The organism is Promicromonospora sp. NPDC050262 (genome assembly GCF_040655935.1).
GTDB lineage: Bacteria > Actinomycetota > Actinomycetes > Actinomycetales > Cellulomonadaceae > Promicromonospora.
On the sequence record NZ_JBFAKX010000001.1, the window covers coordinates 684,498 to 737,739 of the forward strand.

General features: G+C 73.5%; 62 protein-coding genes, 1 pseudogene and 1 riboswitch (2 of these 64 only partly in view). Of the genes and pseudogenes, 28 read left to right on the forward strand and 35 right to left on the reverse strand.

Translation table 11 applies throughout. The features are described 5' to 3' along the window. The 7 genes in view from AB0I29_RS03040 to AB0I29_RS03070 are tightly spaced (at most 14 nt apart) and all read left to right on the forward strand, a layout consistent with a single transcriptional unit that may run on beyond the window. Nucleotides 1-116 carry the 3' portion of a hypothetical protein gene (locus tag AB0I29_RS03040; RefSeq protein ID WP_357477882.1) on the forward strand. The gene continues 409 nt to the left of window position 1, outside the view, so only the last 116 of its 525 coding nucleotides appear in the window; the start codon falls outside the window, past its left edge; its stop codon occupies nucleotides 114-116. After that, on the forward strand, nucleotides 113-1,255 hold the full coding sequence (locus AB0I29_RS03045; protein ID WP_357477885.1) for a hypothetical protein: 1,143 nt from the start codon (nucleotides 113-115) through the stop codon (nucleotides 1,253-1,255). The genes AB0I29_RS03040 and AB0I29_RS03045 overlap by 4 nt, the downstream gene beginning before the upstream one ends. Then, nucleotides 1,255-2,226: a hypothetical protein gene (locus tag AB0I29_RS03050; RefSeq protein WP_357477888.1), complete on the forward strand. Its 972-nt coding sequence runs from the start codon at nucleotides 1,255-1,257 to the stop codon at nucleotides 2,224-2,226. The genes AB0I29_RS03045 and AB0I29_RS03050 overlap by 1 nt, the downstream gene beginning before the upstream one ends. 3 nt (nucleotides 2,227-2,229) lie before the next feature. Beyond that, entirely contained in the window at nucleotides 2,230-3,303 is a 1,074-nt protein-coding gene (locus AB0I29_RS03055) for a hypothetical protein (protein WP_357477891.1), read from the forward strand. Then, a complete protein-coding gene (locus AB0I29_RS03060) occupies nucleotides 3,303-3,998 on the forward strand; it encodes a hypothetical protein (RefSeq protein ID WP_357477894.1) in 696 nt (231 codons plus the stop codon). The genes AB0I29_RS03055 and AB0I29_RS03060 overlap by 1 nt, the downstream gene beginning before the upstream one ends. A 14-nt stretch (nucleotides 3,999-4,012) precedes the next feature. Then, nucleotides 4,013-4,183, forward strand: a complete 171-nt coding sequence (locus AB0I29_RS03065) for a hypothetical protein (RefSeq protein ID WP_357477897.1) — start codon at nucleotides 4,013-4,015, stop codon at nucleotides 4,181-4,183. Beyond that, nucleotides 4,180-4,446 (forward strand): hypothetical protein, encoded by a 267-nt coding sequence (locus AB0I29_RS03070; RefSeq protein ID WP_357477900.1) that lies wholly within the window; start codon nucleotides 4,180-4,182, stop codon nucleotides 4,444-4,446. Before AB0I29_RS03065 ends, AB0I29_RS03070 begins: the two co-directional genes overlap by 4 nt. Here the strand turns inward: AB0I29_RS03070 and AB0I29_RS03075 are convergent. The 6 genes from AB0I29_RS03075 to AB0I29_RS03100 all read right to left on the reverse strand — a co-directional run bounded on the left by AB0I29_RS03075 (nucleotide 4,443) and on the right by AB0I29_RS03100 (nucleotide 8,336). Further along, a complete protein-coding gene (locus AB0I29_RS03075) occupies nucleotides 4,443-4,625 on the reverse strand; it encodes a hypothetical protein (protein ID WP_357477903.1) in 183 nt (60 codons plus the stop codon). The two genes, AB0I29_RS03070 and AB0I29_RS03075, sit on opposite strands and share 4 nt — an antisense overlap. A gap of 101 nt (nucleotides 4,626-4,726) precedes the next feature. Then, entirely contained in the window at nucleotides 4,727-5,527 is an 801-nt protein-coding gene (locus AB0I29_RS03080; protein WP_357477906.1) for a tyrosine-type recombinase/integrase, read from the reverse strand. A 100-nt stretch (nucleotides 5,528-5,627) separates the two neighbouring features. Next, the gene (locus AB0I29_RS03085) at nucleotides 5,628-5,849 is read right to left on the reverse strand and encodes a hypothetical protein (RefSeq protein WP_357477909.1); all 222 of its coding nucleotides are present in this window, start codon (nucleotides 5,847-5,849) and stop codon (nucleotides 5,628-5,630) included. Further along, complete coding sequence (locus AB0I29_RS03090; RefSeq protein WP_357477912.1) at nucleotides 5,846-6,346, reverse strand: hypothetical protein; 501 nt, start codon at nucleotides 6,344-6,346, stop codon at nucleotides 5,846-5,848. Before AB0I29_RS03090 ends, AB0I29_RS03085 begins: the two co-directional genes overlap by 4 nt. A gap of 197 nt (nucleotides 6,347-6,543) precedes the next feature. After that, nucleotides 6,544-7,200 carry a response regulator transcription factor gene (locus tag AB0I29_RS03095; protein WP_357477915.1) on the reverse strand — a complete coding sequence of 219 codons (657 nt, stop codon included), beginning with the start codon at nucleotides 7,198-7,200 and terminating at the stop codon, nucleotides 6,544-6,546. Then, the gene (locus AB0I29_RS03100) at nucleotides 7,197-8,336 is read right to left on the reverse strand and encodes a sensor histidine kinase (protein WP_357477918.1); all 1,140 of its coding nucleotides are present in this window, start codon (nucleotides 8,334-8,336) and stop codon (nucleotides 7,197-7,199) included. Before AB0I29_RS03100 ends, AB0I29_RS03095 begins: the two co-directional genes overlap by 4 nt. Before the next feature lie 162 nt (nucleotides 8,337-8,498). On the opposite strand from AB0I29_RS03100, the gene AB0I29_RS03105 reads away from it, so the two are divergent. Beyond that, nucleotides 8,499-8,987 carry a DUF6326 family protein gene (locus AB0I29_RS03105; RefSeq protein WP_357477920.1) on the forward strand — a complete coding sequence of 163 codons (489 nt, stop codon included), beginning with the start codon at nucleotides 8,499-8,501 and terminating at the stop codon, nucleotides 8,985-8,987. Nucleotides 8,988-9,014: 27 nt separating this feature from the next. Beyond that, nucleotides 9,015-9,173: pseudogene (locus tag AB0I29_RS03110) on the forward strand (cupin domain-containing protein); the annotation flags it as partial. 12 nt (nucleotides 9,174-9,185) lie between these two features. On the opposite strand, the gene AB0I29_RS03115 reads toward AB0I29_RS03110, so the two are convergent. Then, nucleotides 9,186-9,590, reverse strand: coding sequence for a GNAT family N-acetyltransferase (locus tag AB0I29_RS03115; protein ID WP_357477923.1), 405 nt, complete (start codon nucleotides 9,588-9,590; stop codon nucleotides 9,186-9,188). Between the two features lie 241 nt (nucleotides 9,591-9,831). After that, nucleotides 9,832-10,410 (reverse strand): DapH/DapD/GlmU-related protein, encoded by a 579-nt coding sequence (locus tag AB0I29_RS03120; protein WP_357477926.1) that lies wholly within the window; start codon nucleotides 10,408-10,410, stop codon nucleotides 9,832-9,834. Nucleotides 10,411-10,563: 153 nt separating this feature from the next. Here AB0I29_RS03120 and idi point away from each other — a divergent pair, with 153 nt between their 5' ends. The 9 genes from idi to AB0I29_RS03165 all read left to right on the forward strand — a co-directional run bounded on the left by idi (nucleotide 10,564) and on the right by AB0I29_RS03165 (nucleotide 18,876). Then, a complete protein-coding gene (idi, locus tag AB0I29_RS03125; RefSeq protein WP_285103874.1) occupies nucleotides 10,564-11,124 on the forward strand; it encodes an isopentenyl-diphosphate Delta-isomerase in 561 nt (186 codons plus the stop codon). Further along, nucleotides 11,121-12,164 (forward strand): polyprenyl synthetase family protein, encoded by a 1,044-nt coding sequence (locus AB0I29_RS03130; RefSeq protein WP_357477929.1) that lies wholly within the window; start codon nucleotides 11,121-11,123, stop codon nucleotides 12,162-12,164. The genes idi and AB0I29_RS03130 overlap by 4 nt, the downstream gene beginning before the upstream one ends. Beyond that, entirely contained in the window at nucleotides 12,161-13,051 is an 891-nt protein-coding gene (locus tag AB0I29_RS03135) for a squalene/phytoene synthase family protein (protein WP_357477932.1), read from the forward strand. Before AB0I29_RS03130 ends, AB0I29_RS03135 begins: the two co-directional genes overlap by 4 nt. Then, nucleotides 13,039-14,604 (forward strand): phytoene desaturase family protein, encoded by a 1,566-nt coding sequence (gene crtI, locus AB0I29_RS03140; RefSeq protein WP_357477934.1) that lies wholly within the window; start codon nucleotides 13,039-13,041, stop codon nucleotides 14,602-14,604. The genes AB0I29_RS03135 and crtI overlap by 13 nt, the downstream gene beginning before the upstream one ends. Then, nucleotides 14,601-14,939: a lycopene cyclase domain-containing protein gene (locus tag AB0I29_RS03145; RefSeq protein ID WP_357477937.1), complete on the forward strand. Its 339-nt coding sequence runs from the start codon at nucleotides 14,601-14,603 to the stop codon at nucleotides 14,937-14,939. The genes crtI and AB0I29_RS03145 overlap by 4 nt, the downstream gene beginning before the upstream one ends. Next, nucleotides 14,936-15,265: a lycopene cyclase domain-containing protein gene (locus AB0I29_RS03150; protein WP_357477940.1), complete on the forward strand. Its 330-nt coding sequence runs from the start codon at nucleotides 14,936-14,938 to the stop codon at nucleotides 15,263-15,265. The genes AB0I29_RS03145 and AB0I29_RS03150 overlap by 4 nt, the downstream gene beginning before the upstream one ends. After that, nucleotides 15,255-16,115, forward strand: a complete 861-nt coding sequence (locus AB0I29_RS03155) for a prenyltransferase (protein ID WP_357477943.1) — start codon at nucleotides 15,255-15,257, stop codon at nucleotides 16,113-16,115. Before AB0I29_RS03150 ends, AB0I29_RS03155 begins: the two co-directional genes overlap by 11 nt. 9 nt (nucleotides 16,116-16,124) lie before the next feature. After that, nucleotides 16,125-17,468, forward strand: a complete 1,344-nt coding sequence (locus AB0I29_RS03160) for a TIGR01777 family oxidoreductase (RefSeq protein WP_357477947.1) — start codon at nucleotides 16,125-16,127, stop codon at nucleotides 17,466-17,468. Between the two features lie 106 nt (nucleotides 17,469-17,574). Further along, nucleotides 17,575-18,876 (forward strand): erythromycin esterase family protein, encoded by a 1,302-nt coding sequence (locus AB0I29_RS03165; RefSeq protein WP_357477951.1) that lies wholly within the window; start codon nucleotides 17,575-17,577, stop codon nucleotides 18,874-18,876. Here the strand turns inward: AB0I29_RS03165 and AB0I29_RS03170 are convergent. Both AB0I29_RS03170 and AB0I29_RS03175 read right to left on the reverse strand, forming a co-directional pair. Further along, nucleotides 18,873-19,769, reverse strand: a complete 897-nt coding sequence (locus tag AB0I29_RS03170; protein ID WP_357477954.1) for an alpha/beta hydrolase — start codon at nucleotides 19,767-19,769, stop codon at nucleotides 18,873-18,875. The genes AB0I29_RS03165 and AB0I29_RS03170 overlap by 4 nt on opposite strands. 73 nt (nucleotides 19,770-19,842) lie before the next feature. Continuing rightward, the gene (locus tag AB0I29_RS03175; RefSeq protein ID WP_357477957.1) at nucleotides 19,843-22,545 is read right to left on the reverse strand and encodes a LuxR family transcriptional regulator; all 2,703 of its coding nucleotides are present in this window, start codon (nucleotides 22,543-22,545) and stop codon (nucleotides 19,843-19,845) included. 105 nt (nucleotides 22,546-22,650) lie between these two features. Between AB0I29_RS03175 and AB0I29_RS03180 the strand changes: the two genes are divergently transcribed. Further along, nucleotides 22,651-24,243, forward strand: coding sequence for a tannase/feruloyl esterase family alpha/beta hydrolase (locus AB0I29_RS03180; protein WP_357477960.1), 1,593 nt, complete (start codon nucleotides 22,651-22,653; stop codon nucleotides 24,241-24,243). A 47-nt stretch (nucleotides 24,244-24,290) separates the two neighbouring features. On the opposite strand, the gene AB0I29_RS03185 is transcribed toward AB0I29_RS03180, so the two are convergent. Then, nucleotides 24,291-24,605, reverse strand: a complete 315-nt coding sequence (locus tag AB0I29_RS03185; protein WP_357477963.1) for an SMR family transporter — start codon at nucleotides 24,603-24,605, stop codon at nucleotides 24,291-24,293. An 11-nt stretch (nucleotides 24,606-24,616) separates the two neighbouring features. Beyond that, nucleotides 24,617-24,680, reverse strand: a riboswitch (guanidine-III (ykkC-III) riboswitch). 17 nt (nucleotides 24,681-24,697) lie between these two features. Further along, entirely contained in the window at nucleotides 24,698-25,024 is a 327-nt protein-coding gene (locus AB0I29_RS03190) for a hypothetical protein (RefSeq protein ID WP_357477967.1), read from the reverse strand. Nucleotides 25,025-25,283: 259 nt separating this feature from the next. Here AB0I29_RS03190 and AB0I29_RS03195 point away from each other — a divergent pair, with 259 nt between their 5' ends. Both AB0I29_RS03195 and AB0I29_RS03200 read left to right on the forward strand, forming a co-directional pair. Further along, on the forward strand, nucleotides 25,284-25,661 hold the full coding sequence (locus AB0I29_RS03195) for an SHOCT domain-containing protein (protein ID WP_285103848.1): 378 nt from the start codon (nucleotides 25,284-25,286) through the stop codon (nucleotides 25,659-25,661). Between the two features lie 42 nt (nucleotides 25,662-25,703). After that, nucleotides 25,704-27,023, forward strand: coding sequence for a hypothetical protein (locus AB0I29_RS03200; RefSeq protein WP_357477972.1), 1,320 nt, complete (start codon nucleotides 25,704-25,706; stop codon nucleotides 27,021-27,023). On the opposite strand, the gene AB0I29_RS03205 is transcribed toward AB0I29_RS03200, so the two are convergent. The 3 genes from AB0I29_RS03205 to AB0I29_RS03215 are packed head-to-tail and all read right to left on the reverse strand — an operon-like array spanning nucleotide 26,968 to nucleotide 29,258. After that, the gene (locus tag AB0I29_RS03205; protein WP_357477976.1) at nucleotides 26,968-28,071 is read right to left on the reverse strand and encodes an NAD(P)-binding domain-containing protein; all 1,104 of its coding nucleotides are present in this window, start codon (nucleotides 28,069-28,071) and stop codon (nucleotides 26,968-26,970) included. The genes AB0I29_RS03200 and AB0I29_RS03205 overlap by 56 nt on opposite strands. A gap of 48 nt (nucleotides 28,072-28,119) precedes the next feature. Beyond that, nucleotides 28,120-28,662, reverse strand: coding sequence for a TetR family transcriptional regulator (locus AB0I29_RS03210; RefSeq protein WP_285103842.1), 543 nt, complete (start codon nucleotides 28,660-28,662; stop codon nucleotides 28,120-28,122). Between the two features lie 2 nt (nucleotides 28,663-28,664). Continuing rightward, nucleotides 28,665-29,258, reverse strand: coding sequence for a sugar O-acetyltransferase (locus AB0I29_RS03215; RefSeq protein WP_285103840.1), 594 nt, complete (start codon nucleotides 29,256-29,258; stop codon nucleotides 28,665-28,667). Between the two features lie 58 nt (nucleotides 29,259-29,316). Here AB0I29_RS03215 and AB0I29_RS03220 point away from each other — a divergent pair, with 58 nt between their 5' ends. Continuing rightward, nucleotides 29,317-30,525 carry an MFS transporter gene (locus AB0I29_RS03220; protein WP_357477982.1) on the forward strand — a complete coding sequence of 403 codons (1,209 nt, stop codon included), beginning with the start codon at nucleotides 29,317-29,319 and terminating at the stop codon, nucleotides 30,523-30,525. Nucleotides 30,526-30,538: 13 nt separating this feature from the next. After that, a complete protein-coding gene (locus tag AB0I29_RS03225) occupies nucleotides 30,539-31,732 on the forward strand; it encodes an ROK family transcriptional regulator (protein WP_285103836.1) in 1,194 nt (397 codons plus the stop codon). Here AB0I29_RS03225 and AB0I29_RS03230 read toward each other — a convergent pair. Next, entirely contained in the window at nucleotides 31,717-32,100 is a 384-nt protein-coding gene (locus AB0I29_RS03230) for a CBS domain-containing protein (RefSeq protein WP_357477985.1), read from the reverse strand. The two genes, AB0I29_RS03225 and AB0I29_RS03230, sit on opposite strands and share 16 nt — an antisense overlap. A 178-nt stretch (nucleotides 32,101-32,278) precedes the next feature. On the opposite strand from AB0I29_RS03230, the gene AB0I29_RS03235 reads away from it, so the two are divergent. Next, entirely contained in the window at nucleotides 32,279-33,253 is a 975-nt protein-coding gene (locus tag AB0I29_RS03235) for a zinc-binding dehydrogenase (RefSeq protein ID WP_357477989.1), read from the forward strand. Between the two features lies 1 nt (nucleotide 33,254). Here AB0I29_RS03235 and AB0I29_RS03240 read toward each other — a convergent pair whose 3' ends face one another. The 15 genes from AB0I29_RS03240 to AB0I29_RS03310 all read right to left on the reverse strand — a co-directional run bounded on the left by AB0I29_RS03240 (nucleotide 33,255) and on the right by AB0I29_RS03310 (nucleotide 48,935). Beyond that, complete coding sequence (locus AB0I29_RS03240) at nucleotides 33,255-33,407, reverse strand: hypothetical protein (protein WP_357477992.1); 153 nt, start codon at nucleotides 33,405-33,407, stop codon at nucleotides 33,255-33,257. A gap of 31 nt (nucleotides 33,408-33,438) precedes the next feature. Further along, nucleotides 33,439-35,115 carry a DUF222 domain-containing protein gene (locus AB0I29_RS03245; RefSeq protein WP_357477994.1) on the reverse strand — a complete coding sequence of 559 codons (1,677 nt, stop codon included), beginning with the start codon at nucleotides 35,113-35,115 and terminating at the stop codon, nucleotides 33,439-33,441. A gap of 326 nt (nucleotides 35,116-35,441) precedes the next feature. Beyond that, nucleotides 35,442-35,672, reverse strand: coding sequence for a helix-turn-helix transcriptional regulator (locus AB0I29_RS03250; protein WP_285103828.1), 231 nt, complete (start codon nucleotides 35,670-35,672; stop codon nucleotides 35,442-35,444). Further along, the gene (locus AB0I29_RS03255; protein ID WP_357477998.1) at nucleotides 35,672-36,178 is read right to left on the reverse strand and encodes a DUF2975 domain-containing protein; all 507 of its coding nucleotides are present in this window, start codon (nucleotides 36,176-36,178) and stop codon (nucleotides 35,672-35,674) included. The genes AB0I29_RS03250 and AB0I29_RS03255 overlap by 1 nt, the downstream gene beginning before the upstream one ends. 28 nt (nucleotides 36,179-36,206) lie before the next feature. After that, on the reverse strand, nucleotides 36,207-37,028 hold the full coding sequence (locus tag AB0I29_RS03260) for a CoA ester lyase (protein ID WP_357478001.1): 822 nt from the start codon (nucleotides 37,026-37,028) through the stop codon (nucleotides 36,207-36,209). Continuing rightward, the gene (locus AB0I29_RS03265) at nucleotides 37,025-38,233 is read right to left on the reverse strand and encodes a CoA transferase (RefSeq protein ID WP_285103821.1); all 1,209 of its coding nucleotides are present in this window, start codon (nucleotides 38,231-38,233) and stop codon (nucleotides 37,025-37,027) included. The genes AB0I29_RS03260 and AB0I29_RS03265 overlap by 4 nt, the downstream gene beginning before the upstream one ends. Further along, nucleotides 38,230-40,290 carry an SUMF1/EgtB/PvdO family nonheme iron enzyme gene (locus AB0I29_RS03270; RefSeq protein ID WP_357478006.1) on the reverse strand — a complete coding sequence of 687 codons (2,061 nt, stop codon included), beginning with the start codon at nucleotides 40,288-40,290 and terminating at the stop codon, nucleotides 38,230-38,232. The genes AB0I29_RS03265 and AB0I29_RS03270 overlap by 4 nt, the downstream gene beginning before the upstream one ends. Continuing rightward, entirely contained in the window at nucleotides 40,287-41,219 is a 933-nt protein-coding gene (locus AB0I29_RS03275; protein WP_357478008.1) for a ribokinase, read from the reverse strand. The genes AB0I29_RS03270 and AB0I29_RS03275 overlap by 4 nt, the downstream gene beginning before the upstream one ends. Further along, entirely contained in the window at nucleotides 41,216-42,592 is a 1,377-nt protein-coding gene (locus AB0I29_RS03280; RefSeq protein WP_357478011.1) for an ADP-ribosylglycohydrolase family protein, read from the reverse strand. The genes AB0I29_RS03275 and AB0I29_RS03280 overlap by 4 nt, the downstream gene beginning before the upstream one ends. Next, on the reverse strand, nucleotides 42,589-43,758 hold the full coding sequence (locus tag AB0I29_RS03285) for an ADP-ribosylglycohydrolase family protein (protein WP_357478014.1): 1,170 nt from the start codon (nucleotides 43,756-43,758) through the stop codon (nucleotides 42,589-42,591). Before AB0I29_RS03285 ends, AB0I29_RS03280 begins: the two co-directional genes overlap by 4 nt. Before the next feature lie 39 nt (nucleotides 43,759-43,797). Further along, nucleotides 43,798-45,072 carry a sugar ABC transporter substrate-binding protein gene (locus tag AB0I29_RS03290; protein WP_285103812.1) on the reverse strand — a complete coding sequence of 425 codons (1,275 nt, stop codon included), beginning with the start codon at nucleotides 45,070-45,072 and terminating at the stop codon, nucleotides 43,798-43,800. Nucleotides 45,073-45,119: 47 nt separating this feature from the next. Then, nucleotides 45,120-45,959, reverse strand: a complete 840-nt coding sequence (locus AB0I29_RS03295; RefSeq protein WP_357478018.1) for a carbohydrate ABC transporter permease — start codon at nucleotides 45,957-45,959, stop codon at nucleotides 45,120-45,122. Nucleotides 45,960-45,963: 4 nt separating this feature from the next. After that, nucleotides 45,964-46,929, reverse strand: a complete 966-nt coding sequence (locus tag AB0I29_RS03300) for a sugar ABC transporter permease (RefSeq protein WP_285103808.1) — start codon at nucleotides 46,927-46,929, stop codon at nucleotides 45,964-45,966. After that, complete coding sequence (locus AB0I29_RS03305) at nucleotides 46,926-47,957, reverse strand: LacI family DNA-binding transcriptional regulator (protein WP_285103806.1); 1,032 nt, start codon at nucleotides 47,955-47,957, stop codon at nucleotides 46,926-46,928. Before AB0I29_RS03305 ends, AB0I29_RS03300 begins: the two co-directional genes overlap by 4 nt. A gap of 264 nt (nucleotides 47,958-48,221) precedes the next feature. Further along, the gene (locus tag AB0I29_RS03310; protein WP_285103804.1) at nucleotides 48,222-48,935 is read right to left on the reverse strand and encodes a CGNR zinc finger domain-containing protein; all 714 of its coding nucleotides are present in this window, start codon (nucleotides 48,933-48,935) and stop codon (nucleotides 48,222-48,224) included. Between the two features lie 132 nt (nucleotides 48,936-49,067). On the opposite strand from AB0I29_RS03310, the gene AB0I29_RS03315 reads away from it, so the two are divergent. Genes AB0I29_RS03315 through AB0I29_RS03330 form a run of 4 tightly spaced genes read left to right on the forward strand, consistent with a single transcriptional unit; the run spans nucleotide 49,068 to nucleotide 50,578 of the window. After that, nucleotides 49,068-49,496: a hypothetical protein gene (locus AB0I29_RS03315; RefSeq protein WP_285103802.1), complete on the forward strand. Its 429-nt coding sequence runs from the start codon at nucleotides 49,068-49,070 to the stop codon at nucleotides 49,494-49,496. Between the two features lie 50 nt (nucleotides 49,497-49,546). Next, entirely contained in the window at nucleotides 49,547-49,990 is a 444-nt protein-coding gene (locus AB0I29_RS03320) for a VOC family protein (protein WP_357478023.1), read from the forward strand. Then, complete coding sequence (locus AB0I29_RS03325) at nucleotides 49,987-50,220, forward strand: hypothetical protein (protein WP_285103799.1); 234 nt, start codon at nucleotides 49,987-49,989, stop codon at nucleotides 50,218-50,220. Before AB0I29_RS03320 ends, AB0I29_RS03325 begins: the two co-directional genes overlap by 4 nt. Next, nucleotides 50,207-50,578, forward strand: coding sequence for a hypothetical protein (locus AB0I29_RS03330; RefSeq protein ID WP_357478027.1), 372 nt, complete (start codon nucleotides 50,207-50,209; stop codon nucleotides 50,576-50,578). Before AB0I29_RS03325 ends, AB0I29_RS03330 begins: the two co-directional genes overlap by 14 nt. Here the strand turns inward: AB0I29_RS03330 and AB0I29_RS03335 are convergent. The 4 genes from AB0I29_RS03335 to AB0I29_RS03350 form a co-directional block, all read right to left on the reverse strand. Continuing rightward, a complete protein-coding gene (locus AB0I29_RS03335; RefSeq protein ID WP_357478030.1) occupies nucleotides 50,521-51,168 on the reverse strand; it encodes a cytochrome b/b6 domain-containing protein in 648 nt (215 codons plus the stop codon). The genes AB0I29_RS03330 and AB0I29_RS03335 overlap by 58 nt on opposite strands. Then, a complete protein-coding gene (locus tag AB0I29_RS03340) occupies nucleotides 51,161-51,865 on the reverse strand; it encodes a molybdopterin-dependent oxidoreductase (protein ID WP_357478033.1) in 705 nt (234 codons plus the stop codon). Before AB0I29_RS03340 ends, AB0I29_RS03335 begins: the two co-directional genes overlap by 8 nt. Before the next feature lie 80 nt (nucleotides 51,866-51,945). Then, entirely contained in the window at nucleotides 51,946-53,139 is a 1,194-nt protein-coding gene (locus tag AB0I29_RS03345; RefSeq protein ID WP_357478036.1) for an MFS transporter, read from the reverse strand. Beyond that, on the reverse strand, nucleotides 53,136-53,242 hold the 3' portion of the coding sequence (locus AB0I29_RS03350) for a class I SAM-dependent methyltransferase (protein ID WP_357478039.1). The gene runs 655 nt beyond the window's last position; the window shows 107 of its 762 coding nt (coding positions 656-762); its start codon lies off the right edge, out of view — the gene reads right to left on this strand; it ends in the stop codon at nucleotides 53,136-53,138. Before AB0I29_RS03350 ends, AB0I29_RS03345 begins: the two co-directional genes overlap by 4 nt.

The following is a 53,242-nucleotide window of genomic DNA, read 5'->3' on the forward strand; positions in this document are numbered from 1 at the left end:
GCTCCGGGTACGTCGTCCACCCGGCCGTCTCGCAGACCATCCCCCAGGTGATCGGCCTGTGGGTCACCCAGATAGCAGGACGCCTGCTCGACGCCACCCAGGGGAGGACCCGGTGAGCAAGCCCATCGAGATCAAGCTCGACGCTGAGACCAGCGGCGCCGAGGCCGGCGCGAGCCGCGTCGCGGACGCGCTCGGCAACGTCGAGGACGCTCTGGACCAGGTCACTGACGCGGGCAAGGACAACACCCGCGTGCTGGACGACATCGCGGACAAGAGCGACGACGCCGCCGATTCGCTGGACAAGATCGGCGACGCGGCCAAGGACGCCGGACGCGAAGCGGACACCCTTGATCGCGACTTCACCAAGGCGCTGGACAACGTCGCGGACGAGGCCCGCAAGGCGGGCGATGACATCGGGGACGGTGTCCGCGACGGCACACGCCGAGCGAGTGATGGACTGGACGACTTCAAGGACGAGGCCAGCGGCACCGCTCGGGAGGGCGCAGCCTCGTTCACCGGCGAGTGGGACGACGTCGGCGACATCGTGCAGGAGACCCTCGCGAACGCGTTCGCCGGGTTCGGCCCGGTCGGCGCGGCCGCCGGCATCGCCGCCGCCGTCGGGTTCGGTGTGCTCTACAGCAAGATCCGCGAGGAGTCCGAGAAGTCCGAAGAGCGCGTGGACGAGATGTTCGACGCGTTCCTCGAGTCGGAGGGCAGGTACCTCGGTGACAGCTACGTGCTCGAGCAGATGAAGGCGATCTCCAAGGGCACCGACGACGCAATCACCTCGGTCGACGCCCTCCAAGCGATTGCCAGCGCGACCGGCCGGGACATCAAGGACGTCACGTACGAGTACATCGCGGGCACGCTCGACTACGACGCTGCGCTGCAAGATGTCCAGGACCAGATCAACGCGAACGGCGGCGCGCTGACCGCCGAGGGCCGGATCTTCAACAAGACGTCTCTCGAGGCGATCGACGCCCTGCACAAGCAGCGCGACGAGATCGGCAAGGGCACCGACGAGTGGTCCAGGTTCAACCGCATTGGTGGCGCGGACCTGCACAAGAAGATCGATGTGGACGACGAGGGAACCGCCCGCGACACGCAGCGCAAGATCAACAGCATCAAGGGCAAGGACGTGCCCCTGCACCTGTACGTCCCGCAGGCGTCCATCAACGCCGTCTACAACACGGTCGCGGGCATCCGGCTCCCCGCCCTGACTGTCCAGGTGCGCTACGGACAGGCGGCCGTCTGATGGGGCGGCTGATCGTCGGCGCCACGGAGCTGGACGTGACTGTCCTGGACGCGTCCTCGCTGTCCAACCCGGGCCGCTCCGTCCCTCACTTCCCGATCGGTGGCGGCAAGCCCGACGTGACCGTCCGCGCGTCCAGCGGCCTGGCCGGCACGCTCGAGTTCCTGTGCCGGGACGCCGCGACGGCAGACGCCGTGTACGCCGCGCACCTGGACGGGCAAGTCCTCACCCTGGACAACTGGGAGCGGCAGAACATCGTTCTCGACCCGCGGGCCACCGCGGCGGGATCATGGGTCGGCACGTTCGGCACGGGCGGCGCGGGCACCGAGACCATGGTCACCGGCGCCGTCGACGGTCCGCTACTCCCGGACGGTACTCGGCCCACGACGTACGCCCGCTACACCTTCACGACAGGCAATACCAGCGGGTCACCAGTCGGTGGTTACTCGGTAATCGACCCACCGCCCACTCCCGGCCCGTTCGCGGTCGGCCTGGCGTTCGGCGCGGCGCTGTACGCACGCCCGTCCGTCGCGGTGGCGAGCGCGTTCCCGTACGTCTCTCAGCAGGTGGCCGGCGGCGACGCCGCGAACGTGAACCTCGCGTCGGCATCCCTGCTGGCCAACGTCTGGACACGGATCGGCGGCGTCGGCGCGTTCACCGTGGAGGCTCAGACGGTCAACGCCATAGGCGTGGTGCTGGCCAACAAGAACATGCCCACGGGCGGCACGCTGGACGTCGTCGCGGCCATGGTCGACCCGGGAGCCACGACCCTCCGCGACCACTTCGACGGCGCGACGCTCGACTCGGCATCGCTCACCAACGAGTGGTCCGGCCCGGCGAACAACTCGGTGAGCTACCAGTACCGCCGACCCGCCATCGCGTTCACGTACATGTGCATCGAGGGCGCACCCGAGATCCCCCACCGGCGCGGCCGGCACTGGCTCGTGCGCGTGTCCGGCGTCCAGGAGGTGTGAGAGATGGCCGTCGAGACCCACGTCGTCACGGCGACGATCGACCCGGGCGGCCTGAACCTGGTCGCCCCGATCAGCGGTGGCACGCTCACCACCGACGCGTCCTGGGTCCCGTACCACCAGGGCCAGGTCACTGTGCCGATGGGCATCGGTGACATCGGCGCGGCAACCCTGGACGTGCTGCCTGTCCGGATCGACGCGTCCGTGGTCGGCAACCCAGACGCGACCGAGCAGTGGAACCTGCACGCCCGGCAGGTCCGCAAGGACTACCTGGCCGACACCTACACGATCGACGTCGCGTCGGCCGAAGCGCTCGTGCAGGACTGGGGCGCCAACACCAGCTCGACCGCGTTCGCCGCGGACCGCGACCTCAGCCTGATCTGCCGCGACATCCTCCGCATGGTGCTCGGCAACCCCACGCTCAACGTCGGCGTCGACACCGCCGGCCTGCAGATCGACAACACCATGCGGGTCTGGACCGCGGGCACCCCCGCCTGGGACTACCTCGCGGAGATCTGCAACAGCATGAGCGGCCGCACCCTGTCGCCGACCGCGTTCGGCAGCTGGCAGATCCGGCCCGCCGAGGCGTTCGACGTAGCTCCGGTCAACATCCCCAACCCGGAGGACGCCCTGTCCTACGTCGAGGAATGGTCCCGCAACGGCGACTTCGCCGACGCCGTCACCGTCCAGTTCACCGGCGGCGACCCGAGCTACACCACGATCGCGGTTCCCGGGTCATCGCCCGCCGTGTCCGTCCAGGTCGAGGTCAAGCGGTTCGGCACCGCCTACTTCCCCACGACCGCCACGGCCAAGCCCGCACTGTCCAAGGCGCTGGACACCACCACGACCGTCTCTCGCGACCACCCGGCCGACCGCCGGGACCTGTACGCGAGCTTCGTCGAGCACCGCCGTCGCAACCTGGGCTACTTCCTGACCTGGCGCACCCTGTCCCACTACGGCGTCCACCCCCGCTCCGCGATCGGCGACACCGAGATGTTCATCGACCGCGTCACCCACGACTTCGGCACCAACGAGATGAACGTGTCCGCCCGCCTGCCCTACAACGGAGACCCCGTCTGATGAGCTACTTCCTCGCCCCCGCGCTCGCCCAGCTGCGCGACCAGGTCAACGCACGCTACCCCCACCGGGACCGGACCTCGGACGGGTGGATCGGTGACGCCTCGCACGCCGCGCGGCCGTCCGACCACAACCCGGATTGGTCCGCCGGCGGGATCGTGCGTGCGCTCGACCTAGACGAGGACATGGTCGTGGGCCTGTCCTACGCCGGCGAGGCGCTGCCGCTCGCCCGGGCGCTGCTGTCCGACCCACGCACCCGCTACGTGATCTACGAGGGTGCTTGGTCCTACGGCAAGCACGTGCCCGACGTTCTGCACGGCTGGAAGCCGTACACGGGTCCCAACGCGCACCGGCACCACATCCACATCTCCGTGCGTGACGTAGCCGGCTACGACCTCGACGCCCGCCCCTGGGCGCTGACCGACACCACAACACAGGAGGACGACATGACCCCCGACGAGTCCGCCCGACTCAAGGACGTCGAGAAGAACGTCGGCGAGATCGAGACCATCGTTCGCCAGCTGCGGGAGAAGGCGACCCGCACGGAGGCTCGGATCGTCGCGCTGAAGACGATGCCGGTCACCGTCGACATCGACGCGCCCGTGCTCGCCGATGCGTTCGGCGAGCTGCTCAAGACCCTGCCCGCCGCGACCGCGAAGGCCGTCCTCGACGGCGCCGCGGCCCGCCTCAAGTCCTGACCCGAGGAGAACCCATGAAGATGCCCAGCCCCCGGTCCCGGCGCTACCTCTACCGCGCCGGCATCGCCGGTCTCGCCGTGCTCGGCGTCTACGGCCTCGTGAACAGTGAGGAGATCGCGGCATGGTCGATCCTCGCCGCCGCCCTGCTCGGCATGGCCGACGCGAACGTCGAGAAGACCGAGTGACGGAAGACATGACCCTGGGCGAGATCGGGCGCACGCTCAAGCGCCTGGACGAGGGGCAGAACACCCTCATCTCGCGGTTCGACCTGCTCGCGCAGATCTACGTCACCCGCGCCGAGCACGCCGTCACGGCCTCCGCCCAGGGCAAGGACATCGACGAGCTACGCGCCGAGCTGCACGCCCGCCGCGTCCCGTGGCCGGCGGTCGCCTCCGCGATCGTCGCGATCGGCGCGCTCAGCCTGAGCATCGTCCAGCTCGTGACCTAGCAGTCACCCTCGGTCCCGAGCCTCGCGTTGAACATCTCGCACACGCGTTCGTCGCTCGCACGCTGTTCCTGGTAGTAGCTCACGCCCAGGACCAGGCCCACGACGACCGCGATACCGATCCCTATGAACAGCAGCACCCGGAGGAACCGCGCGTCTGCCTCGTCCTGGTCAGTGATCATGCTCGGATCCTAGGCGCCAGAACCGCACCACCGGCGGGCATACCGGGGCGAAATACGGGTGATCCCGGGTCGGCATAGCCGGCCCGGGATCACGGGTTACGTCAGGCCGCCGAGCGGGCAACGGCATACAGGGAGTCCATCGGTAGCTGGATGTACCGCATGGTCGTCTCGGGCTTGGCGTGCCCGAGCAGCCGGCCCACGGCGAGGATGTCGCGCGTGCCCCGGTAGGCGGCCGTGCCGGCCCGGTGGCGCAGGGTGTGCGCCGTCCAGTGCGCCGGCAGCAGCTCGGACAGCAGCTTGGACACGTAGCCGGGCGACAGGTGCCCGTCCTGCCGGCCCGGGAACAGCCACCCGCCGGCCTGCCGGATCGCCGCCTGGAGGTCCTCGTCGAGCACCGGCACCCACCTCTCCTTGCCCCCCTTCCCGACGACGAACAGCAGGTCGCCGTCCAGCCGCGCGCTGTTCACCAGCGCCATCTCGCCCACGCGCAGCCCGCAGTGCCCGCCGAGCAGCAGCAGCCACCGGGACCGGCCCGGCGGGTGCCCCGCGAGCAGCCCGTCCAGGATCGGATCCGGGATGGGCCGGGCGACGCCGGGCGGCACCCGCACCGCCGGCAGCAGCAGTCCGGGGTCCGGGTCGATCAGCCCGCGGGCGTGCATCCAGCGCGTGAAGCCCCGGAACACGCTGGCGGCGCTCCGGATGGTTTCCGCCTCCCACTCGCGCCGCGAGGTCAGGGCGCGCTCGAGGATGCGGATGTTGAGGCTGAACGGGTCGCGTGCGTGCCTCTCCAGGTGGCGCAGGTAGTGCGCGTGCAGTCGAACTGTCATCGGACGACGGCCCGCGGCCCGGAGACTGTCGAGATAGTCCCGGACCACGGGCCGCCAGATAGATGCCTCGGTCATATTTCGATCACACGCCCAATACCGTGCAGGTGGATGAAAATGACGCAGACACGCCGATAACCGATTTCAGATGACGAAACGGTTGATGCACGGACATGCACTAGACCGACGTCGCTTCCAGCTCGCCGCGTCCGGCACGCTCCAGCTCGTCGGCCGCGAACATGACCGCACGGCCCGCGACCTGCACCCGGACCGGGTACAGGCCGGCGTCGCGCACCTCGAGCACAACGCCGGCCTTGCCGTGGTGCGGGTGGGGCGCGCCGTTGGCGAGCGTCGCGGCGACGACGCGCACGTCGTCGCCGCGCTCGAACCAGGCGGTCACGCCGGCACCGCCCGCAGGCGCCGGCCGTGCTCGTCATCGTGCGGCATGGGCGGCTCGACCACTTCCAGCTGCCGCCACGACACTCGGCGAGTGTTGCCCCGCGCGTCGCGGACGCGGATGTACGCGTGGCTCTCGATCGCCTCGATGGTGACCTCTTCGCCCTCGGACCCGCCGCGGGTGATCCGTGCGAGCGCGCCGTCCTCGAGCCCGAGCGCGGCCATCTTCGCCTGGTGGTCCCGCCAGCGCCGGGCCGTGAGCCGCCCACGCGCCTGCTCGAGCAGCTCGACGCTGCGGGCGTACCGCCGGGCGCGCGGCATGTCCCCGCGCTGAACGGCCCACACGGTCATGCGCATCAGCTCGTCGCCGGCGCGCGTCAACGCGTCGAACGCCGGCGATCCGTCGCCGCCGACCAGGGCGACATGCCGCCGCGCCTCGCGCAGCGCGTTCGCGGCGAACTGGCGTGCGTCCCGCTCGACGGGGCTCCGGCGGGCGCTCATGCCGCCACCTGCCCGTCAGCCAGGCGCAGGTACCGGCCGTAGGAACCGCCCTTGACCTGCGGCTGGACATAATCGGACGGTCGTTGGTTCAAGTCCAACCGCGGGAGCCGGAACGAGGCTCTGAATCCCCCTTTGACGTGGGGATTCGGGGCCTCGTCGTTTCGTAGTCAGCCCTGATCAGAAGGGCTGCGCGTTCACTAGTCGGCTCTCACACGTCTGGTGTCGTATGCCCACATCGCGATCTCGACGCGGTTGCGGGCGCCGAGCTTGGTCATCAGCGATGCGACGTGGGTCTTGACCGTGCTCAGGCCGACGAAGAGCACGGTGGCGATCTCGGCGTTGGTCCGGCCCCGCGCCACCAGCGCGAGCACCTCCTCCTCGCGCTCGGTGAGCGGGTCGATGGGCTGGACCGGTACCACCGGTGCCTGGTCGGCGAAGGTCGCCAGCAACCGGCGGGTGACGTTGGGGGCGATGAGCGCGTCCCCGTTGGCCGCCGCGTGGATGGCCTGCACGAGGAGCTCCGGCCCGGCGTCTTTGAGCAGAAAGCCGCGGGCGCCGGCGCGTAAGGCGCCGAGGACGTACTCATCGAGGTCGAAGGTGGTGATCACGATGACCGCCATCGGGTCCGCCACGTCTGACCCGGCCAGGCGCCGCGTCACTTCGATGCCGTCGAGCCCCGGCATCCGGATGTCGACGAGGAGGACGTCGGGACGCAGCCGGGTCGCCAGGTCGAGCGCTGCGAGCCCGTCGGCTGCCTCCCCCACGACCTCGAGGTCGGGTTGCGCGCCGAGAATCATCACCAGCCCGGTCCGGACCAGGTCCTGGTCGTCGGCTACGACAACACGGATGCTCATGCCGGCGCCTCCACCGGCAGCACAGCCTCGACCACCCAGCCACCCTCGGGCCCCGGCCCCGCCGAGAGCGATCCGCCGAGGAGCTTGGCGCGTTCGGCCATGCCCAGCAGGCCGAACCCAGGCTCCGGGGCTGGCCCCGGCTCGGTCTGTCCATCGTCGCTGACACGCAGCCTGACGGCGTCGCCCTCCCGCCGTACGTCGATCTCGACGCGGGTCGCGCTCCGGGCGTGCCGTACGGCGTTGGTCAGCGACTCCTGCGCGAGCCGGTAGAGCGCGGCGTCCACGGGTCGTGCCAGCCGGGTGAACGGACCGTTCAGCGAGACCTCGACGGTGGGCGTCGCATCGGCTCGCGCCAGAGCCGGCAGGTCCGCGACACCCAGCTGCGGTGAGTAGGCGACGGCTTCCTCCTCACGCAGCACCCGCACCATGGATCTCATCTCCGCCAGGGTTCGCGACGCTTCGGACTCGATCGCGGCCAGGACCTCGGCAGCCTTCTCGGGCTGGATGCCGGCGACCACGCCACCGGCCTGCGCCTGCACCGCGATGGCCGAGACGTGGTGGGCCACGGTGTCGTGCAGCTCGCGCGCCAGCGCCACCCGCTCCTGATTGCGGATCTCGCGCCGTTGGCGATGCCAGAGGTCCGCGCGGTAGCGGAACACCGCCGCGAGAGCGACGAACAGCAGCAAGAGGACGCTCCCGCCGAAGACGTCGGCCCAGCCCGCGGAGGAGGCGTACGTCCCCAGCGCGACGACGACTGTCACGAACGCCGTCCCCAGGACCATCTCCCGTCCCGAACCCCACCGCACGAGGGAGTAGAGCAGGATCAGGACGGCCATCATGGAGTAGAGGCCGAGGTCCTCGGCGTGCGCAGTCAGCTGCAGGACCGAGAGCAGCCCGGCGACGCCCCACCCGACCAGGGCGGCCATGAGGGGGCGAGCCCGCCGCCAGAGCAGGGCAGGCACCAGCACCAGGGCGAGCACCGTCACAAGGGGTCGCCAGGCCAAGCCCGGCCGAACGATGCCCTCGACCAGGGCGGCGGCCGCGAACACGCCCACCAGCAGCCAGTCGAGCCGACCGATGGGTGGGGCGTCAGCAGGCCGCGGCTCATGCCAGATGGAGCGCCGGAAGGTGACCACGGCTCCAGCCTAGGGATCAGCGTGCCTCGGCGTACCGGCCGAAAGCACGAGAGAGAGACCATCCCATCGGCCAGGTGACCTCCGGCCTCCGGGCCGGTGCGCACGCCGCCGAGCTCAGCGAGCGTGGACCTACCGATCCTCACCACGACAACGGAGCCCACAATGAGCACACGGCAGCCCACCACCACACTGGAAGACCAGCGGATCCCGGTGAGAGCCAAGCTCGCCGCAGCGTGGACAAGCTTCATGTTCCTGTACGCCTACGTGGACATTCTCGGCTTCTTCACGCCCGGCATCGTCGAAGACATCCTCGACGGCCGGGTCTTCGAGTTCGACCTCTCCCAGACCTTTTCGACCACGGCGCTGACCCTCATGGCCATCCCGATCTTCATGATCGTGCTGTCGATGACGCTGCCCGCCCGCGCGACCCGCATCGCGAATCTCGTCGTGGCCGCGCTCTACGTCCCCGTCACGGTATTCAATGTGGCGGGTGGGTTCTGGCTGTACTTCTACGGCCTTGGTGTCGTACTGGAATTGATCGTTCTCGCCCTCATCATGAGGTGCGCCTGGACCTGGCCCCGCACCGCACAGTCGGCGAACAGGGCGACCAGCCCAAACCGTGAAGGCGTTCGCGCCCAGCAGCAAGCGTGAACCAAGTGTCCGTCCTGGGAGGGCGAGGCCACGATCACCATCGGTGACGAGACGGTCGTCGCCCAGGCCGGCGACACCGCCGTCGTCCAGCCCGACGTCTGGCACGGCTTCACCAACACCGGGACCGGGACGCTGCGCATGATGTGCATCCACGCCTCGGACACGATGATCCAGGAGAACCGCTGATGTCCCAGGGGCCTATGCGAGCCGCATGAGCCCCGCCGCCGTCGTCCGGAAGCCGCAGGCGTCGAGGTAGAACCGCGACCGGTCCTCCTCGAAGTCGACGTGCAGCCACTCACAGCCGTGGTCGCGGGCGGCGTCGGCGGCCGCCGCGACCAGCGCTCGCCCGATGCCCCGTCCCTGGTGCTCGGGGTCGACGACCGTGTCGAGCAGCACCGCGTGGGCCCCGCCGTCGCCGATCACGTTGACGAACCCGACCAGGTTCCCGGTCGGATCGGTCGCCGTGACCCAGGTCAGGCTGTGGCGGGCCAGGCGCTCGGACCACGGCGTCACCGCATCCGACGGGCTGGCGAACGCGCGGTCGTGCAGCGCTGAGAGGTCGGCGTCGTCGACCGGGCCTCGGAGAACCAGGGTCATGTCCATCGCGGCACCCTACGTCGGGCCCCGGGCAACCCGAGGTCAGTCCCGCAGGCGGTTCGCGCGACGTCGGACTCCCCGACCCGGCGCAATGCCACCCGGAGATCGCCCGCGACGATCGCGTCGTGGTCCACCACCGCCACCGTCATGCCGACGTGCCGTGCGGCCTCGGCCTCCTGCGCGAAGTGCTCATCAGGGACTCGGGGCGCGAGCGGGTCGGACGGGACCAGGAGCAGAGGCGAGGGCACTACCACCGCCTCCGCACCGTCCCCTTCGGCCCGCTCACCAGGCTCGCCGCCGGCACGTCGTCGGCCACCACGGCCCCCGCCGCGACGACGGCGTCGCGTCCGATGCTGACGCCGGGCAGGATCGTCGCGCCGGCGCCGATCCACACGTTCTCGGCCACGTCGATGGGCGCGCCGGTCAGCCAGGCCCGCCGCTCCTCGGGGTCCACGGGGTGCCCCATCGTGATGAAGGTGACCTGGGGCGCGACCATCGTGCCCGCGCCCAGCCGGATCCCGGCGTAGTCCAGGAACGTGCAGCCCTGGTTGACGAACACCCGCTCGGCCAGGTCGAGGCGGAGGCCGTGGTCCGTGTAGAAGGGCGGGTAGACGGTGACCCGGTCCGGGAGCGGGCGGCCCAGGATCCGCTCGAACAGGGCAGCCTTGCCCGCCTCGTCGTCGAACGGGAGCATGTTCAGGCGCGAGGTGAGCGCCGTGACCTCCATGACCCGCTCGTGCATGGCTCTGAACTCAGGTCCCAGGACGCGTTCGCCCCTGGCTTCGAGCTCCGGATCGTGGATGCGCAGGAAGCGGTCGCCGGTCACCGGACGATTGTGGCGCACCGGAACCCCGTCCGGTCTCGGAACCGCTCCGAACTCACCCAGGACCCCTGTGAACTGGCCCAGGATCAACAGTGAGAAAAACTGCTTCCTGTGCTTGAATATAGCCAGGCTAGCAAAATCACGAGAGGGTTCACTGTGACGACCGAGAGAGTGGTCCTGCTCGACGACGACGGGACTCCCGTCGGGTCAGAGCTCAAGAGTGCCGTGCACTCCGAGCACACGCCGCTCCACCTGGCGTTCTCGTGCCACGTGCTCAACCCGGCGGGCGAGGTGCTGGTCACGCGGCGCTCCCTGCACAAGCAGACCTGGCCGGGGGTGTGGACCAACTCCTTCTGCGGACATCCCGAGCCGGGCGAGCCGAGCGAGGAGGCGGTCCTGCGCCGCGCGCAGGACGAGCTCGGCCTGAGCCTGCGCGAGCTCCGCCTGGAGCTGCCGCACTTCCGGTACCGCGCCGTCGACGCCAGCGGGATCGTGGAGAACGAGGTGTGCCCGGTCTACGTCGCGGTCACCGAGGACGAACCGCTGGTCAACCCGTACGAGGCCATGGAGGCCAGGTGGGCCGACGGCGGAGCCCTCGGCCAGGCCCTGCGCGCCACGCCGTGGGCGTTCTCGCCCTGGTTCGTGGAGCAGGCCGACGAGATGCCGCTGTACGCCGCCCTGGCCACACGGTCCGCCAGAGACGTGTCGTGGCCATGACCGAGATGCTGACCCACGACTCCGTGGACGTGGTGCTCGCCGACTTCTTCGCCGACCGCGTCCGGCGCGCCACTCCCCTCGCGGAGCACTACGCGCTGCTGTGGCGCCGGCTGGCGCGGTCGAGCGAGGGCGGCAAGCGCCTGCGCCCCCGGCTCCTGCTGGACGCGCACGCCGCGTTCGGCGGCCCGCACCCGCAGGACGCCGTCGTGGCCGCCGCCGCGTTCGAGCTGGTGCACACGGCGCTGCTGCTGCACGACGACGTGCTCGACCGCGACCTCACCCGGCGCGGGCGCCCCAACCTGGCGGCCGAGTTCGCGGGAGACGCGAGCCAGGACGGGCTGTCCCCGCACGCCGCGGCCGCCTGGGGCACCGCCTCGGGCATCCTCGGCGGCGACCTGCTGCTCAGCTCGGCGTACGCCCTGATCGGCCGGATCCGGTCCGAGGGTCGCGCCGAGCTGACCGACATCATCGCCGAGAGCCTGTTCCGCGCCGCGGCCGGCGAGCACGACGACGTCGCGTTCGGGCTGGGCACCGCCCCGGCCACCCCCGACCGCGTGCTGCGGATGATGGCCAACAAGACCGGCAGCTACTCCTTCGCCGGACCCCTGCGGGCCGGCGGCGCACTGGCCGGCGCCGGCCCGCAGGCCTCGGCCGAGCTGGAGCAGGTCGGCATCGCCCTCGGCATGCTCTACCAGGTGCGCGACGACCTGCTCGGCGTGTTCGGCGACCCGCACCGTACCGGCAAGAGCACGACCGGCGACCTGCGCGAGGGCAAGCGCACCCTGCTGGTCGCCTGCGCGGAGGGACACCCGGAGTGGACGGCGGTGCGGCACCTGTGGGGCCGCCCCGAGCTCGACGAGGCCGACGCCGACCTGCTCCGCGCCGCCCTGGTCGCCAGCGGCGCCCGCGCGGCGGTGCTGGACCTCGTCGACGCCAAGCGGCGGGCCGCCGTCGCGATGGTCGAGCGGTCGGAGCTGCCCACCGTGCTGAGGCGGGAGCTGACCGGGCTCGCCGTGCGGCTCGCGGAGCGTGAGTCGTGATCCCGTCGTCCTCGCTGGCCCTGTACTCGCACACCGCCCACGCGGCCGCGGCCCAGGTGATCGGCGCCTACTCGACGTCGTTCAGCCTGGCCACGCGACTGCTGCCGCCGAGCACGCGCGGCATGATCGAGGACATCTACGCGCTGGTGCGCGTGGCCGACGAGATCGTCGACGGGCCGGCGCAGGAGGCCGGGCTCGCGCACGACGAGCGCCGCGCGGCCCTGGACGCGCTCGAGGAGGAGACCTACCTGACGCTCGACCGCGGGTTCAGCACCAACATGGTGGTGCACGCCTTCGGCACGACGGCGCGCTCCGTCGGCATCGACGAGACACTGGTACGCCCGTTCTTCGCGTCCATGCGCCGCGACCTCGACCCGGTGGTCGCGCTGGACGACGACGAGTACCGCACCTACGTGCATGGCTCCGCCGAGGTGGTGGGCCTCATGTGCCTGCGGGCGTTCCTGGACGGCCATCCCGTACCGCTGGGCGTCCGCGCCCGGCTGGAGGAGGGCGCCCGCCGGCTCGGCGCGGCGTTCCAGAAGATCAACTTCCTGCGCGACCTCGGCGACGACCAGGAGCGGCTGGGCCGCACCTACTTCCCGGGCGCCCGCCCCGAGCAGCTCGACGAGGACCGCAAGGCCGCCGTCGTGGCCGACGTCGACGCGGACCTGGCCGCCGCACGCGCCGTGCTCCCGCTGCTGCCGGCCGGGCCCCGGCGGGCGACGGCGCTGGCGGCGGGCCTGTTCTCCGAGCTCAACGACCGGCTGCGCAGCACGCCGGCGGCGCAGATGCACGTCCGGCGGGTCTCGGTGCCCACCACCGTCAAGATGCGCATCGTCGTCGCCACGCTCGCGGGCGCCCAGGCGGGCCGGCGATGGGCGGCATGAGCGTCGGGCAGCCCGGACGGCGCGTGGTCGTGATCGGCGGCGGCATCTCGGGCCTGGCGACGGCTGCCCTGCTGGCCCGGGAGGGCGCGTCGGTCACCCTGCTGGAGGCCCGGTACGAGCTGGGCGGGCGCGCGGGGCGCTGGCACCGCGACGGTTTCGTCTTCGACACCGGCCCGTCCTGGTACCTCATGCCCGAGGTCTTCGAGCACTTCTTCCGCCTCCTGGGCACGAGCGCCGCCGACGAGCTGGACCTGATCCGCCTCGACCCGTCCTACCGGGTGTTCTTCGAGGACGACGCCGAGCCCTTCGACCTGCCCGCCGACGGCGCACGCGAGGCCCTGCTCGCGCTCGACCCGGCGTCGGCCCCGCGGCTGCGCGCGTACCTGGACTCGGCCGCCGAGACCTACCGGATCGCCACCGAGCGGTTCCTCTACGCCACGTTCGCCTCGCCCGCGCCGCTGCTCGCGCCGGACGTCGTGCGGCGCGCCCCGCGGCTGCTGCGCCTGCTCGGCGAGTCGCTGGACCACTTCATCGCGCGCCACACCACGGACGAGCGGGTACGCCGGATCCTCGGCTACCCCGCGGTCTTCCTGGGCACGTCGCCCAGCGCCGCGCCGAGCATGTACCACCTGATGAGCCACCTCGACGTGACCCAGGGCGTGCTGTACCCGCGTGGCGGGTTCGGCGCGGTGATCAACGCGGTCGCCCGCCTCGCCGAGCGCCAGGGCGCCCGGCTCCTGACCGGCCAGCGGGTGCGCCGCATCACGGTGGCCGACGGCGCCGCGAGCGGCGTCGACGTCACCGGCCCGGACGGCCGTACCCGCCACCTGGCCGCCGACGTCGTGGTCTCGACCGCGGACCTGCGCGTCACCGAGCACGAGCTGCTCGGGCCGCGGCACCGCAGCCGGAGCGACCGGTGGTGGACGCGCCGCGACCCGGGGCCCGGGGCCGTGCTGGCGCTGCTGGGCGTGCGCGGCGAGCTCCCCCGGCTGGCCCACCACTCGCTGCTGTTCGCCCGCGACTGGCAGGAGGGGTTCGACGCCATCTACGGCCCGAACCCGTCCGTGCGGACGCCGACGTCGCTCTACGTCTGCAAGCCGAGCGCCACGGACGACGTCGCACCGCCCGGGCACGAGAACCTGTTCGTGCTCGTCCCCGTGCCGGCCGACACGTCGATCGGCGCGGGCGGGGTCGACGGCGCCGGGGACCCCGGCGTGGAGGGCGTCGTCGACGACGCGATCGCGCAGATCGCCAAGTGGACCGACACCCCGGACCTCGCCGAACGCGTGGTCGTGCGGCGCACGATCGGGCCCGCAGACTTCGAGCGGGACCTCGGCGCCTGGCGCGGCGGCGCCCTCGGCCCGGGCCACACCCTGCGGCAGAGCGCGATGTTCCGCGGGTCCAACGCGTCGTCCCGCGTCTCGGGCCTGCTGTACGCGGGGGCGACGACGATCCCCGGGATCGGCCTGCCCATGTGCCTCATCAGCGCGGAGCTGGTGCTCAAGCGGCTGCGGGGCGACACCAGCGCCGGGCCGGTGCGGGAGGAGTCATGAGCTTCGTCTACCTCGCCGCGCTGCTGGTCTCGGCGGCGGGCGTGCTCGTGGTGGACCGGCGGTTCCGGCTCTTCGTCTGGGACGCCCCGGGCCGCGCGGCGGCCGTGCTGGTCGCGGGCACCGCGTTCTTCCTGGCCTGGGACCTGGCGGGCATCGGGCTCGGCGTGTTCCTGCACGGCGCCGGCCCGTACATGACCGGGCTCATGCTCGCCCCCGAGCTGCCGGTCGAGGAGATCGTCTTCCTGGCGTTCCTCTGCGAGCTCACGATGGTCCTGGTCCTGGGCGCGCAGCGGCTGCTGGGCCGGACCGCCGTCCGAGAGGACGTGCCGCGATGACCTACCTGCTGCTCGCGGCGCTCTTCCTCGTGGTCGCGGCGGTGGTCGCCGCCGTCGCGCACCGGATCGCGGCCCGCCGCGCCGGGCCGCCCGGGACCCGCCCGATCGGCTGGCGCCCGGCCGTCCTGGCCGCCGTCGCCCTGCTCGTGCTCACCGCCGCCTTCGACAACCTGATGATCGCGAGCGGGTTGTTCACGTACGCCGACGCGCACATCTCGGGGCTCCGGATCGGGCTCGCGCCGGTCGAGGACTTCGCCTACCCGCTGGCGGGCGTGATCCTGCTGCCCGCCCTCTGGACCCTGTTCGGGAGTCGTCGTGCTCGCTGACCTGGTGCGCGCGTCGCGCCCCCTGAGCTGGATCAACACGGCCTACCCGTTCGCCGCCGCGTACCTGCTGACCACGGGGACGGTCGACGTCGCGCTCGTCGTGGGCACGCTGTTCTTCCTCGTGCCCTACAACCTGGCGCTGTACGGGATCAACGACGTGTTCGACTACGCGTCCGACCTGACCAACCCCCGCAAGGGCGGCGTCGAGGGCGCTCTGCTGTCGCCGCGCCGGCACCGCCCGGTCCTCGTCGCGTCCGTGGCGACCTGCGTGCCGTTCGTCGCCGCCCTGGTGCTGCTGGGCCCGCCGGCGTCGTGGGCGGTCCTCGCGGTCAGCCTGTTCGCGCTGGTCGCCTACTCCGCGCCGCCGTTCCGGTTCAAGGAGGTGCCCGTGCTGGACTCCCTGACGTCCAGCGTGCACTTCGTGAGCCCGGCGGTCTACGGGCTGGCACTGGCCCAGGCGGACCCGACGCCGCAGACGTTCGCGGTGCTCGGCGCGTTCCTGCTGTGGGGCATGGCCAGCCACGCCTTCGGCGCGGTGCAGGACGTCGTGCCCGACCGCGAGGGCCGCATCTCCTCGATCGCGACGGCGTTCGGCGCGGCCACCACCGTGCGGCTCGCGCTGGGCGCGTGGGTCGTCGCGGGCCTGCTGATGGTCACGACCGGGTGGCCCACCGCACTCCTGGGCCTGCTCGCCGTCCCCTACCTCGTGCTCGCGGCGCCGTACGCCACCGTGAGCGACGAGGACTCCGCGCGCGCGAACGGCGGCTGGCGGCACTTCCTGTGGGTCAACTACGCCGCGGGCGCGGCGGTGACGATCCTCCTGATCGCGACGGCGGCCGGCTACCTGTAGGGAGGAACCATGGGTCTGACGTACTCGAGCGTCGTGGGGCACCCGCGCCCCGAGGTGTTCGCCTGGCACGAACGGCCCGGCGCGGTCCTGCGGCTCACCCCACCCTGGACGCCCCTGCGCGTGGTCCGCGAGGCGTCCACGCTCGCGGGCGGGGCGGCCGTGCTGCGGCTGCCGCTGGGCCTGCGGTGGGTGGCCCGGCACACCGGCTACGAGCCGCCGGAGCGGTTCGTGGACGAGCTGGTCTCCGCGCCGCTGCGCTGGGTGGTGCCGTGGCGGCACACCCACGAGTTCCACGAGGAGGGCGGCGGCACCCGGGTCACCGACACCGTCGCCACCCGCGTGCCCGAGGCCCTGCTGCGGCCGATGTTCACCTACCGGCACCGCCAGCTCGGTCTGGACCTCGCGGCGCAGGCTACCGCCCGCAACGCCGGCGACTGGCCCAAGGTCGTCGCGGTCACCGGCAGCCGGGGACTGGTCGGCAGCGCCCTGGTGCCGTTCCTGACCACGGCGGGCCACCGCGTGATCCGGCTCGTGCGGGGCGCGCCGCACGGCCCCGACGAACGGCGCTGGGACCCGCGGTCCCCCGCCGACGACCTGCTGCGGGGCGTCGACGCCGTGATCCACCTCGCCGGGGCGTCGATCGCGGGCCGGTTCACCGACGCGCACCGCGCCGCGGTGCGCGGCACCCGCACCGGGCCGACGACGGCGCTCGCCGCGCTCGCCGGGCGCACCGCCGACGGGCCGCGGGTGTTCGTCAGCGCGTCGGCGATCGGGTACTACGGCCCGGACCGGGGCGACGAGGTGCTGACCGAGACGAGCGCGCCCGGGGACGGGTTCCTCGCGGACGTCGTCCGCGACTGGGAGCGGGCGACCGCGGTCGCCGCCGAGGCGGGCCTGCGCGTGGTCACCGTGCGCACCGGGCTGGTGCAGTCACCGCGCGGCGGCACCCTGCGGCTGTTCTACCCCCTGTTCGCCGCGGGCCTGGGCGGCCGGCTGGGCGACGGGCGGATGTGGCAGTCCTGGATCGGCATCGACGACCTGGTGGACGTCTACCACCGCGCGCTGTACGACGAGCGCCTGTCCGGCCCGGTCAACGCCGTCGCGCCCACGCCCGTGCGCAACGCCGCCTACACCGCGACGCTGGCCACGGTGCTGCGCCGTCCGGCCCTCCTGCCGGTGCCCGACCTCGGGCCGCGGCTGCTGCTGGGCCAGGAAGGCGCGGACGAGCTCGCGCAGGCCAGCCAGCGGGTCTCGCCGGAGGCCCTGCTCGCGCTCGGCCACCGGTTCCGGCACCCCACGCTGGAGCCGGTGCTGCGTCACCTGCTCGGCCGGGACCCCCGCGCGCGCGGCTGACCCTCGGGCACCAGGGACCGCGCGTCGCGACGACGGCGCGCGGGCCGGGTTGCGCCCTGAGCGCACAGCCCGCCGTGCGGCGTCGGGCGGGCGCTACGTTCCGGGGGTGAGCGACGACCTGACCGCCTGGCTGCGCGCGAACGCGCGCCGCCTGGCCACCCTGGACCCGGATGCCGACGACGACGCCGACCTGCTGCCGCTGCTGGAGATCGTCGGCGACGCGCGGGTGGTGGCGATCGGCGAGTCGATGCACCGCATCCACGAGATGTACCTGGTGCGGCACCGGATCCTGCGGTTCCTGGCGCGGCACGGGTTCACGGCGTACGTGATGGAGTCCGGCTTCCCGGAGGGCCGGCTCGTGGACGACTGGGTCGCGGGCCGCAGCGCGCTCCCGGTCCGCGAGGTGCTGGAGGGCGGCGTCACCTACAGCATGGGCCGGTGCCAGGAGATGCTCGACCTGCTGACCTGGCTGCGCACCGACGGTGGCGTGCGGTTCCACGGCGCGGACGTGCCGGACTCGGCCGCGAGCGCCCGGCCGGCGGTCGAGGCGGTGGCGGGTTTCCTGGACGACGTCGACCCGGGCTTCGCGGCGCACGTGCGCACGGAACTGCTGCCGTTGTTCGACTACCTCCCGGCCGACCGGACCGGGATCGCCCAGGCGGCGCCCGCGCTGCACGCGTACATCGCGCTGCCGGCTGCGGAGCGAGCGGCCCTGACGGCGCTGGTCGGTGAGCTGGCCGAGCGGGTGCGGGCCCGCCGGATCGACTACCTGGAGGCCGGGGCCGACCCGCGGGAGGTGGCGTTCGCGGAGCACGCGGCGCGGGTCGCGCGGCAGACGGACGCGTTCCTCGCGGCGATGCCCGCGGGCGCGACGCGCACCTACCCGCCGGGCAACGTCCGGGACGTGACCATGGCCGACACGGTGCGGTGGGTGCTGGAGCGCGAGCCGCGCGTGGTGGTCGCGGCGGCGAACGGCCACGTGCAGCGCACACCGTTCCACGCGCCGCCGTTCGTGCCGGAGCCGATGACGACGATGGGCCGCGAGCTCGCCGACCGGCTCGGCGACGACCTGGTGGTGCTGGGCACCACGTTCGGCGGCGGCACCGCCTGGCTGCACCAGCCGGGGCCGGACGACGCCCCCGGCCACTCCACACCGTTCACCCAGGACCTCGGTGCGCTGGACCCGCGGAGCCTCGACGCGGCGCTCGCCGCGCCCGGGCTGGGCTCGTACTACGTGGACCTGCGCACGGCCGACGGCGGCGCCGCGCGCGCCCTCGACGCGACGCGCGGCACGCACAACGGGACCGAGCTGCAGCTCGTGGACGCCCGCCGGGCCTTCGACGCCGTCGTCCACGTGGACCGGGTCACGCCCTGGCACACCTGGATCCCGATGCCGGAGCGGCGCTAGACGGGGACCAGCCCCCGGACCTGCCGCGCCAGCGTGGGCCAGACGACGGGCGGCAGGTCGTGCCCGACGTCGTCGAGCACCATGAGCCTGGCGCCGGGGATCGCGCGAGCCGTGGCACGGGCCGCCGTCGTCCGCACCAGGGGGTCGTCCGCGCCGTGCACGACGAGCGTCGGGGTGCGCACCTCGCTCAGCCGGGGCCCGTGCCAGGTCGCGCGGAGCTGCCGGCCCATGGCCCGCATGTCGCGCGGGCCGCAGTCGAGGCCGCGCACGATCCGGGCGCGGGCCGCCTCCTCGTCGACGGGGTAGGCCGGCGACGCCATGGCCCTGGCGACGGCGAGCGCGGACGCGATGTCGCCCTCCCGGGTCCGCGGGTGCCGCGCCAAGACCTGCCGTGCGATCAGCCCGTACCGCAGGTGCCGCAGCGCCGCGATTCCGGCGGCGTCGCTCGGCGGGGCGTCGCACGAGACGAGTCCGAGCGTCCGCTCCGGGTGGCGCAGCGCGAACCGCTGCGCCACGACGCCGCCCTGGGAGTGCCCCAGCGCCACCGCGCGGCCCCAGCCGACGGCGTCGAGCACCGCGGCGGCGTCGTCCACGACGTCCTCGGCCGTATAGGGCACCGAGCCCCCGCCGAACAGGGCCGCCCACGAGACACGCCGCTCGCTCACGCCGAACCGGGTGGAGTCCCCGGTGTCACGCTGGTCGAACCGGACCACGTCGAAGCCCTCGTCGGCCAGCGCGCGGCACAGACCGTCGGGCCACCAGAACCGCGACATGGCCAGCCCCATCAGGAGCAGCAGAGGGGTGCCCTCGCCCCGTCCGAAGCGGTCGTACGCGAGCTGGACGTCGCCGTTGCGCGCAAAGCGGGTCGGCGACCAGGTGTCATGGCCGATCACCCCAACGATTCTCGCTCAGCCGCCTGCACTCGGCGCGGGGATGCGAAAAGCTCGTCCTACCGGGCGGCGCCGTTCAGCGCTCCCGCAGCGCCGCCGCCAGCTCGCGCCGCGAACCGATCCCGAGCTTGCCGAACACCTTGCGCAGGTGCCACTCCACGGTGCGCGGGCTGAGGAACAGCTCCGCGCCGATCTCCGGGTTGGTCCGGCCCGTCACCGCGAGGCGCGCGATCTGCGCCTCCTGTGCCGTGAGCCCGTCCGCCGGCCCGGCGCTGCGCCTGCGGACCGTCTCCCCCGTGGCCGCGAGCTCCCGGCTCGCCCGCCCCGCGAAACCCTCGGCGCCCGCCGCGGCGAACACCTCGTGCGCGGCGCGCAGGTGCTCCCGCGCCGCGGCGCGCCGGTTCTCCCGGCGCAACCACTCGCCGTAGACCAGGCGGGCCCGGGCCGTCAGCAGGGTCAGCCGCGTACCGCCCAGGAGGTCGATCGCCTCGCGGTACCGGTCCTCGGCCGCGGCCGGCGGACCCGCCAGCGCGTCCGCGAGCGCCTGCGCGCCCAGCGCCCACGACGTTCCCGCGGCGGCGGCGCGCTCCACGAGACGCTCACGCGCCTCGGCGGCTGCCCCGGCCTCCCCGGCGCGCGCCGCGGCCTCGACCAGCTCGCCGAGGCTCCAGCCCGTCAGGGCGAGGTCGTCGTACGCCACGGCGCGGCGTGCGGCCTCCAGGGCGGCCGGGTACCGGCCGAGCCCGTTGTGCAGCACGGCCTCGGCGTAGCCCGCCAGGCCGAGCCAGCGGCCCTCGCCGCGCGCCTCGGCCTCGCGGACGGTGGCGTCGACCAGGCGCATCGCGGGCTCCTCGACGCCCCGGTGCGCGGCGAGGGTGAGCGCGGCGGACGGGTGCGGGGGCAGGTTCGCGAAGGACTCGGCCTCGCGCAGCAGGTCGGACGCCTCGCCGAACCGGCCCTCCGCCACCAGGGCGCCGGCACGGAAGGTCAGGGCCGTGGGCAGCACCGTTCGGGCCCCGGCCGAGCGCGCGGAGGCGAGGGCCTGCTCGGTGAGCCGGAACCAGGCGGCGTCGTCCCACAGCTCGTGCGCCACCGGGGCGGACAGCCACAGCAGCGCCGCGTCGTCGTCGGCCGGCGCGGCGAGCGCGCCGCGCAGGTGCGGCACGGCGGGGCCGTACCCGGCGGTGTACCGCACGGCGAGCCCGGTGAGGAACAGACCGGTCACCTCCGGTCCGGACGGCACTGCGCGCGCGGCCTCGGCCGCGCGCCGCAGGTCGTCGTCGCCGAGCCGGCCCGCGTGCACGGCGGCGCCGAGCGCCCAGAGGTATGCCTCGCGGGCCGCCGCCGGGTCGAGCTGGTCCAGCCGCCGCGCGGCCTCGAGGAGCGGTCCGACGGCGCCCCGGCCGCGGTCGAGCGCGAACGCGACCTGGGCCCGCAGCCGCTCCGCCCCGGCCCTCTGCAGCGGTTCGAGCGGGCCCAGCTCCGCGGCCGACAGCAGGCCGGGTATCCCGTCGAGGGCGCCGGAGGCGAACCGTGCGCGCGCGGCGGCCAGGACACGCTCGGCCCGCAGCTTCGGGTCCTGGGTCAGCTCGGCGGCGCGCTCCAGGAACGCCGCCGCGGCGGACCGCCCGCCGCGCGCGAGCGCCCGGTCGGCGGTGCGCTCCAGCTCGCCGGCCACCTCGTCGTCCGGCCCGAGCGCGGCGTGCGCCCGGTGCCAGGCGCGGCGGTCGGGGTCCTGGCCCGGGTCGGTCACGTCGGCGAGCGCCCGGTGCGCCGCGCGCAGCTCGGCCGGCGTGGCCGAGCGCCAGCAGGCGGAGCGCACCAGGGGGTGGTGGAACCGCACGCGGGCGCCGATCCGGACCAGCCCCGCCGCCTCGGCCGCCGCGGCGGCGTCCGGGGCGACGCCGAGCCGGTCGAGCGCCCGCCAGAGCAGCGGCACGTCGCCCACGGGTTCGACGGCGGCGGTGAGCAGGAGCGTCCGGGTGTCCGCCGGGAGGTCGGCGACGCGCCGCTGGAACCCGTCCTCGACCTGGTCGGTGACGGGCGTCGGGCTCGGGGCGCCGAACCCGAACGCGAGCTCCGCCGGCGTCAGCCCGCGGGGCAGCTCCAGGAGCGCGAGCGGGTTGCCGCGCGTCTCGGCGAGGATCCGCGCCCGGACGTGGTCGTCGACCGGCCCCGGCAGCGCCGAGTCGAGCAGCGCGGCGGCGTCGGCGTCCGGGAGGCCGACGACCCGGAGCTCGGGCAGGCCCGGGAGCACCTGCTCGTCGCCGGGGCTGCGCACGGCGAGCACCAGGGCGACCGACTCGGCCTGCAGGCGACGGGCCACGAAGGTCAGGATCACCTCCGACATCCGGTCGACCCACTGGACGTCGTCCACCAGGCAGACCAGCGGCTGCTCGGCCGCGGCCTCGGCGAACAGCCCGAGCACCGCGAGGCCGACCAGGAGCGCCTCGGGCGGGCGGCCGGGGCTCAGGCCGAAGGCCGTGGCAAGGGTGTCCCGCTGCGGTGCGGGCAGCCGGTCGAGGTGGTCCAGGAGCGGGGCGCAGAGCTGCTGCAGCGCCGAGTAGGCGATCTCGGACTCCGGCTCCACGCCGACCGTGCGAACCACCCGGGCACTCCCCGCCCGCGTGGACAGGTGGTCCAGCAGCGCCGTCTTGCCGATCCCCGCCTCGCCCCGCAGCACCAGGACCCGGCTGTGCCCGGCCCGGACCTCACGCAGCAGCTCGTCGAGCGCGTCCGTCTCACGCCGCCGGCCACGCAGCACCGTCTCGCTCCGCACACGCACCTCCCCGCGGAGGTTACACCGGGCGGGACCGGCACCCGGGGGCGCACCAGGGTGTCTCCCTGGGGCGGCCCCGGCTGCCGCCCGGCCAGGCTGTGCACCATGAACAAGCTAGTCATGCTGGTCACGGCGGCGCTGTCGGTGTCTGCGGCGGGGCTCCTCCCGCTCGCGGCACCGGCGAGCAGCCCTGCCGAGGACGCCCACCCCGCGTCGTCGTGCGCCCCCGTACCCGTCTCCGCGCCGCGCGGTGCCCAGGTCGAGTCCGTGACCGCCCAGGCCTTCCCCGCCGGGACCGTCACCTTCCCCGAGGCGACGCCGCCGCTCCAGACGCCCGCCCCGATCCCCGACGTGCCCGCCCGGTGCGACATCACGGTGACCCTCACGCACGGCCGGGCCGGCGACCACGAGACCGTCAAGGTGTCGTTGCCGCAGGACCGGGCCGACTGGTCGGGCCGCTTCCAAGCCACCGGCGGGAGCGCGTACCTGGCCGGCGACCTGGGCGCCACCCTGGTGGCGGCCGTGAAGAACGGCTACGCCGCGGCGGCCACCGACGCGGGTATCGGCCAGTCCCCGGCCGACGTCAGCGGCTGGGCGCTGACGTCGGACGGGCGGGTGAACGGGCCTCTCCTGGAGAACTTCGCGTCCCGGTCGGTGCACGACCTCGCGGTGGTCGGCAAGTCCGTGACCAAGGAGTTCTATGGGAGCAAGGCCACCTACTCCTACTGGAACGGCTGCTCCACGGGCGGCCGCCAGGGGTACGTGGCGGCGCAGGAGTACCCGAAGGACTTCCAGGGCATCCTGGCCGGCGCTCCCGCGGTGAGCTGGGACCGGTTCGCCGTGGCCACGCTGTGGCCGCAGGTCGTGTTCGACGAGGAGGACGTCGCCCCCGCACCGTGCGAGATCGAGGCGTTCAACACCGCGGCCGTCGAGGCCTGCGACACGGTCGACGGCGTGCGGGACGGCATCATCGACGACCCGCAGGACTGCACGTGGGACCCGCGGGCGCTGGTCGGCACCCAGGTGGACTGCGACGGTGCTACGTACACCATCAGCTCGGACCTCGCGGACGCCGTCCGCAAGATCTGGCAGGGTCCGGTCAGCCGGTCCGGTCACCCGCTGTGGTACGGGCCGAACAAGGGCGCCGCGTTCAACTGGCTCGCCACGCCCGGCCAGCCGTTCGTGGTGGCCGACCAGTGGGTCAAGTACTTCGTCGCGCAGGACCCGCAGCTCGACACCGCCCACCTGACCTACCGGCAGTTCGAACAGCTCTTCGCGACGTCGCAGCGCGACTTCCACTCCGTGATCGGCAGCGACGACCCGGACCTGTCCGCGTTCGCCCGCTCCGGCGGCAAGCTGCTGAGCTGGCACGGCCAGGCCGACCAGCTCGTGCCCACCCAGGGCACCGTCGACTACCGCGAGCGCGTCAACCGGGCCATGGGCGGCAACGCCCGGGTCGACAGCTTCTACCGGCTGTTCCTGCCCCCGGGCGTGAACCACTGCGGCATCGGCACGGACCCGCTGGTGACCCTTGTGGACTGGGTCGAGAAGGGGAAGGCCCCAGCGACGCTGCCCGCCGTCGTCACCGAGCGTGACGGCCGGACCGTCACGCGTGAGGTCTGCCGCTACCCGCTGGTGACCCGCTACGAGGGCGACCCGGCCGACGGCGCCGCCTACCGCTGCGTCGCGGCGTCCTGACCCTTGTCGACGAGCGGCGGCCCCGGACGGGGCCGCCGCTCCCGTGCTCAGTGGGTCAGCTTGAGCCCGATCACGCAGCCGATCAGGCCCGCGATCAGCAGCACGCGGACCACGGAGACCGGCTCGGCGCCGGTGACCATGGCCCAGACGACGGTGGTCGCGGCGCCGATACCCACCCAGACGGCGTAGGCGGTACCCACGGGCAGGTCCCGCAGGGCGTACGCGAGCCCGCCCATGCTGGCCACGAGGGCCACGCCGAAGACGATGCTCGGGACGACGTTGCTGAAGCCCTCCGAACGGCTCAGCGCGGTGGCCCAGACGGCCTCGAGAAGGCCGGAGACGACAAGGACGATCCAGGACATGGTGTGCTCCTCAGATGCCGTCTTGTCGCACACCGGGTACGGCAACCCTCGTCCGGGAACCTCTGTGGGCTCTGCCCCTATTCTCGCACGCCTCAGCCGACCGGCTCGAAGCTGCGCCCGTCGAACCCGATGAAGCTGTGCACGTCGGTGGCCGGGAAGGTGAGCGCCCGGCCGGTGCAGTCGGTGCTCTCGTAGACCCGGATGCCCGTGGCGGTCTCGTTGAGCTCGGCGTGGACGACGAACGGCAGGGTCGTGCAGCCGGTGCCGGCGTCCTGGTAGGTCACGGTCTGCCCGGTGAAGGCGCCGGACCAGAACGTGAGGTCCCCGTCGGCGGCGGAGGCCGACGTCGGGACGGCGACGGCCAGCAGCCCGCCCACCGCAAGGGCGGCGGCGGCGAGACACTTCGAGGCACGGATCATGGTGTTCTCCTTCGAGAAGGTCGGAGTCATGAACGCGACCGCACACGGGCGGTCACCCGTACGACGGGAACACCGGGCGAAAGGTTCACCCGAATCAGGTGATTTCTCCGGCAGAACCCGACTTTCGTTCCCTCGCGACCAAAACCCCCCGCTCAGCGCGGGCGGAACCCACCCCTCGCGGTTACTTTGAAACTGCGGATCGGGCAAACCACCGGTGCGCTCCGAACCCATCGGATTGCCGTCGAGAACGGGGCGAGTCATGGATTTCTGGGATTTCTTCTGGCTGATGGTCTACAGCTTCTTCTTCGTGGCGTACCTCATGGTGCTGTTCCAGATCGTCGCGGACCTCTTCCGTGACCGCGAGCTCTCGGGCTGGTGGAAGGCCCTGTGGATCATCTTCCTGATCTTCCTCCCGGTCCTCACCGCGCTCGTGTACCTCATCGCCCGCGGCCGCGGGATGGCCGAACGGCACGCCGCCGGGATGGCGCAGGCACAGCAGGCGACCGAGAGCTACATCCGCGAGGTCGCCTCCGGGCCCTCGCCGTCCGAGCAGATCACGAGCGCCAAGGCGCTCCTCGACGCCGGCACCATCTCGCCGGCGGAGTTCGAGCGGCTGAAGGCCAAGGCATTGGTCTGACCCGTGAACGAGGCCACGGCAGAAGGTGCCGAACCGCCCGACGTGACCGCCCGTCTGGCCGCCCTGGAGCGCGAGAACGCCGAGCTCCGGCGGCGGCTGGACGCGGCGCCACACGCCGGTGCGGCCCCCGCCGCGCCGCCGGGCCCGCGCCGCAACCGAGCCAGGAGCGCGACCGCCGTCGTGCTGATCCTGCTGGGTGCCCTGCTGGCCCCGGTGGGCGTGGTCGCCGCCTGGGCGGAGCGCACCCTCACCGACACCGACCGCTATGTCGCGACGGTCGCGCCCCTGGCCCAGGACCCGGTCGTGCAGTCGGCGGTGGCCGGCCGGCTGACCACGGCCGTCATGGACCGGATCGACGTCGGAGCCCTGCTCGGCGACGTCCAGCAGGGGCTGGACGAGCGGGGCGTCGCCCCGCGGGCCGCGCGGGCGATCACCGCGCTGGAGGGCCCGCTGACCAGCGGGGTGGAGTCCTTCGTCCGCAACGCCGCGGACCGGCTGGTCGAGAGCGACCGGTTCGAGTCCGCCTGGGACCAGGCCAACCGGGTGGCGCACGAGCAGCTCGTGCAGGTCATGCAGGGCTCCGGGGGCGACGTCGCCCAGGTGGGTCAGAACGGCCAGCTCACCATCCAGCTCAGCGGGTTGATCGACATGCTCAAGCAGCGCCTGGTCGACCGGGGCCTCACGCTGGCGGGGAACCTGCCCACGATCAACGCGTCGTTCACCGTCATGGAGAGCAGCCAGCTCACCGAGATCCGGAACCGGTACGCCCAGGTCGTCGCGCTCGGCACATGGCTCCCGTGGATCGTCCTGATCCTGCTGGGCGCCGGCGTCGCCGCCGCGACGCACCACCTGCGCGCCCTGGTCGTCGCGGGCCTCGCGCTGGCCGCCGCGATGGTGGTCCTGGGGATCGGCCTCGCGATCGGGCGGGGGCTGTATCTCGACGCGCTCAGCGGGAAGGTGATGCGGCTCGACGCCGCGCAGGTCGTGTTCGACCAGCTCGTCTCGTTCCTGCGCGTCACGCTGCGCACCGTGGGGGTGCTCGGCCTGGTCGTCGCGCTGGCGGCCTACCTCGGCGGGTCGAGCGCGTCGGCGCGCGGCCTGCGGTCCGGGATCGGCACGGGGATGAGCCGCACCCGCAGGTGGGCCGAGGGCCGGGGCGTGTCCACCGGCGCCACGGGCGTCTGGCTCGCGCGCTACCGCGGCGTCGCCCGCGCCGCCGTCATCGCCCTCGCCGCCCTCGTGCTCCTGCTCGCGTCCAGCCCGACGCCGGCGCTGATCGTCGGCGTCGCGGCCGGGGCCGTGGTGCTCATCCTGCTGATCGAGCTGGTTGCCCGGCCGGGAGCCGCCGAACCACCGCCGTGACCGCCTCGCGGCCCGCCCGGTTGGCGCCGACCGTCGACTGCGACGGCCCGAACCCGATGAGGTGCACCCGTGGTTCGGACGCGACCTGCGTGCCGGCCATGGCGATGCCGCCCAGCTCGTTGCGCAGCCCCAGCGGGCCGAGGTGGGCGAGGTCGGCCTTGAACCCGGTGGCCCAGAGGATCGCGTCGAGCGGCGTCAGGCTCCCGTCGGCCTCGCGCACGCCGTCCGGCTCGATCGCGGTGAACATGGGCCGCCGCTCCAGGGCGCCACGGGCCTTGGCGGCGAGCGCGTACGGCGTCCAGATGAGCCCGGTGTAGGAGACGACGCTGCCGGTGGGCCGGCCCGCCGCGACGTCGGCCATGACCTTGGCGATGGTCTCGCGCCCGAGGGTCTCGCTGCGGAACTCGTCGTGGAAGACCGGCTCACGCCGGGTGTACCAGCGGGTGGTCGCCACGCGCGAGATCTCCTCCAGGAGCTGGAGCGCCGAGATGCCGCCGCCCACGACGGCGACCCGCTGCCCGGCGAAGTCCTCGGCCCGCACGTAGTCGCGGGTGTGGAGCTGTCGCCCGCGGAACGTGTCCTGCCCGGGATAGCGCGGCAGCACCGGGTTGGTCCAGGTGCCGGTGGCGTTGATGACGGCGCGGGTGGTCCACGAGCCGCGGTCGCCGGTCACCACGAGGTCGCCGTCCGGGTCGTCGTCGGCGCGCCGCACCGCGACCACCTGGACCGGGCGCAGGATCGGGAAGCCGAAGGCCTGCTCGAAGCCCGCGAAGTAGCGCGGGACGGCCACGCGGCTGGCCTCCTCCTGGTCGACGGCGGGCTGGGCGAGCCCCGGCAGGTCGAAGATCCCGTTGACGGTGGCCATCCGCAGCGACTCCCACCGGTGCTGCCAGGCGCCGCCGGGCGCGGGGTTCGCGTCCAGCACCACGTAGGTGCGCTCCGCCTCCGGCTGGTCCACGGCGCTCACGAAGCCGCGGCGCTGCAGGTGGTACGCCGCCGAGAGGCCGGCCTGGCCGGCCCCGATCACCACGACGGTCGCCCGCCTCATGTCGCTCACACCAGCCACAACAGCCCCGGGCGGCAGATGTTCCGCCGGTCAGCCCGACGTGATGCGTCGCACGGCCTCGGTGACCGTGTCGGGCCGCGGCGCCTCGGTGTCCAGGGCCCGATGGATCGTCAGCCCCTCGATCAGAGCGTCCAGCATCCGCGCCGTGACCGGGTCGAAGTGCCGCTCCAGCGCCGCCCGGGAGCGCGCCATCCACGCGTTGGTCAGCTCGCGGTAGGCGGGCTCGCGCGCCGCGAGCGTGTAGAGCTCGTGGGTCAGCACCAGGTCGCGCTGCGTGTCGAAGACGTCCTCCGTGATGATCGCCACCACCGCCTCGCGCGCGCTCTCCAGGTCGGTCGCCGCGCTCATCCGCTGCTCGAACCCGTCGCTGCCGGCCCGCGCGAACCGGCCGAACGCCTCGCGCAGCAGGTCGTCCATCCCGGCGAAGTGGTAGGTCATGGAGCCGAGCGGCACATCGGCGGCCGCCGCGACCTTGCGGTGCGAGACGCCGGCCACCCCCACCTCGGCGATCAGGTCGAGGCAGACGTCGATGATCCGGCTCCTGCGGTCGGGGTCGTGCCGGCGTCCGGTCACGGTCAGCTCTCGGCGATCTCGCGGACCACGCGGGCGGGGTTGCCGACGGCGACCACGTTCGCCGGCAGGTCGCGCGTGACGACGGCACCTGCGCCGACCACCGTGTTGTCCCCGATGGTGACCCCGGGGCAGACGATCACGCCGCCGCCGAGCCAGACGTTGTCGCCGATCGTGATGGGCAGCGCGGCCTCCAGCTTGTCCCGGCGCGGGGTGGGCTCCACGGGGTGGGTCGGCGTGAGGAGCTGCACGTTCGGCCCGATCTGGCAGTCCGCGCCGATCGTGATGGTCGCGACGTCCAGGGCCGTGAGGTTGTAGTTGGCGAAGGTGCGCGGGCCGACGTGGATGTTCCCGCCGTAGTCGACGTAGAGCGGCGGCTTGATGAACGCGTCGTCGCCCAGCGTGCCGAGCAGGTCGTCCAGGAGCGCGCGGGCGCCGTCGTCGTCGGCCACGACCGCGCGGTGGTAGGCGTCGGCGAGGGCGAGGCCGCGCTGGGCGAGCCGGACGCTCTCCGGGTCCTGTCCGCCGATGTACAGGTCGCCGGCGAGCATGCGCTCGTGGTGGGTGCGCGGGTCGCCGGCGAAGTAGTCGTGAGCCATGGGCACAGCGTAGCGGGCGATGTGTACGACCGTACGTAACGCGGGTACGCTCGTGCGCATGTCGCTTCCCCAGGACAACCGTCCGCCGCTCGCCGTCCGGCGTGCCCGCGCCGCCGTCGGCGCACTGTTCCTGACCAACGGCGCCCTGTACGCCAACCTGGTGCCCCGCCTGCCGGAGATCAAGACCGCGCTCGACCTCGACAACGCGGCCTACGGCCTGGCCATCGCCGCGTTCCCGACCGGCGCGATCGTCTCGGGCCTCGGGGCCGGGTACATGGTGCGCCGTTTCGGGTCGGCGCGCGTCGCCGTCGTCGGCACCGTCCTGACGGGGCTGGGCACGCTGGCGGCCGGCCTCGCGCCGTCGTTCGCCCTGCTCGTGGCGGCCCTGTTCCTCGGCGGCGCGTCCGACTCGATCACCGACGTGGGGCAGAACACCCATGGCCTGCGCGTGCAGCGCCGGTACGGACGGTCCATCATCAACGGCTTCCACGCCGTGTGGTCCATCGGCGCCGTGCTGGGCGGGTCGATGGCCGCGGCCGCCATCGCGCTCGGCCTGCCGCTGGACGTGCACCTGGGCATCTCGCTGGGGATCTTCGCCGTCGTGGCGGTCGTGGCTCTGCGGTTCCTCCTGCCGGGCCGGGACGACGAGACGGCCGACGACGGGGGTTCCGCCGCAGCGGCTCCCGCCCGCCTCCGCGGGCCGCGCCTGAGCGTCCGCACCGTGGCGATCGTCGCCGCGCTCGTGCTCATCGGTATCGGCGGCGCCCTGGTGGAGGACGCCGGGAGCTCGTGGGCGACCCTCTACCTCTCGACCGACCTCGGCGCCCCGGCCGCGCTGGCCGCCACCGCCTACGTGTCGCTCGTCGACGCCCAGACCGTGGGCCGCCTGCTGGGTGACCGCCTGGTGGACCGGTTCGGCCAGCGCACGGTCGCCTGCGCGGGCGGCGTGATCATCGCGCTCGGCATGGGGCTGGCGCTGGCGTGGCCCACCGTGCCCGGCACGATCGCCGGGTTCGCCGCCGCGGGCTTCGGCAGCGCGACGCTCATCCCGGCCGCCATGCACGAGGCCGACGAGCTGCCCGGCCTGCGCCCCGGCACGGGCCTGACCATCGTGTCCTGGCTGCTGCGGCTCGGCTTCCTCTGCTCGCCGCCGCTGGTCGGCCTGGTCGCCGACGACGTGGGCCTGCGCACCGGCCTGCTGGTGGTGCCGATCGCGGGCGTCCTGGTCGTGGCCCTGTCCGGGGTGCTGCGGCGCCGTGCCACATAGATAGAGTCGTGGCATGTCCGCGAGATCAGCCGCACCTGCCCTCAGCCCGGCGGGGACGCGCGTCTTCCAGGAGCTGGTCAGGAGCGGCGACGCCTCACGGACCGCCCTGGCCCGTGACACCGGCCTGACACCGGGCGCGATCACGCGCGCGGTACGCCCGCTGCTGGAGGCGGGGCTCCTGCTGGAGACCGGCGACCGGGCGTCCACCGACGGCGCCCTGGGGCGGCCCGCCACGATGGTGACCCTGCAGGCGGAGGCGCACCAGTCGATCGGCGTGAAGGTCACCGCCGACCAGCTCTTCGGCGTGGTCTGCGACCTGCGCTGCCAGGTGTTGGACGAGGTCACGGTGCCGGTGCGCGACCACGGCCCGGAGGCGATCGTCGAGCAGATCGTGGAGCTCGTGAACGGCCTGCGGGCGGGCCGGCCCGCGGTCGGCAGCGTCGGCGTGGCCGTCTCGGGCGACGTCGACGCCGCCTCCGGGCACGTGGCCTACTCGCCCTTCCTCGCCTGGCGGGACGTACCGCTCGGCGACGAGATCGCCCGCCGCACCGGCCTCACGACGACGGTCGAGAACGACGTGCGCGCCCTGCTCACCGGCGAGCGCTGGTACGGGGTGGGCCGCGGCATCTCGTCTCTGGCCCTCGTCACGGTCGGGACCGGCATCGGGTGCGCGCTGCTGGTCAACGGGCAGGTGGTGCACGGCGAGTTCGGCGTGGCCGGCGAGGTGGGGCACGTGCTCGTCGACCCCGACGGACCCCTGTGCCACTGCGGCAACCGGGGCTGCGTCGAGGCGATCGCGGGGTCCGCCGGGATCCTGGGGCGCATGGCGGAGGCCGGGTTCGACGGGCTCGGCATCGGCGATGTCGCGGACCTCGCCCGCTCAGGTCAGCCCGACGCCGTGCGGGTGCTCGCCGACGCGGGCCGCGCCGTCGGGATCGGCATCGCCACCATCGCCAACCTGCTGGGCGCCCAGCACATCGTGATCACGGGCGAGGCGATCGGCAGCGGGTCGGGGCCGGACCGGCCGGTCGACGAGCAGGACTACGACGTCATGGACCCCCACGTGCGCAGCGCGTTCGAGCAGCGGGCCTTCGGCTCCGCCGCGCGCTCGGCCATCGAGCTGCGGCCGCTGCGGTTCGTGGACTGGGCGCGGGGCGCGGCGGCGTGCGCGGTCGAGCACTTCGTGACGAGCTACGGGAGGTCCTGACCCCGGGCCAGGGCCGACGTCGGGTCCCGTTCGACGGCGAGGTCAGCGAGCAAGAGGATCCCGACGGCGACGTCGCCGTCGACCACGGGGATGCGGCGGACGGCAGCGCTGCGCATCATCTCGGCGGCCGCCTCCACGGGGACGTCGGGGCCGACCGTGACGAGCTCCTCGCTGGCCACCTCGCCCACCATCGCCTCGAGGCCGAGCCCCTCGGCGAGGCCGCGGACCACCAGGTCGCGGTCGGTGACGATCCCGATGACGGTGGGTCCGGCCCGGACCACCAGGGCGTCGACGTCGTGGTCGGCCATCGCCCGCGCTGCAGACTGGAACGTCTCGGACATCCCGATCGTGGTCGGCGCCGGTGTCATGACATCGGCGACGGTCTGCTGGACCTTGTCGCGTTCCTTCCTGGGTGCGGCCGGTGGGTGGCCGGCCTCTGTCCAGCGTGCGGCGGGGCGCGCTCACTCGCACGTCATGTGAGGCAAACGTGCGGCTGCCGCTCTCACTTTCCCGAAGTGGACGCAGGCGTCCGTTAGCGTCGCCGGCGTGACGACAACGATGCGAGCAGTGACGATCGAGCGGTTCGGCGACCCGAGCGGCATGGTGGTGGGCGAGGCCCCCGTTCCGGCCCCCGGACCCGGGCAGGTCGTGATCGAGACCGAGGCGATCGGCGTGGGCGGGGTCGACGCCGTCATCCGGCGCGGGACGCTCAGCGGGTTCGGCTTCAGCACGGGGCTCATACCCGGCAGCGAGGTCGCCGGCCGGGTGACGGCGGTCGGCGCAGGCGTCGACGCGGCGTGGGTGGGGCGCCGGGTCTGGGCGTTCACCGGCACGAGCGGCGGTTACGTCGAGCACGCGGTCGCCCGGGTGGACGACGTCGTAGCGCTGACGGGCGAGCTCTCGTCGGCCGACGCGGTCGCCCTCGGGAGCTCGGCGCCCGTGGCGCACTTCGCGCTGGCGCACGCGCACCTCGCGGCCGGGGAGTCCGTGCTGGTGCGCGGCGCGGCCGGGAGCATCGGCATCGCGGCCGTGGAGCTGGCGGCCCGGGGCGGGGCGAGCGCCGTCGCGGTGACGACGTCGTCGGCCGGACGCGGCGAGCGCCTGCGCGCCCTCGGGGCGACGCACGTGCTCGACCGCGCCGGGGAGGGCGACCCGGACGCCCCGGCGTCCTACGACGTGATCGTCGACATCGTGGGCGGGCCCGGCACTCCCGACTTCATCGACCGGCTCGCGCCGAACGGGCGCATGGTCGTGGTCGGCGCGATCGCGGGGATGCCGCCCGCCGACTTCGGTGCGCGCCTCCTGGGCGCGTTCCAGCAGTCCCGCTCGTTCGCGACGTTCAGTCTCGACACCGTCCCTGCAGCCGACCTCGCCGTCGTCCGCGCGGAGCAGTTCGACGCCGCGGGACGCGGCGAGCTGCACGCCGTCGTCCACGATGTGCTGCCCCTGGACCAGGCCGCCGAGGCCCACCGCCAGATGGACGCGGGCACGGTGTTCGGGCGGATCGTGCTGGTGCCGTGACTCAGGTGGGGGCGCCGAGCCGGGCGAGGAAGTCGCGGACGAGCGGGAGCGCCTCGTCGAGATGGGTCTCGAACAGCCAGTGGCCGCCCCCGAGCAGGTGCAGCTCGGCGTCCGGGTGGTCGCGGCGGTAGGCCGTGGCCGCACCCTCGGTCATGTAGCCGTCGTGCCGGCCCCGTCGATCCCGTTCACGTCGCGACGGCGGTGCCGGGGCGGTGCGCCCAGGACAGGTCGGCGGTGTGGGCTCGGCGGGGTGATCGTGGTTGTGGCCGCGTTCGTGGTCCCGGTCTTGGCCGCGGTCTCGGCTGGTACGGGATCGGGCTGTTGCGGGGGTTGGTGTGGCAGCCGATCTGGTAGCGGCTGCGGGGTGTACGGCCCTTGCTCGGTCCCGTCATGCCGACGGCCGGGGTCCAGGCCGGGGTGGTGGATCGCTCGGGGGCTGGTGCCTGGCCGTGGGCGGGTCCCGTGGGACCGGTCGCCGCCGCTTCAGGACGCACAGCAGCATGACGAACCGCGACCGTGTCACGGACAGGTACCCCGCCTCCCACCGGTGCAGTGTCGTGACCTGGTGCGGTGCCGCCGGTCCTGACCGGTGCGGGTGGTGTGGGGGCGACCGAGACATACGTGTGCCCCGTCGGCGTGACCGTCTCCACAGCATCGCGGCCGTTGACCTGGGTGGTCTTCTGTGACCAGCCGTGTGCCTGCTTGGCGTGGTTGCAACGGGCGCACAGGCCCTGCCCGTTGTCGAGGCTCGTTGGTCCGCCCTCGATGAATGGGGTGACGTGGTCCAGGTGACGGACCGGGGCGTCACACCACGTCGTGGCGCAGATCCCCTGCTCCCGGGCACGCAGGAGCGCGGCCAGACCCGTCGGATGGAACCTTGACGTCGACGTCGTCGCCAACATCCGGCCGTGCGGGTTGACGTAGATGCTGCGCAGCCACGCGGTGTCGGTCTCGATCGCATGCGCCGCCAGATGCCGGGCCACCGGCGCCGGGACCGTGCCCACACCCGCCGGGGCGCCCTCCAGCACCACCGAGGGCTCGTTACCACCGGCCAACAGGGTCTCGTCCGAGACCAGGAGGTTGATCGTGACCGGAACATCACCCGCGTGCCCAGGCTCGCGGGCGGTGACGCGTTCGATCAGGGTGTCGGCCATGATCTGCCCCGCACCCCGCCCATCACCGGCCGCTTTGACCATCTCGGCGTGAGACTTGAGCTGGGCGTACGCCTGCACGCCCTCAGCCATGGGCACCAGGGCCGTGAGGTAGACCATCAGGTCCGGTGCCGGACGCACCGACACCCGCCGCTCAGTGACCGCCCTCGCGTTGCGCTTGACACACGCGTGCACGTCCAGCCGGGCGGCCTGTTCCTTGATCCGGGCGACCAGACGGCGGGTGCCCATCCGGGCCAGGTCCGCCAGGTGCTGCGGGCCGCAGATCTCCTCGTCGACCAGGGCGCGGTGCTCCAACGTCAGGTGGGACGTCTCGCGCACGAGCAGGGTGGCCCGCCACGGCGACAGGACCCCCGCCTGCAGGGCGTTGAAGGTGTGGGGCATCTGCGTGACCCAGACCCGGGCGGTGCTCACGAACCCGGCACCGGCGTGGGGGCTCACCCGCAACGCAGCACCGACCTGGTTCGGCACACCACGACCCTGCCGCTCCGCCCGGACACCCTGCCGGGCCTCGCCGGCCTTGGTCGCCTCGTCCAACACCACGGCCAACCGGGCCTGCGTCGCCGTGACCGCGTTCTTCAACGCCTCCAGCTCACCGAGCAGATCCACCCACTCCGCCTGTGCCCGTGGCCCGCTTCCACCTGGGCCAGCCTCGGTACCCGCACCGCTGTCAGTGGTCCTTGGCAGGATCATGCCCGCCAACATCCGACGCACCTCCCGCACACCGGCAGCATCAACCACCGCGGCACCAGCGATCCCGGAAAGCACACCACCCCCGGGCAGCACCGACCCGACGGGCCGCCTATCGCCCGTCCGTGTCAACACCTCACCCGTTCGCGTCATGCCATCAACCTATGACACACACGTTCGCATCGCTCGCCGAACAGGCCCCATCCGCCCACAGCAGAATTCACCCCCGGGCCCGGCCCTCTGTCAGGCTCCCGTCAGCCCTCCGTGACGCCCCTCCAGCCCTCCGACAGCCCTCCGGCAAGCCCTCGTCAGCCCCCGCCAAGCCCCCGTCAGCCCTCCGGCAACACCGTGTCGCCACCCGGGACATACCTGATCAGGTCGCCCGGCTGGCACTCGAGGGCCGCGCAGAGCGCGTCGAGCGTCGTGAACCGGACCGCCTTGGCGCGGCCGTTCTTCAGGACCGCGAGGTTCGCCGGGGTGATCCCGACCCGCTCGGCAAGCTCCCCCACGGACATCTTGCGGCGCGCGAGCATGACGTCGATGTCCACGACGATCGGCATCAGATCACCTCGTCGAGCTCGATCCGGAGCGCCGCCGCCTCGCCCTTCCACCCGACGGCCTTGACCAGCAGGCCGCGCAGGACGACGACCAGCAGGGCGATCCCGCCCGCGAGCACGGCGCACCCGATGAGCGCGAGCCCGATGCCCGGCTGCATCCCGAAGTCCAGGGTCCGCACCGTCAGCCAGCTCAGGAGGCCGAGCGCGAGCACGCAGGCGCCGACGGATGCCCAGATGATCAGGTCGACCCACCGGAACGCGTCGGGCGAGAACACCGCATCGCGACGGACCAGGGCGAGCAGCCGCCAGATACCGACGAGGACCACCTGAGCCGGCACCAGGACGGCGATCGACCAGGCGAGAGTGGGCACCCGAAGGCGAGCGGCCTCGGGATAGGACGACGCGACGCCGGCCGAGAGCTCCGGGAGCACCACGAGCTGCACCAGCGCGACGCCCAGGAAGAGAAGCACGATGACGAGGCGCAGGAGCCTCGTGGCGAGCGGATTCATGGCCCTCCTATCGAAAAACGATAGAAATCTATCGCTTCTCCCCCAGCTGCACCACCCACCGCGCCCGTTCCACCATCGCCACGTCGAGGAACGTCCCGTCCGTCAGGGCCACGGCACCCACACCCTCGGTGGCGGCCGCACCGACCCGCGCCAGCACCTCGCGCGCCGCGGTGACCTCCTCGGCCGAGGGCAGGAAGGCCGCCCGGATCGTGTCGAGCTGCCCCGGGTGGATCGCCGTCCGGCCGCAGAAGCCGAGCGCCCGCCCGGCCCGGCACGACGCCGCCAGCCCGTCCAGGTCCCGCACGTTCGTGAACGCCGACATCACCGGCGGCACCAGCCCCGCCGCCCGGGCCGCGACCACCACCCGGCTCCGCGCCCAGAGCAGTCCCTCCTCGCCGTCGACCCGCAGGTCGGAGCGCAGGTCCGCCTCCCCCAGCCCGATCGACCGCACCTGCGGCGACGCCGTCGCCAGCTCGAAGGCCCGCTCGACGCCGAGCGCCGACTCGACCAGCAGGTGCAGCGCCCGGCCGGGCAGCGCGGCCGCGAGGTCCCGCACCTCCGCGGCGGACTCCACCTTGGGCGCACGGGCGCCGACGGCGAGCGGCAGGGCCGCGAGCATCGCGACGTCGTCGGCGTGCCACCGGCTGCTGCCGTGGTTGATCCGCACCTGGACCAGACCGTCCGGCAGGCCCGCCAGCAGCCGGGCCGCGTTGTCCCGTGCCTCCGCCTTGTGCGACGGCGCGACAGCGTCCTCCAGGTCGACCAGCACCACGTCGGCGGCCGAGGCCAGTGCCTTGGCCACCCGGTCGGGCCGGTCGCCGGGCACGTAGAGCAGGGTCAGCGGCGTCATACCGCCCCCTCCTCCCGCAGCTCCGCCACGCGCTCGGCGGAAAAGCCCAGCTCCCCCAGCACCTCGTCCGTGTCCGCGCCGTGCGGCCGGCCCGTGAACTGGATGACGCCGTCGTTCTCCGAGAGCCGGAAGAGCGGCCCCTGCATGAGCATCGGCCCCAGCTCGGGGTCCTCGATCTCGTGGATCGTCCCGAGGGCCTGGAACTGGGGGTCGGCCACGATGTCCCGCGCGTCGTACACGGGGGCGACGGCGGCCTGGGCCTCCTCGAACGCCTTCACCACCTCGTCCCGGGTGCGCTCCGCGATCCAGCCGCCGACGGCGGCGTCGAGCTCGTCCGCGTGCCGCGCCCGGTCCACGCCACGCGCGAACCAGGGCTCGTCCACCAGCTCCGGCCGCCCGACCAGCCGCATCACCCGCTCCGCGATCGACTGCGCCGACGTGGAGACGGCCACCCAGTGCCCGTCGCTGGTGCGGTAGGTGTTGCGCGGCGCGTTGTTGCTCGACCGGTTGCCGGTCCGCGCCTGCACGGTCCCGAGCTGGTCCCAGCGCGTGATCTGCGGCCCGAGCATCGCGAGGATCGGCTCGACGATCGCGGTGTCCACGACCTGCCCCCGGCCGGTCCGGTCGCGCGCCGAGAGTGCCGTCATGATCGCGAACGCCGTGGCGAGCGACGCGACGCCGTCGGCCAGGCCGAAGGGCGGCAGCGTGGGCGGGCCGTCGGCCTCGCCGGTCATCGCCGCGAACCCGCTCATCGCCTCCGCGAGCGTGCCGAACCCCGGGCGCGTGCGGTACGGGCCGGTCTGCCCGAAGCCCGAGACCCGCGCGAGCACGAGGCGCGGGTTGCGCGCCGACAGCTCCTCGTAGCCCAGGCCCCAGCGTTCGAGCGTGCCGGGCCGGAAGTTCTCGATCACCACGTCGGCCCGCTCGGCCAGCGCGAGGAACACCTCGCGCCCGCCGTCCGAACCGAGGTTCGCCGTGACGGTGCGCTTGTTGCGCCCCAGCGTCTTCCACCAGAGGTTGACGCCGTCCTTCGCGGCCCCGTGCGTGCGCGACGGGTCGGCCTTGACCGGGTGCTCCACCTTGATCACGGACGCGCCCAGGTCACCGAGGTGCATCGCCGCCATCGGCCCCGCGAACAGCGTGGACGCGTCCACGACGCGCAGGCCGGCCAGGGCGCCGACCGCGGGATCGCGCGACACGCTCATGCCGACACCTCCCACGCGCACCGAAACCCCACCGTGGCGCTCCGGGCGAGCCCGAGGCCCGGGAGCAGCAGCTTCACCGAGTAGTCCGGCGCGTGCCGCCCGCCCTCGACGTACCAGTCGGAGTCCGCGGCGCGGTAGTCGCTGCCGCCCTTGAGCATGACGAACCGGGTGCGGCCGTCGCTGTGCTCGCTCTCGGTCCAGCTCCAGACGGCGACGCCGGGCCGCTCCACCCCGAAGGACGACGGCCGGGCCTCGCCCGCGAGCTGCCACTCGTCCTCCGTGGGCAGCCGCCCGCCGCGCCAGGCGCAGTAGGCGCGGGCGTCGTCGAGGTCGACGTACGTCACCGGCTCGTCCTCGGTACCCGCGGCCGGGCTCCCGTCGGACCAGTGCGCGAGGAACCGGTGCGGCTCGGCGGGCGCATAGCCCGTCGCGTCGAGGAACGCCGCGAACTGCGCGTTCGTCACCTCGGTCTCCGCGACCGCGACCGGCGTCGCGAGGACGCCGTCGCGCTGCAGCGTGCGCGCGTCATGCAGACGCGGCGGCAGCGGTTTCCACTCGTCCACGTACGGCGCGCCCTGGTACATCCCGGTCTCCCGCGCGCGGTAGCGCACGGTGAGCACGTAGTCGCCTGCGGGGACGACGACGGCGTCCGGCTCCGGGGTGCTCTTCGGCGGAGCCGCCCTGACAGACGTGTAACTCACCGGGGTGACCTGTGCGTCCGACACGCCGACGCGACGCGCCAGCCGGTGCGGGAACCGGGAGTCGGCGTCGTGCGGCATCCCGCGCAGCGCATCGAGCAGGTCCGGCAGCCAGGCCGGCTCGGCGGCGCCCGGAGAAAAGTGCAGCAGGGCCGCGATGCCGCGGCCGGGGACGACGACGCCTGCGGCGGCCGACGGCTCCGTGAGCTGCACCAGCCGGCCGGCCGCCCGCTCCGCGGCGTCCGCGGCCAGTACCGGCCCCGCGTAGTCGGCCTCACCCCGGTTCACCAGCGTCCACAGCGTGACGCCGTCCAGCGACCACCGCGACGCGTACACGCCCGCGGCCTCGGCCTCGTCGGAGAGCGGCGCCAGCGGCGTCCACTCGCCGTCGAGCAGCAGGTCGCCGGCGGCCCGCTGGACCGTGACGAGGCGGCGCGCGGTCGCGGCGTCCCGCCGGGACCACCCGACCCAGACGCCGAAGACGACCTCCCACACCATCACGCCCACGCCGTTCAGCCACGCGGACTGGAGCTCCTCGGAGTGGTCACGGTGCCAGCGCCGGACGTGATGCTGCATGTGCCGGCGCTCGTACCAGTGCGCCCGGAGCACGCCGGGCACCGGGGAGTCGGCGAAGAACTGCGCCCACGAGGAGGAGTGGTCCTCGATGCGCTCGACGGGCAGCTTGGACTCGCCCTCCAGCACGATCCCGGGCCGCGCCCCCTCCAGGCGCGCGACCAGCTCGGGCTCGGCCTTCTTCAGGGTGTCCAGGAAGACGCCGTCCGCCCCGAGCTCGCGCACGACCGCGGCGAGCTCCGTGAGGTCGTCCGCCCCGCGCCGCGTGCCGACGTCCCACGGGTTGTAGTCGACGAAGACGTGCAGGCCGGCGTCGTGGAACGTCGCCACGAGCGAGGCCAGGCCGGGCACGTCGCGGTAGAAGTCCCACTGGTTGCGGTCGTCCAGCCCGATCACCGGGTAGGCGTGCCACAGCACGACGGCGTCCAGCCCTCCGAACCGCTCCCGGGCGTCGGCGAGGAACCGCTCCGGCGTGAAACGCTCCTCCTCGAACGAGTAGAGCAGCTCGTCCCACAGCCAGACCTGGGCCACCGTGCTGCACCGCGCCGCCCACGCGGCCTCCGGGCGCGCGTACGCGGCGCCGGTGTAGCCGTGCCGGTCGCGGGCGTCGGACCGCCAGGCCCGCAGCGTCTCGCGCCACGCCGGGCGGTCGGCCGGGTCGGCGGGCCCGGAGAAGATCTTGGCCTGGTCGAGCGCCTCGCTCGCCTCCGGAGTCAGGGCCCCGGTCGCGACCTCGGTGGGCCGGTCGATCGGCCGCGGGACCAGGGGGTCGAACGTGTAGCTCATGATGCCTTTCCGAGAGTCTCTGCCAGCGCGACGACGTCGGCCGCGTCGGGCACGGCGTCCTGCGCCCCCGGCCGCGTGACGGCGAGCGCCCCGGCGGACCCGGCCAGGTGTGCCGCCCGCAGGAGGCCGGAGCCGGCCCGACCTGAGCCGGCCAGGGACGCCGCGAGCACGCCGCAGTACGTGTCACCGGCGCCCGTCGTGTCCACCGCCGCGACCTTCGCGGCCGGGACGCGGACGGCGTCCGCACCGCGCTCGGCCACCAGGCTTCCGGCCACGCCGAGGGTCACGACGACCGCCGGCACGCGGGCCAGCAGCGCGGCCGCGAGCTCCTCGGGGGTGGCGGCGCCGGAGCCCGCCCCCGCCAGGTCCGCCGCCTCGTGCTCGTTGACCACGAGCACGTCGAGCTGGTCCCACAGGGCGTCGGGCAGGTCGCGCGACGGCGCCGCGTTGAGCACGAACAGCGCGCCCGCGCGGCGTTCCCGGGCGGCCGCGATCACGGTGTCGAGCGGGATCTCGAGCTGCGCCAGGACGACGTCGGCGGCCGCGATCCGGCGGGCCTGCGCCGCGCCGACCCGCACCCGCGAGTTGGCGCCGGGCGCCACGACGATGGCGTTCTCGCCGTCGGGCGACACGGTGATCAGGGCCGTGCCGGTGGGGGCATCGACGCGTTCGACCGTGTCGGTCCGCACGCCCGCACCGGCGAGCGAGGCGAGCAGCAGCTCCCCGGACTCGTCCCGGCCCAGCGCCCCCACGAACGTGGTGTCGGCTCCCCCGGCCCGCGCCGCGGCGACGGCCTGGTTGGCGCCCTTGCCGCCCGGTGTGCGGCGCAGGTCGCCGCCCAGGATGGTCTCGCCGCCGGCGGGGTGCCGGGGCACGTCGACCACCAGGTCGACGTTCGCCGACCCGACCACCACGACCTGCCCGGTCATGCGGCACCTCCGGCGGGCTCCACCAGCGCCACGGTACGCGCCGCGAGGTCGGCGATGCGCTGCTCCCCGCCCGGCAGGGAGGTCGCGATGCGCCCGTCCAGGGGCGCGGTCCACCGCTCGCCGATCCCGTCGACGCCCAGAAGAGCCCCGGCCACGCCGCCCACGGTCGCCGCCGCCGAGTCCGTGTCCCAGCCCGCCGTGACGGCGATCGAGACGCTCGCCCCGAAGTCGCCCCGGCCCGCGGACAGCGCGAACGCGATGACGGCAGCGTTGTTCAGCGTGTGCACCCAGTGCAGGTGCCCGTACTCGGTGTGGATGCGGTCGAGCCCGGCACGCACGCCCGCCTCGCTCCCGTCGTTGTCGCGCCCGAGCGACCGGCCGAGCGCCACGGCGGCGGCCAGCCCGCTGCCTGGCGGTACGACGGCGTCCGCGGCGTCGAGCACGTCCTCGACGCTCTCGGCGACCATCGCGGCGGCGGCCAGCCCGGCCGCCCACATCGCCCCGTAGACCCCGTCGCGGGTGTGGCTGAGCCGGGCGTCGGCCCAGGCCAGCCGGGCCGCCCCGCGCACGTCGCCGGGCGAGACCCAGCCGAGCAGGTCGGTGCGGATGAGCGCGCCGATCCACTCGCGGAACGGGTTGTGGTGCGTGGCCGTCTCCGGCACGGGCACCGCGTCGAGGATGTTGCGGTAGGCAGCGCGCTCGGCGGTGAAGGTGCGCCCGGCGGGCAGGTTGTCCAGCCAGAGCTGCGCCACGTCGTCCGTGGTGAACCCGCGGCCGTGCCGCTCCAGGAGCGCCAGGGCCAGGATCGGGTAGTTGAGGTCGTCGTCCTCCGGCATGCCGTGGATGTTCTCCTCGAGCGACGTCGGTGCCGACCGGCGGTTCCACGGCCAGCGCGCCGCGACGTCGTCGGGCAGGCCGACGGCCGTGAACCAGCGGTCCAGCGGCCAGCGGCCGGTGGACCGCAGGATCTCCTCGATGCCCGCCCGCGGGATCTTCTCCACGGGCTTGCCGAGCAGGCAGCCCGCGGCCCGGCCGGTCCAGGCGCCCTGGACCCGGGCGGCGTAGGCGGCGTCCCCTCCGGCCGGGCGGCTCGGCAGCGACGGGGCGGGCGGGAGCAGGGCCTCGACGTCGTCCCACGTGGCCGGGGCCAAGGACGGCGCAGGCAGGGCGTCCAGCTCGTCCAGCAGGTCGCGCGCCAGTGCGCGCAGCGCCGGCGGCGCCGGCACCGGGCCGGCGCCGCTCACGGCCGGCGTCGGGTCGCCGCCCGCCGCGACCCAGCGGCCGCGGACGTCGGCGACGTCCTTGCCCTCGGCCGCCGACTGCACGAGCTCGTGCGCCAGCAGGTCCTCGGGCTGGGCCCAGGTCAGCCTCACGCGGGCTCACCCGCCCCGACGGCGTCGAGCGACGTCAGCCGGGCCAGCGCCCGCTCGCGGTCCGCCCGCAGGATGTCGCCCGCCGCGGACGCCATGAGGCGGCCCGTCTCGCGGACGTCCATCTGGCTGGCGGTCTCGATCTGGTCGAGCCACTCGGCGGGCACCACGCCGCTCCCGCCCAGCCCGGCGGCCACGGCGCCCGCCATGACGGCGATCGAGTCGGCGTCCCGGCCGTAGTTCACGGCGGCCAGCACGGAGCCGCGGTAGTCGCCGCGGTGCCCGAGCAGGAGCCCGAGCGCCACCGGCAGCTCCTCGATCGACTTGGTGCGCGAGGGCCGGCGGGCGTCCATCGACATCTGCCGGTACTCCGCGCCGACCGAGTCGTACGGGGCCACGACCTCCCGCACGAGGCGCGCGAGCTTGCGCTCCTCGTCGTCGGTCGTGGGCGGCTCAGGCCAGCCGGACAGGGCGTCCACGACGGCCCGGAGCGCGGCCGCCGTCCCGTCGTGCGCCACGTCCAGCGCGGTGGCCACGACGTCGTCCAGCGTGGCGCCCGGGGCGACCGAGGCCGCGACCATCGCCGCGAAGACCCCGGCCGCCTCGCGGCCGTAGCTGGACTGGTGGGCGCCCGTGAGGTCGATCGCCTCGGCGTAGGCGGCGCGGGGGTCGCCCGCGTTCACCAGCCCCACGGGCGCGGCGTACATGGCCGCCCCGCAGTTGACCACGTTGCCCACGCCCGCCTCGCGCGGGTCCACGTGTCCGTAGTGCAGCCGGGCCACGAGCCACTTCTCGGCGAGGAACACCCGCTGGAGCAGCAGCGCCGTCGACTCGAGCTCGGGGATCCACCGCGGCTCCCCGATCATCAGCGGCACCAGGTCCTCGGCCATCGCGTAGGCGTCGAGGTGCGCACGCCGCTTGGCGTACACCTCCACCAGCGCCCTGGTCATGAGGGTGTCGTCCGTGATGTGCCCGTCGCCCTTGTGGTACGGGGCGATGGGGCGCGCGTCGCGCCAGTTGGGGTACCAGGGCCCGACGATGCCGCGCACGCGGCCCCCGTGCCGCTCCTCGATCTGTTCCGGTGTCCAGCCCTCGGTCGCTCCACCGAGGGCGTCCCCCACTGCGGCACCGGTGATCACGGCCACCGACCGGTCCTCTAACCAGCTCACGGCTACGCTCCTTGTTCGTTCCTACGTCGCTTGCGTCAGTTACTGCGTGATCTCGTCCCAGCCGCTCGTGAGCTGGTCGGCGAGCTCCGTCTCGTCCGTCTCCTGCGCCAGGTAGCGCTGGTAGGCGGGCGTCGCCACGGTGTCCTTCCACTGCGCGTACGAGTCCGCGAAGAGGTACGGGGCGGCCGTGAAGTTCTGGCCGGAGGCCAGGATCGTGCTCCAGCCGTTCTCGTCGCCGAGCTTCTCCGTCAGGGCCTCCTGGGCCGACGTCGTCGCCGGGATCAGGGCGTCCGCCTCGTTCAGCGCGGCGAGGTGCTCCGTCTGCGTGAAGAACTCGATGAACTCCGCGGACTCCTCGACGTGCTCGGAGTCGATGTTGACCGACAGCGTCTGCGGGTTGGCCGCCTGCTGCGGGCCCTCGGGGCCGGCCAGCGGGGGCAGCGCCACCCAGTCGAGGTCCTCCGGCGCGTCCTTGGCGATGTTCGCGGCCTGGTAGGAACCCTGCACGGTCATCGCCGTCTGCCCGGCGTAGAACGAGGCGATGGCCTCCGAACCCGACTGCGTCAGGGTGACCGGCAGGATCGACTTGTCGTCGTAGGCCATGCCGTGCACCAGCTCGGGCAGCGCCATCTCGCCCTCGCCGACGGTCAGGTCGGCGTCCTCGCCCGTGCCGGTGATGTAGGTGCCGCCGAACCCGGGGGCCAGCGCCATGAACGCCGCCGTGGGGCTCGACAGGCCCCAGCCGAGGCCGTAGACGTCGCCCTTCGTGGTCGCCTTCGCGATCTCGCGCAGCTCGTCCCACGTCATCGTCTCGCCGGTCGGGATCTCCACCCCGGCGTCCTCCAGCAGCGTGCGGTTGGCGAACACCACGTACGACTGCAGCTCGGTCGGGTAGGCGATCACCTGGTCGTCGACGGTCACGGAGTCGAGCACGCCCTCGGGGATGTCCGCACGGCGCTCGTCCGACATGAGGTCGGTGAGGTCGGCCAGGTAGCCGTCGCGGGCGAACGAGACGATGCTCGCCGCCTCGTAGTGGATGATGTCGGGCGCGGCGCCGCCGTTGAACTGGGTGATGAGCTTGTCGTAGACGCCGTCCCAGCCCGCCGGGACGATCTCGACCTGGACGTCGGGGTTGGCCGTGTTCCAGTCCTCGACGATCGACTCGGTCGCGGCGATCGCGGCCGGCTGGTCGGACAGCGCCTGGAACTTCAGCGTGACCGGGCCGTCGTCGCCGGCGTCCCCGCTGCCGCAGGCGGCGAGCAGGAGGGTGGTGGTCGTGAGGCATGCAGCGATGAACACTCCACGAGACTTCATGGGTCTGCCTTTCGGATAGGTGGTGCTGGTGTGGCCGTGGGGGCTGGTCATCCCTTGACCGCCCCGGCCATGAGGCCGCCGGTGAGCTTCTTCTGCATGATCGAGAAGAAGACGATGCTGGGTATCGCGGCGAGCACGGAGCCCGCCGCCAGGGGGCCGAGCGCGACCTTGCCCTCGCCGCCGATGAACGTCGACAGGGTGATCGGCAGGGTGTAGTTCTCGGGCGACTGGAGCAGCACGAGAGCGAAGAAGAACTCGTTCCAGGACGAGACGAAGCTGAACATCGCGGTGGCGACGACGCCGGGGGCGAGCAGCGGGAAGACGATCCGGCGCAGCACCACCAGGCGGCTGCCGCCGTCCAGCGACCCGGCCTCCTCCAGCTCCACCGGGATCGCGGCGACGTACCCCTGCAGCATCCACAGCGCGAACGGCAGCGTGTACGTGGTGTGCACGAGCGTGAGCCCCACCAGGCTGTCCGTCAGGCCGATGGTCCGCAGGATGAGGAACAGCGGCAGGATCACGAGGATCACGGGGAACACCTGGCTCACCAGGATCCAGCCGACGCCGGCCGCGCGGATCGCCCCCTTGAGCCGCGCGAGCACGTACGACGCGGGCAGCGCGACGAGGATGACGAGCGCGGTGGACGCGAGCGCGACGATCGCGCTGTTGGCCGAGGACCGCACGAGGCCCTGCCGGGCCAGGGCCTCCGAGTAGTTCTCCCAGTGCCACTCCTGCGGAAGCAGGTTCACGACCAGGGAGTTGAGCTCCCCGGACGACTTCACCGAGGCCGACAGCAGCCACAGCAGCGGGAACCCCAGGAAGATGATGTAACCGGCCAGCGCCACGTACTGGGCGGGGCGGACCATCTGCCGGGCAATGACGCGCATCGACTCAGCCCTCCTTCTTCGTCTTCTCGGCGCGGTCGTCACGGAACTGCGACCGCAGGTAGAGCGCGAGGAGGAGCACGACCACCACGACGAGCACCACGCCCATCGCGGCGGCGTAACCGATGTTCCGGTTCTTGAACGCCTCCAGGTAGGTGAACAGCATCGGCAGCATGGTGCGGCCGCCGGGCCCGCCCTCGGTCAGCACGTAGACCAGCGAGAACGAGTTGAAGTTCCAGATGAAGTTGAGCGACGTGATCGACGTGACGATCGGCCGCAGGCTCGGCAGCGTGACCGCCCAGAACCGGCGCCAGGCCCCGGCGCCGTCCATCGCGGCGGCCTCGTGCAGCTCCTGCGGGATCTGCTGCAGCCCGGCGAGCAGCGTCACCGTGGTCTGGGGCATGCCCACCCACACGCCGACGACGATGACGGCGGGCAGCGCGGTCGAGAAGTCGGCGAGCCAGTTGATGTCGTCCGGCAGACCCACCGAGCCGAGGAACGCGTTGAGCGGCCCCGCGTTCGGCGAGTAGATCATCTTCCACATGATCGCCACGACCACGGGCGGCATCGCCCACGGGATCAGGGCGAGCACCCGGGTGAGCCCCTGCAGCCGCAGACCGGAGTTGAGCAGCAGGGCCAGGCCCAGGGCGGCGACGAGCTGGAGCAGCGTCACCGAGACGGCCCACACCATGCCGATGCGGAACGAGTCCCAGAAGAACGAGTTGCCGGCCAGCCGCACGAAGTTGTCGACGCCGACGAACTGGTAGTCGGGCCGCCGCACGAGCTCCGCGTCGGTGAACGCGAGCAGCACGCCCATGAGCAGCGGCGCGACGGACAGCACGAGGATCGGCAGCAGCGACGGCATCACCAGTGCGGCGGCCTCGCGGCGTCGGGCGCGGTCCATGCCCGTGGGGCCGCGGCGGCGCCCGGACCGGGGCGTCGACGGCGGCCGGGGCGAGGCGAGGACGGTCATCGGGCACTCTCTTCCTGGGCTGTGGACTCGCGCACGAACAGGCGCGGCCCGATGGCGATCTGCTGGGCGGGCTCGGCGCCGTCGTCCACCCGGTCCAGGACCAGCCGGGCGGCGGCGGCGCCACGCTCCGCGGACCCGAGCGAGACGCTGGTCAGGCTCGGCTGGAAGACGCGGCCGATCTCCGTGTCGTCCATCCCGGTGACGGCGAGCGCGCCGGGCACCGAGAGCCCCAGCTCCCGGGCGGCGCGGACGACGCCGATGGCGAGCAGGTCGTTGGCCGCGACGACGGCGTCGAACGGCCCCGCCGCGGGGGTGCGGGACAGCAGCCGGCGCGCGGCGGCGAGCCCGGCGGCGACCGTGAAGTCGTCGGCCCGCTCGGTCTCGGCGTGGTCCCCGGTGAACGCCGGGCCGCTCGTGGCGGCGTCGAACCCGCGCTGGCGGGCGGCGCCCGGGGTGGTGTCGAGCGGTCCGTTGACGAACCCGATCCGGCGGCGGCCGATCTCCAGGAGGTGGGCGACGGCCTGGCCGAGGCCCGCGGCCGAGTCCGTGGAGACGGAGTCGATGCCCTGCTGCTCGAGCGAGCGGCCGATGACGACGACGGGGACGGGCGCCTCCCGGATCGCGTCGACGAGCGCGTCGTCGGTGCGCAGCGGGCTGACGATCAGGCCGTCGACGAACCCGCTGCCGAGGCTGCGGACCAGGTCGACCGTGGAGGCGACCGTGTGCCCCGTGGACATGACGACCACGCGGTACCCGTGCGGGGCGAGGACCTCGTGGATCGCGGTGAGCATCTCGACGTAGACGGGGTTGCCGATGTCGGCGACGGCGAACGCGACCTGGAAGGTCCGCTTCATCCGCAGCGACCGGCCGATCGCGTCCGGGCTGTAGCCGAGCTCGGCGGCGGCGGCGCGGACGCGGTCCACCATCTTCTGGCTGGCGCCCGTGCCGTGCAGCGCCCGCGAGGTCGACGCCAGCGACACCCCGGCGCGCTCGGCCACCTGGATGAGGGTGGCGCGTGATGACGACACTGTCACTCCACTTCGTCGTGAGGTCCTGCCCTGTGCCTGACCCAGCAGATTTGGAAACGTTTCCAGTTTCCAGCCGGATGCACACTGGAAACGTTTCCGGTGATGGGCGCCAGTGTTGCACCGGCGCGGGCGGGCCGTCAAGCGGCCCCCGACGGCCCAGGTCAGAGGTGCGCTTCTACCCAGTCATTCGGCCCGGAATACGGTCGCTTTCGGGCCAGATGACTGGGTAGAAGCGCACTTCGGACGGAGCGGGGTCGGGCGGGGTCAGGCGTGGGTCGTCGACGGCGCCGACGACGCCGGGGCGGTGCGGTGGCGGGAGCGGTAGGCCGAGACCTTGACCCGGTTGCCGCACGTGCGCATGGCGCACCACTCGCGACGGTGCCCGCGCGAACGGTCGAGGTAGACCTGGGTGCACTCAGGGCGGCCGCACTCGCGCAGGAGTGCGGCGTCCGGGCCGCCCAGGATCTCGACGGCCTCGCGGGCGACGGCGGCCAGGCCCTGTGCGGCCGTGCCGGTGCGACGGATGCTCGCGGCGCCGTTGCCGACCGCGGCCGCGTCGCCGACGCCTCCGTCGCCGACATCCAGCCGCACCGTGACCGGCGGCTCCGCGGCGTACCGGTTGAGAACCTCGACGGCCGCGGCGAGCGCTGCCGGGCCCGTGGGAGCCACCTCGGCGTGCCCGACCGGACCAGACTGCCCGGCCAGGTCCGACGCCGCGGCGGAAGCCGCGGCCGCGAGCGCCGCGCGTCCGCCGAGTCGTTCCTCGACGAGCGCGTACAGCGACTCGCGCAGCTCCAGGGCCGCCGCCAGGTCGGCCTCGTCGGCGTGCGGGGCGGCGTCGAACATCCCCGACTCGACGAACCAGTCGTCGAGGAGCTCGGGCGTGCCGAGCTTCTCCGCGGGGACCGGGTTGCGGCGGGCGCGCAGCGTGCCGAGGAAGTCGAGCGCGAGCGTTCCGCAGGGGAAGGCGTGGTTCACGTAACCATTCTGGCCGGTGACCGGGTGACGCACAAGTCCGCGTAACCAGTTTGACGGGTTACGCAACCTGTGCCACAGTTCTGATCATCGCAGTAACCGCTCAAAGTGGTTACACAACCGAGGAGCCTGACCATGACCGCCGTTCGTTTTCACCTCGACTCCACGCTCGCCCCCGAGGCCGCCATGCGGGTGCTGACCGACTTCAGCCCCGCCCGCGCCGAGGCCTGGCCCACGATCGACGCCGACCACCTCACGGTCCACGCCCAGGGCGACAACTGGGCGGAGGTCACCGAGGGCACCGCGGCCGCCTGGGAGAGGGCCCGCTACGAGTGGGACGACGAGCGCGGCCGCGTCGACATCACGACACTGGACTCGAAGGTGTTCGGACCCGGCGGTGGCTGGGTCTTCCAGGTCTCCCCCGCCGGGGACGGCAGCCGCATCGACGTCGAGCTGACCCGCCGGCCCCAGACCTTCCAGCGCAAGCTGCTCGCCGCCCTGCTGCCCCTCGTGGGCCCCGCCTCCCTCAGCAAGTCCTTCGCCGGTCCGCTGTCGGCCAAGTGACCCCCGAAGACCCCTACCGCCGCACCACCCACCTGGAATCGGAGAACACCATGGAACTCAAGCTCGAGGTCGTCGTCCTGCCCGTCGCCGACGTGGACCGCGCCAAGGCTTTCTACGCGGGGCTCGGCTGGCGTCTCGACGCCGACTTCGCCACCGAGCGCGGCCTGCGCGTCGTGCAGCTCACGCCGCCCGGGTCCGCCGCGTCGATCATCTTCGGCGAGCACCTGACCGACGCGGCGCCGGGCTCCGTGCGGGGCCTGCACCTCGTGGTCACGGACCTCGCCGCGGCGCGCGCCGAGCTCGTCGGGCATGGCGCCGACGTCAGCGAGGTCTGGCACGACCAGGACGGCGTCTTCCACTGGGCCGGCACCGCGAACCGCGTGCCGGGGCCGCACCCGGACCACGACAGCTACGCGTCGTTCGCGTCGTTCGCCGACCCCGACGGCAACGAGTGGGTGCTCCAGCAGATCATCGACCGCCTCCCGGGCCGATGAGCACCACCGGCGACCCGAGGTCCAACGAGATCCTGCTCGACCTGCTCAGGCAGGCGGCGACGGCGCACGGCGTCCACGAGCAGGAGGAGCTGGGCGGCGTGTACGACGAGGGCTGGCCCGAGTGGTACGCCGAGCACATGACCCGGACCCTCGCGGAGCAGGGCTACCGCATCGTCCCGGCCGACGCGGTAGCCGACCCGGCCGAAGGAGCCGACGATGGCCCGGTCTGACGACCCCGGGGCGCTCGACCGCTCCGAGCGGCTGCTGAGCTCCGCCCCGCCGCACACCGTCGAGCAGGTCCACGTCGCCGCCTTCGAGCGGCTCACCCCGGCGGAGCGGGAGGCCGTGTTCGACCGGCTCTCCCGCACCGCCGAGCCGCCCGCCGACCCGTCCGCCGCCGCCCTGGGCCGGGCGGCGGCGCGGGCCGAGGGCGGGCGGCGCGGCGCACTGGCCCAGGCACTCGGCACGGACGCGGCGGGAGCGGCCCTGAGCAGCGCCGTGAGCGCCGCGATCCTCGGCGCGGTGGCCGCCTACGCGGCGTCGTCCGCGGCCTGGGAGGCCTGGAGCGCCGAGGGTGACGAGCTCTGACCGAGCCAGAGCGCGTGCTCCCGCGCCGCCCATGACCGCCGGACGGCCCCGGTGCGCATTCCGCGCCGGGCCTCCGGGTCGGCGATCGCCTTGAGGATGTGGCCGGCGACGACGACCACGAGGGCGTAGGCGACGACGTCGTGCACGAGCACGACGCCGGCCCGCAGCACGACGTCGAACGCGAACTTGAACCACAGCAGCAGGCCGGTGCCGAGCATGACCAGGACGGCGCCGGCGAGCCAGGAGGCCCAGACCTTCTGGCCGGCGTTGAACTTGCCCGCGAACCGGCCACGGTGCGCGTCGGACGAGCGGAGGCTCGCGAGCCACCGGCGGTCGTGCTCAGCGAAGTGGTCGAGGCTGCGCAGGTCGGCCCGGAACGGGCCCGACCACAGGCCGAGCAGGGCCGGCACGGGCAGCAGGAGCCCGGACCACTCGTGGACGGTCTCGACGAGGAGCCGCCGGCCCACGAGCTGCGCGACCGGCGCCACGTAGAGCGCGACCGCGGTGAGCAGGCAGACCAGGAACAGCAGCCCGGTCGCCCGGTGCACGGCCCGCTCGGCGGGGCTGAAGCGGAGCACGCGCTCAGGCACCGACGGGCTCCTCGCCGGGCAGCCAGCCGTCCACGGGATAGCCGTAGTCCTCCCAGTAACCCTGTTGGACCTGGCTGGTGACCTCGATCCCGGAGAGCCACTTGGCCGACTTGTAGAAGTACATCGGCGCCACGAAGAGCCGCACCGGGCCGCCGCTGTCGTGCGGCACGGGCTCGTCGAACATGCGCAGCGCGACCAGCACGTCCGCCCGGCGCGCCTGCTCCAGCGTGAGGCTCTCGGAGTAGGCGCCGTCGAAGCAGGTGAACCGCACCGCGGCGCCCTCGTCCCGCACCCCGGCCGCGTCGAGCAGGTCCCTCAGCAGGACGCCGGTGAACGGTACGTCGTCGACCTGCCAGCCGTCCGTGCAGACGGCGTCGTGCACCACCGTGTGCTGGGGCAGCGCCGCGAGCTGGTCGAGCGTGTACGTGGCGGGCCGGTCCACCAGCCCGCCGACGGTGAGCCGGTAGCTCGTCGCGTCCTGGCGCGGCACGGAGCCGACGACGCTGAAGTAGCGGAACCCGCGGTCGTCCGGCACCGCCGCCGGCGCGACCCGGGACAGGGCCTGACTCACCCCGTCCCGCACCGCGGGTCCCACGGCGACGCCCGCGGCTCCCAGGCCGAGCATCGCCAGCACGATCCGGCGGCCCACCGGCCGCCCGGGCCCGACGGCGTCGCCGGGCAGTCCTTTGTCGATCATGCCGCCCACCCTCGCCCGGCCGGGCCGGGCGGCGGACCAGGGTGCGGCACTGGTCCGCACCCTGGTGCGGGCGGCCGCGCCTAGACGGTCCGCCGGCCCGCGCCCACCAGGGTGACGACGGCGACGACGGCGCACAGCACCGCGGTCGTCAGCAGCCCGACCGCGAAGCTCGTGCCGGCCGCGATGAAGCCGACCACGAGCGAGCCGAGCCCGGTGCCGGTGTCGAAGCCGATGTTCCAGACGGCGCTGGCGACGCTGCGCTCCCGGTCGGGCACGGCCGCGAACGCGCTGACCAGCGTGAGGTTCTGCAGGCTGCCGTAGGAGATGCCGACGACGGTCATACCCACGATCAGCCCCACGGCGCCGGGGCCCGAGCCGGTGATCGACCAGGCGCACAGCACGAGGCCCGCGGCGCAGAGCGCCAGCAGCGGCGGGACGAACCGGCGCGGCCCGTGCCGGTCGGCCAGGCCGCCCACCAGCCAGCGGGACAGGGCCGCCGCGACGGTGAGGCCGAACAGCCCGGCCATCGCCACGAGCGCGCCGTACCCGAGCTGCGGGGCGAACGTGAGCAGCGCTCCCCCGGGCGTGGTGACGGCCAGCAGCACGAGCGAGGGCAGCGCCAGCGCGAGGAGCATGCGGGCGCGGCTGGGGTGGGGCGCGCCGACGACGCCGGGGGTACCGGCCCCGGTCAGGTCGTCCAGCCGCCGCCCGAGGGCCACCGCGAACGGCACGGCGAGCGCGGGCAGGGCCCCGAGGACGAACACCACCCGGAAGCCGACGGACTCGGCGACCCAGGCGGCGCTCGGCGTGAGGAACACCTGGGGCGCCGCGACCGCGAGGCCGTAGACGCCGATCGCGCGGCCGCGCCGGGAGACGTCGACTAGCTCGGCGATCGCCGTCGCGCCGCAGACCGTCACCACCGCGAACCCGGCGCCGCGCACGGCCGACGCCGCGAGGATCCACCCGAGCTGGTCGGTGAGCAGGAACGCCAGGGACGGGAGCCCGAGCAGCAGCACCCCGGCCACCAGCGTGGTGCGCCAGCCGAGCCGGCGCAGCGCCCAGGGCACCGTCGTCTGGAACGCGACGGTGGCGAGCATGAGGACGGCGTTCACCAGCCCCGCGCCGCCCTCGTCGGCGCCGCCGTGGGTGGCCCACAGGGGCGCCGTCGGCAGCAGGAGCGCGTACCCGGCGAAGCCGAACAGCGACATCCACACCAGGGCCCGGACCCCGGGCACCCGCAGGACGGGCTGGTCCGGGTCGGTCGGGGCGCTCACGTGGACCTCGGGCACCGGGCCACCGCCCAGCGGAAGGCGTTCAGCAGGCGGTAGCTGCCGTCCGGACGGCGGAACGGAGTCGCGGCCTCGACCACCACCGGCG

What these genes read in the sequence shown, in the direction of transcription:
- AB0I29_RS03050 (WP_357477888.1), top strand. Translation starts at nt 1,255, where the DNA reads ATGGGGCGGCTGATCGTCGGCGCCACGGAGCTGGACGTGACTGTCCTG.
- AB0I29_RS03055 (WP_357477891.1), top strand. Translation starts at nt 2,230, where the DNA reads ATGGCCGTCGAGACCCACGTCGTCACGGCGACGATCGACCCGGGCGGC.
- AB0I29_RS03060 (WP_357477894.1), top strand. Translation starts at nt 3,303, where the DNA reads ATGAGCTACTTCCTCGCCCCCGCGCTCGCCCAGCTGCGCGACCAGGTC.
- AB0I29_RS03065 (WP_357477897.1), top strand. Translation starts at nt 4,013, where the DNA reads ATGAAGATGCCCAGCCCCCGGTCCCGGCGCTACCTCTACCGCGCCGGC.
- AB0I29_RS03075 (WP_357477903.1), bottom strand. Translation starts at nt 4,625, where the DNA reads ATGATCACTGACCAGGACGAGGCAGACGCGCGGTTCCTCCGGGTGCTG.
- AB0I29_RS03080 (WP_357477906.1), bottom strand. Translation starts at nt 5,527, where the DNA reads ATGACCGAGGCATCTATCTGGCGGCCCGTGGTCCGGGACTATCTCGAC.
- AB0I29_RS03090 (WP_357477912.1), bottom strand. Translation starts at nt 6,346, where the DNA reads ATGAGCGCCCGCCGGAGCCCCGTCGAGCGGGACGCACGCCAGTTCGCC.
- AB0I29_RS03095 (WP_357477915.1), bottom strand. Translation starts at nt 7,200, where the DNA reads ATGAGCATCCGTGTTGTCGTAGCCGACGACCAGGACCTGGTCCGGACC.
- AB0I29_RS03105 (WP_357477920.1), top strand. Translation starts at nt 8,499, where the DNA reads ATGAGCACACGGCAGCCCACCACCACACTGGAAGACCAGCGGATCCCG.
- AB0I29_RS03115 (WP_357477923.1), bottom strand. Translation starts at nt 9,590, where the DNA reads ATGGACATGACCCTGGTTCTCCGAGGCCCGGTCGACGACGCCGACCTC.
- AB0I29_RS03130 (WP_357477929.1), top strand. Translation starts at nt 11,121, where the DNA reads ATGACCGAGATGCTGACCCACGACTCCGTGGACGTGGTGCTCGCCGAC.
- crtI (WP_357477934.1), top strand. Translation starts at nt 13,039, where the DNA reads ATGGGCGGCATGAGCGTCGGGCAGCCCGGACGGCGCGTGGTCGTGATC.
- AB0I29_RS03145 (WP_357477937.1), top strand. Translation starts at nt 14,601, where the DNA reads ATGAGCTTCGTCTACCTCGCCGCGCTGCTGGTCTCGGCGGCGGGCGTG.
- AB0I29_RS03150 (WP_357477940.1), top strand. Translation starts at nt 14,936, where the DNA reads ATGACCTACCTGCTGCTCGCGGCGCTCTTCCTCGTGGTCGCGGCGGTG.
- AB0I29_RS03160 (WP_357477947.1), top strand. Translation starts at nt 16,125, where the DNA reads ATGGGTCTGACGTACTCGAGCGTCGTGGGGCACCCGCGCCCCGAGGTG.
- AB0I29_RS03180 (WP_357477960.1), top strand. Translation starts at nt 22,651, where the DNA reads ATGAACAAGCTAGTCATGCTGGTCACGGCGGCGCTGTCGGTGTCTGCG.
- AB0I29_RS03185 (WP_357477963.1), bottom strand. Translation starts at nt 24,605, where the DNA reads ATGTCCTGGATCGTCCTTGTCGTCTCCGGCCTTCTCGAGGCCGTCTGG.
- AB0I29_RS03190 (WP_357477967.1), bottom strand. Translation starts at nt 25,024, where the DNA reads ATGATCCGTGCCTCGAAGTGTCTCGCCGCCGCCGCCCTTGCGGTGGGC.
- AB0I29_RS03195 (WP_285103848.1), top strand. Translation starts at nt 25,284, where the DNA reads ATGGATTTCTGGGATTTCTTCTGGCTGATGGTCTACAGCTTCTTCTTC.
- AB0I29_RS03205 (WP_357477976.1), bottom strand. Translation starts at nt 28,071, where the DNA reads ATGAGGCGGGCGACCGTCGTGGTGATCGGGGCCGGCCAGGCCGGCCTC.
- AB0I29_RS03215 (WP_285103840.1), bottom strand. Translation starts at nt 29,258, where the DNA reads ATGGCTCACGACTACTTCGCCGGCGACCCGCGCACCCACCACGAGCGC.
- AB0I29_RS03220 (WP_357477982.1), top strand. Translation starts at nt 29,317, where the DNA reads ATGTCGCTTCCCCAGGACAACCGTCCGCCGCTCGCCGTCCGGCGTGCC.
- AB0I29_RS03225 (WP_285103836.1), top strand. Translation starts at nt 30,539, where the DNA reads ATGTCCGCGAGATCAGCCGCACCTGCCCTCAGCCCGGCGGGGACGCGC.
- AB0I29_RS03230 (WP_357477985.1), bottom strand. Translation starts at nt 32,100, where the DNA reads ATGACACCGGCGCCGACCACGATCGGGATGTCCGAGACGTTCCAGTCT.
- AB0I29_RS03240 (WP_357477992.1), bottom strand. Translation starts at nt 33,407, where the DNA reads ATGACCGAGGGTGCGGCCACGGCCTACCGCCGCGACCACCCGGACGCC.
- AB0I29_RS03245 (WP_357477994.1), bottom strand. Translation starts at nt 35,115, where the DNA reads ATGATCCTGCCAAGGACCACTGACAGCGGTGCGGGTACCGAGGCTGGC.
- AB0I29_RS03250 (WP_285103828.1), bottom strand. Translation starts at nt 35,672, where the DNA reads ATGCCGATCGTCGTGGACATCGACGTCATGCTCGCGCGCCGCAAGATG.
- AB0I29_RS03255 (WP_357477998.1), bottom strand. Translation starts at nt 36,178, where the DNA reads ATGAATCCGCTCGCCACGAGGCTCCTGCGCCTCGTCATCGTGCTTCTC.
- AB0I29_RS03260 (WP_357478001.1), bottom strand. Translation starts at nt 37,028, where the DNA reads ATGACGCCGCTGACCCTGCTCTACGTGCCCGGCGACCGGCCCGACCGG.
- AB0I29_RS03265 (WP_285103821.1), bottom strand. Translation starts at nt 38,233, where the DNA reads ATGAGCGTGTCGCGCGATCCCGCGGTCGGCGCCCTGGCCGGCCTGCGC.
- AB0I29_RS03270 (WP_357478006.1), bottom strand. Translation starts at nt 40,290, where the DNA reads ATGAGCTACACGTTCGACCCCCTGGTCCCGCGGCCGATCGACCGGCCC.
- AB0I29_RS03275 (WP_357478008.1), bottom strand. Translation starts at nt 41,219, where the DNA reads ATGACCGGGCAGGTCGTGGTGGTCGGGTCGGCGAACGTCGACCTGGTG.
- AB0I29_RS03290 (WP_285103812.1), bottom strand. Translation starts at nt 45,072, where the DNA reads ATGAAGTCTCGTGGAGTGTTCATCGCTGCATGCCTCACGACCACCACC.
- AB0I29_RS03295 (WP_357478018.1), bottom strand. Translation starts at nt 45,959, where the DNA reads ATGCGCGTCATTGCCCGGCAGATGGTCCGCCCCGCCCAGTACGTGGCG.
- AB0I29_RS03300 (WP_285103808.1), bottom strand. Translation starts at nt 46,929, where the DNA reads ATGACCGTCCTCGCCTCGCCCCGGCCGCCGTCGACGCCCCGGTCCGGG.
- AB0I29_RS03315 (WP_285103802.1), top strand. Translation starts at nt 49,068, where the DNA reads ATGACCGCCGTTCGTTTTCACCTCGACTCCACGCTCGCCCCCGAGGCC.
- AB0I29_RS03320 (WP_357478023.1), top strand. Translation starts at nt 49,547, where the DNA reads ATGGAACTCAAGCTCGAGGTCGTCGTCCTGCCCGTCGCCGACGTGGAC.
- AB0I29_RS03325 (WP_285103799.1), top strand. Translation starts at nt 49,987, where the DNA reads ATGAGCACCACCGGCGACCCGAGGTCCAACGAGATCCTGCTCGACCTG.
- AB0I29_RS03330 (WP_357478027.1), top strand. Translation starts at nt 50,207, where the DNA reads ATGGCCCGGTCTGACGACCCCGGGGCGCTCGACCGCTCCGAGCGGCTG.
- AB0I29_RS03340 (WP_357478033.1), bottom strand. Translation starts at nt 51,865, where the DNA reads ATGATCGACAAAGGACTGCCCGGCGACGCCGTCGGGCCCGGGCGGCCG.